This is a genomic window from Massilia sp. CCM 8734 (genome assembly GCF_011682155.1).
GTDB lineage: Bacteria > Pseudomonadota > Gammaproteobacteria > Burkholderiales > Burkholderiaceae_D > Telluria_A > Telluria_A rubra.
In genome coordinates this window covers 55,943-111,640 of sequence record NZ_WHJI01000004.1, presented here as the reverse complement: position 1 = coordinate 111,640, position 55,698 = coordinate 55,943, and the positions used below count along the sequence as shown (strand labels likewise).

The following is a 55,698-nucleotide window of genomic DNA, read 5'->3' as shown; positions in this document are numbered from 1 at the left end:
GAGAATAATTCCTATTGGAAGCTTGCACGCGAGAACAAGCTGGAAGCGTTTCTGCGCGCAAGCGGGCGCAACCTGGCCGTGCAAGGTGAGCTGATCGGGCCTAACGTCCAGGGCAATCCTTACGGGGTCGGCGCGCCGCAACTGCATGTGTTCGACGTCTACGACATCGACCGCGGCCGCTACCTGACGTCGGCCGAGCGCATGGCCCTCCTCGACGGCGCCGGCATCTTGCATTGCCCCGTGCTGGGAACGCAACATCTGGCCGGCGCGAGCGTTGCATCGCTGTTGGCCAGCGCCGAAGGCAAGAGTGCGCTCAAGGCCGGCACCGAGCGTGAAGGGTTCGTATTCAAGTGCCTGAGCGCGGATGTCAGCTTCAAAGCCATCAGCAACAAGTTTTTGCTTGGCGAAAAATAACATTAACCCCGTTTGCACGACACGGCCGTTTCATTCTGTACCGATGTGAAAAACGCCCATCCGGGCTTCCCACGCACTTAACGAAACGGATCCGACCATGAAACCAGCACGCCCCCAGCATCAGCCCATTGCACTGCACCTTGTCGAGATTCCGGAACCGTGCGGCGCCTCATGGGACGACATGACGGGCGATCATCGTGTTCGTCACTGCAAGGAGTGCGACAAGAACGTCTTCAATCTGTCGGCCATGCCTGCCATGGAAGGGGCCGCGCTGATCGCGGAGAACCTCAACGGCGATCTGTGCGTGCGCATGGACAAGCGCCAGGACGGCAGCGTGGTCTCCAGCGATGGCGCCGACAGTGTGCGCGCCGGCGCGCGCCAGCCATGGCGCCGGCTGCCGGGCCTTGCCGGCGCCGCCATGCTGGCCTTGTCGGCCGCCGGCTGTTCCACAGGCGACGTCCAGCCGGTAACGCCGGCGAGCGCCGGCGCGACGGTCACTCCGGAGCTGCCCACGACGGTGCTGATGGGCGCGCCGCCAGCGACGGAACCTCCTGCCGTTGTCGTTGCGCCAGCGACGGAACCTGCTGCCGTTATCGTTGCGCCAGCGAGTTCGCTCGTCACGGGTGCCCGCCAGTGCGAAAGCAACGCCCAATTACAGCGGCTGATGGGGCGGCCGCAAGCCGGGCATTCGATGCCGAATGTCCTGGTCGATAGTAAAGGTATCTGCACGCGCTGATCGGCCGGGCGGCCGCCAGCAGCCTGTCGGACTTGGGATCGTCGGCTGCAAAAATACCTGGGACGGTCCATATTTCGCCGCTTTCTCGGCCAATAGCTCGCTGTTGGCACTGAGAAATCGTCAAAATCTGACCTCGGCCAGCTATTTTTTCGCTTCGACTCCCCAAGTCCGAAAGGCTGCTAGCGCTGTGTTCATGCGTTGGTCGGCAGCGATTGCTGCTGGCGCGCGATCAGCGCATGCAGCAGCGCGAACGATAAAATCGAACTCGGATGAATCTTGTGAAACACCTTGCCATCGACATCGATGATGCTCGATTTCTCGGTCCACAAATTGGTGTTGATATTGCTGATGCGGGCAATCTGGATGCTTTTCTGTCCGATCTGCAAGCTGTCCGCGCTCAGGATCATGTCGAACGTCGGGAAATCCATATTCCGCGTGGCGACCATGCTTTTCGATTGCGCCACGCTATCCTCGAAGTAGCGGAAGATCACCGTTTTTCCGGCGCGCAGCTGCTGGTGCAGGGCCTCGCCCCGATGCTGGATCTGCAGGCTGTTCAAGCGTTCGCTCAATTCGCCAAAGCGGTGAATGCGGCTACCGATAAACGTCCACGGCGCACCCGGCGCGGCGCGATAGCCGATACCGCCGTAAAAGAAGCTGTACAGGTCTTCCAGGTCGCGGTACAGCGTGACATTGTCGCCCCCGGGACCGCTGGCGTGGATGCCGTTCTCGAACAAGCGGAAGGTCGGCTGCGATGCCGCCAGGCGCCAGAACACAAGCGCGGTCACGACGCCCAGCGCCAGCGAGCCGAATCCCACCATGTACAGGAACGAGACATCGCCGTTGAGTTGGAAATCGATCCCGATGCGGGTGGTCATCCACAACACGAACAAGCCGGCCGCGGCGAAAAGCGCCGCCATGAACAAGCCGACGCCAAGAAACGAACGACTTTTGCCATAGGTGGCAATCAATGGACCGAGCGCCCCGGTGGCGCCACTTCCCGCATCTGGCTTCTTTTCAGTGGAAATCATTGCTCGCTTTCGTGATCGACGGTGACTGCGCCTGCATCGCGCAGCATGGCAAGGTTAAGAATCCGACAAGCCGATTCTATCAAACTTCGTTGGCACGGCCCTTGCGCATCTTTTTCAGCCGTCGGGCCTCCTTGCGGCGCCGCGCCTGCATATCGAAGATCATGAAATGCAGTACCTCGCCCGACAGGATCGCCTTCGCATGCATCTTGTGAAACTCCGAGCCATCCTTCCTGCTCCGTATCGTCATACTGTTTGTCCAGCGGTTGAAGCTGATCACGTCGATGTGCTTGATGTCGATGACTTTCTGGCCGATATGCACCCGCCGTTCATCCATGGTCAGCACGAACGTCGGATATTCCTCGAAATACTTTACGCCGTGGCTGACGCTGCGTGCGGCCTTGTCGTCCAGATAGCGGAACGTGAGCGTTTTTCCAGCGCGCAGCCGGTCGACTAGTTTGGCGGCCCGTTGTTCTCTATGCAGATAGCGCAGGCGGTGAGTCAAGCCACTGTATTGCCGGATGCGTTTGCCGATCAGGATCCAGGGCTGCTGCGGCGCGCTCCGAAAGGCGCAGGTGCCGTCATCAAAGTACAGAATATCGTCGATATCGCGATACAGGGCGGCGTGCCGCCCGTCGGGGCCGCTGGTGCGAATGCCGTACTGATACAGCCGGTAGGTCTGCTGCGCCAGCGAAACGCGCCGGATACCCCAGCCGATGGCAAAGCCCAGGACCACAGCGCCGATTCCCGCCGCCCCGAGCATCCATGCATTGCTGGCGAACTCATACCTTGCCACGTCCTGCGTGCTGAACCAAAAGGCGAGCAAGCCGTTTGCTACCAGCAGCGTCGCGATGGTATTGCCGGTCAAACGGAAAAAATGCTCGTTGCGGTGCGTCGCAAGCAAGGCGCCGAATGCAGCGTCGTCCGATGCTCGTTGTAGTGTCATTACTCGCCTAGTGATCGAATCCGTGAAGATTTTACCAAGCGAACCCGTCCCGCGTGCCAGTTGCATGGCATCGACTATTGCAATATGGCGCTGGCGTCCCATCTATGATCGGAAAGGCATGCTTGAGTATATGCCTGGATGCAAACTATTACTTGAATAACGAGGACGCACAGATGAAAACAGAACAAGCAATCCTGGCCGGCGGGTGTTTTTGGGGCATGCAAGACTTGATCCGCAAGATGCCTGGCGTTCAGTCCACGCGGGTCGGTTACTCGGGCGGCGACGTGCCGAACGCCACCTACCGCAACCATGGCACGCATGCCGAGGCGATCGAAATCACCTTCGATCCCGATGTGATGAGCTACCGCAAGTTGCTGGAATTTTTCTTCCAGATCCACGATCCATCCACGCCGAATCGCCAGGGCAACGATACCGGCATGAGTTACCGGTCCGCCATCTACTACGCCAGCGACGCGCAGAAGGCAACCGCGCTCGACACCATCGCCGACGTCGACGCCTCCGGCATGTGGCCCGGCAAAGTGGTCACCGAGCTGGCGCCGGCCGGACCTTTCTGGAACGCCGAGCCGGAACACCAGGATTACCTGGAGCGCAATCCGGGCGGCTACACCTGCCACTTCGTGCGCAAGGACTGGCGCCTGCCGCAGCGCGACCAGAGCGCGGGCTAAGCGCTGCCCGCAGCCGTCGCCCGGCTGCGCCGCGCCCCGGCTGTCTTTACTTCATCAGCACCGCAATATCGAGCACGGCCACGCCGCCCGGGCCGATCACCGAGTTCGCCGGATCGGCCGTGCCGTTGAACGGCGCCGCCGCGCCCGTCGCAACGTCAACCCGGTACAGCGTGGCCGGCCCCATGCCGGCACTGCGCAAGGCCGCCAGCACCAGGCCGTTGGCGCCGCCGGCGATATCCATGCCGCCATCGCCCATCGCATCGACGCCGAGCGCGCCGATATTGGTCAGCGTGCCATCGTTGGGCGGATTTTGCAGCGTCAGGTTGTCGCTGGCGCTGTCGAGCACGAACAGCATGGTCGCCGTGGCGCCGGCAAAGCTGTTGGTGTAAGCGCCGGCCGTGACCACCGGTGCGGCCCCGGCGCGGTTGATGGCGCCGTCGGTCGTGGTCGCGCCCGTGTCGACATTGATGCGCAGGCTCTGGCCGCTGTTAGCGACCACGCGCAGGCGGTCGGCCACCGGGTTGAAGTCGACCGCGAATGCGCTGCCGGACATAGCGCTGAACGGCAGCGTGAGATCGGCCACATCGGCGGCCAACACCGCCTTGGCCGTCGCCACGCCGGTGTTGGGGTCGATGCTGACGATGCGGGCGCTTGAGGTAATCCCGTACAGCAAGCCATCCTTTGGCCGGATATCGAAGCCGAGCAGTTTTTCGCCGCTGTTCATGCCCGTGATGGCGACATCGGTATCGAATTTGGCCGGGGTTTGCGGCTTGAACGATACCAGGTGGGCGCCGTCGGTCAGGCCCAGCACCACTGGCGCCGCTGGCGTGCGCACGGCCAGGCCTTTGACGGTATCGGCCAGGTCGAGCGCGGCCACCAGCGTGGCCGGGTTGGCCGTGGCGGCCAGGTTGATCGCATACAAGCCGGCCTTGCCGCCCACCGTCAGCAGCGCCAGGGCGCGGTTGTTGCGGGCGTCGATGTCGAATCCGCCCACGGCGCTGGCTGTCACCCCCAGCGCGACCGGTACGCTCAGGGCGCCGTTGTTGGGCGGGTTCTGGGTGTACAGCGTGCTGCCGGCGGCGTCGATGACGAACAGGGTGGTGCCGCTGGCGCCGGCAAACGCGTTGGTGTACGCGGCCGCCGTGATTTTCGCCGTTGCCGGGCCGCCGTTGATGTTGCCGTCGGTGGTGCTCGCGCCCGAGTCGACGTTGATGCGCAGGTTCTGGCCGCTGTCGCTGACCACGCGCAGACGGTCGGCGACCGGGTTGAAGTCGACCGCGAAGTCGGCGCCGGCCAGGGCGGTGAAGGGCGTGCTGGTGTCGGCCGCGTCCGCTACCAGGGTCGCGCGCAAGCTGGCCGCGCCCGTGCCCGGGTTGATCGTGTAAATGCGCCCGCTGCTGCCCACGCCGTACAACTGGCCGTCCAGCGGGCGGAAATCGATGCCGAGCAGGGTCTCGGACGCTTGCAGGCCGGACAGCGCCACATTGGTGCGTACGGTAAGGTCGGCGTTGAGCGAGACAATGCGCCCGCTCGCGGTCAGCATGACCGTGTCGCCCGCCTCGAGCACGGGTTGCACCACCACCGGCGGCGGCGCGGCAGGGGAGTCGTTGTCGTCGCTGCCGCAGGCGGCCAGGGTCATGGCAATGGCGGAAGCGAGCAGGAGCTTGCTGAAGGGGACGGTATGCATGGTGGCCTCGTTTCTTATGAAAAAATCACCCGGATCGCGGGAGCGCACCACCAGATACGTGACGACTTGCTAATTGGATTCAAATTTCTTCACTTGTTTAACCCCGTCGTCGCGCGCGTGCCGTTTCATAGGGCAGCCGTACCGCGCATGCTGGTGTGGGACTTAACTTACTGACAAGAGATGGATTTCAATATGCCCAAACTTCACAACGACGCCAATGTCATTGCCTTGCATCGCATCACGGTCGCCTCGCCCTGCACCGCGTCCTGGGACGCCATGCAGGGAGGCGAACGGGTGCGCCACTGCGGCGGCTGCAACAAGCAAGTCTTCAACCTGTCGGCCATGCCCGAAGCCGAAGCGGCGACGCTGGTGGCCGGGCAAGCCGCGGGCGGCTTGTGCGTGCGTTTTTACCGGCGCGCCGATGGCACCGTGATGACAAGCGATTGCGGCGCGCCGTCGGCCCGTCCGGGTCCCGCATGGCGCGCGCTGCCGGGCCTGGCCACGGCCGCCGTGCTGGCCATGTCCCTGGCCGCTTGCGCGCCGCGCGCAGCGGCGCCCGAGGACATGGTCGGTGCTGTTTCGACGCCCGACAATATGGCGAGCGGCCAGGACCAGGCCACGTCCCCGACCTTCCTCATGGGTGAAGTGCCATCGCCGCCGACGCCGCAGGTCGATGTCGCGCCGGAGCCGGATGCGCAGGCTGTGGTGGAATAATCGGGATCGGTTCACCAGGCCGGCGCAAGCGCCGTCCTGCGATGCCCGGCCAAGACCGCCGGGCATCGCATCGCACGAATGAGGGATCAGCCTGGCGTGCCGGCTTTGTTGCGGCTGCGCAGGGCGCGCCAGATCGGCGCGCCGCCCAGGAGGGCGACCAGCAACAGCGGCCACCCGCCGGCCAGCGCCAGTATCAGGTCGAGGATGTTATGCCAACCGCCGCGCAACTGGTCTTGCAGCCGGCTGGCAAAGCCCGGGCGCAACTGGCGGTACATGCTGTCCACGTCCACGCGTTCGCTTTGCAGCACGCGCGACGGCTGGCTCAGCGTCAGCGCGATCGTGCTGAACGCCACCTGGTCCTCGAACACTTTTTTTGCCAGCAGGGCGGCATCGCGCGTGGACCGGGCGTCGCCGCGCATGGCGATCACGTCGGTTTTCTGCATCAACCTGCCGCCTTCCCGGACCGCCTCGCCCAGTTCGGCCTGGGTCTCCTGGCTGCGCATCGCGTCGAACTGCTGGCGCAGCAGGTCGAATTGGGCATCGTGCGCCGCATACTTGCGCTCGTCCAAAAACACCACGTGGCCGGCGATGGCGCGCAGGAATTCCTGGGTCTTGGCGCTGGGCACGCGCACCACCAGTTGTCCCTCCACCGTATATTCGTTCAGCTCGATCAATTTGCCGTCCCCGACAGCCTGGCGCTCGGTGCGCGTGCTGCCGGTGCTGATCTCGTTCTTGACCACGAAACCGCCATGGCTGGCGACGCTGTCCTCGATGCCGAGCGCGGCAAGGTACACATCCTTGACGCGGAAGTTCGCGCTGGCCGTGCGGATGAACTTGCGCTCGCCATCGTTGTAGGCGGTGGTGCCGCCGCCCAGTTGCTGGGCGGCACTCGCCTTGGTGAGGGACGTGGCCGGGGCCGGCTTGTCTTCCATGGCCGCGCCGCCCCTCTCGCTCAGGTTTGGCGCCGATGGCGCTGCCGACGGCACGCGCGCACTCACATTCTCGGCCGGGGGTGGCGCTGCCGGCGCTTGCGCATTTGCAATATCGACCGTCTCGACGGCGGCGGGGCTCGCGTGCTCTGCCGGTTCTTCTTTTTTGCCGCATGCCGTCATCAGCGCGAGCAGGGTTATGCAGCCGGCGACGCGCTTGGCGGGGGTCAGGTCCATCATGGCAATCCTTGGGTTGAACGATTAAAAACGGCGGCAGGGCGACAGGGCGCCCGCTGCCGGGCAGGGACCAGAAACGCATCCGCACTCATTAAACGATTCAGCAAGGAAAAAGGGGTTAAGCGTGGCGCGGCGCCGGCAAAGGCAGCACTCAGGCGACCTTGCGCGCGCCCGGCAGGCGCTGCAGCGCGCGCGTTTGCAGCGGTTTGTCGTGCCGGTCGCAGCGTGCGCGCAGCACGGCCATGTCGACCAGGTGCGGCTGGCTGACGGCGTCATCGAGCGTACTCTTGTACCAGAACACGTCGAGCGGATCGTTGCTGTGCGCACGCACCCGGTCTTCGATCTCGGCCTGCAAACTTGCCTGGCAGTGGTACGGGTCGAGCGCCACCCCGAAATGGCGGTGCATGATCTCGCGCACCTGGGCGCTTTCCTGGCGCACGACCTTTTTGTCGAAAATGAACGAGCCGATCCCGGCCACGGCGGACAGCGCCATGACCAGCCCGCACAGCACCTTGCTGGAGGTGTTATCAAGCACATCGAACGCGATCAGGGCAATCACGAACGCCAGCGGCATCCAGATGCGCAGGTAGCCGCACAGGATCGAGCGGCCATCGAGGTTATTGAGTTGGTAATAACTGCCGGTCTTGAAATCGACGTAATGGCTGCTCATCGGGATGAGTGGCAGGTAGTACAGATGGCCGAACACGGTTTGTACCGATGTCGTGCCGACCTTGTGGACGGCGCCATAGGCGCGTTTGCCCCAGATGATGAACATGTTTTCTCCGATGAATTGCTGCACCTTGCGTGCGGGTAGAGGCAGAGTATGAGGCCCTCGCACTCATTACTCAATCAACAACTAGAGATGTTGATAAGCAATGTCACTCCTGCGCTTTTTCTTAGGCATAAATACAACATCTGCTTTGTTGCGTGAGCTGACGCGACCTTGAAACATACATCTGCGGAGAGTCGATAATGTTTGGAAAACATTAATCTAGGGGTATTGTTAATGTTATAATTGCATCATATTGGCGGATCAACGACATTGCAAAGGAAGTTATGAGCTACGAACAGTGGCAGGACGGCATCGTTAAAGGTGCAGGCACTGCGCCATGGGACTTTTATGACTGCGACATTCAGGCGGCCGTCAACGAATACAACAGTCACTTGAGCGGCACTCCAGGTTATCAACTGCTCGACTGGCAATTGATTAAGGCGATGGTGTGGACTGAAAGTGGGGCTGGAAGCCGCGAGTGGAAGATCAAGCCGATGCGTATCGGTGTCCCGGGGGATGACGGCATGAAGGCGCTGTTGGGAAACGATGAGGGGGGCGACCTGATCATGCCGGCACCATTACGGGCACGCTTGAACAGTGGCAGCATTCGAACTATTCCCGCTCACAATATCCGCGCCGGGATTGGTTATCTGCTGATGCGTACGGCGAAGTATGCTCACAAGCGGCAGGCCGCGCCGGATGCGCGTGTAGAGGAGACCAAGGCAGGTATCGGAGATACTTTTGAAACGATTGCACGCAAGACTCACAGCACGGTCGAGTTACTGCGTGAGCTCAATCCGGGTTTAAGAGTGGTAACCAAGGATACTGTGGTGAAGTATCAGAAAACGAAGGTTCAGAAAATCATCGTCGGCTGGCGGGTAATTAACAGCAGCTTGCTCTACGAACGTTATAACGGCCGAGGCGATCCGCTATATGCCCGCAAAATTGATTTTACGCTGGAACGGGTGCGCGAGGTAAAGGGAGCGTCATGTCCTACGTAAGCGATTTTCTCATCGTGGCGCTGCTCGCAGGGGCAATCGGTACGCTGGAGGCAAAAGCGCAGACGACGGCACCGGTGATCGGCGCGGCGGAAAAATGCGATCAGTTCTCGCAGTCGGACAGGCGCGATTGCGTTGATAAAATGGCTACCGACAGCGCGCTGGTGCTGAAGGAGGCGGAGGCGAAAGCCGTCGCCGCGATCGCTGGATGGGATGAGGATGATAAATATACCAGGTTGGCGAAGTCCAGGCTCGCTGCTTCCGGGATCGCCTTTGCGCGTTTCAGGCAGGCGCAGTGCGCCTTTGCCACCTCGATGAGGGGCGGCGCCGCAGGGGATTCGCACGAGATCAGCCGGCTGGCGTGCGTAGCGAACATGAATGCCGCTCGCGCGATCGATCTTGCGCGCGAGACGGCCGGCTTGCCGCCCAAGTAGCCCGTGTGGTCGTGCTGCGCTGTAACGGCATGGAGATCCACGCTACCAGGAAAATTCGACATTCGCATGACGTAACTGAAAAGTGGAAATGCCCAATGCAGGTCGTAAGGGCGCATTGCGCAACAGCGTTCCACTGCCACATACATGCTGGCCAGCGTATATCCGCCATTTACGGCAAAGCTTTGGCCCGTGACAAAGCGCGCTTCGTCGCCCGACAGCCACATCGCCTGCATCGGCCGGCAGTCCCGCCCGGCGCAGCGGCGCGGACTGGAGAGGTAGTCAAGCAATGTCGATATGACGTTGATATTAGGCGGAAATACAACATGTATGCCGATATGCGGCCTGTATTGTTGCGGTTGCAACTCTCAACCTTGTTGGTTGTTTCTTCAGTATTGACATTATTATCATGGCAAGTGCTATCCTTACTGCGCGTTGGGATGTCAATCCAGCGTGCGCTGCAATGACATCGCCATGCGCATTCCCGGCAGCAGCTGTATATAGGAAGAAAACCTCATGCGCACAGTAGTGAACATTATTCTGGTGGCGCTGTTGGCTTCGTCGCTGAGTGCGGTGCAGGCTCAAGCGTCCGCTGCGGCGCCACAACGCGTCGAAGACAAAAAATGCGGTGAGTTTTCGCAAGCTGGCAGGCACGATTGTTTCAGTAAATTGCATGCGAAGAGCACGGTATCCTTGAAGAAGGCCGAGGCCGCTGCGCTGCAAAAAATTGCCCAGTGGTTCGAAAATGACCGTTACAAAAACATTGCCAGGACCACGATGCGGTCTGCCGGCGTCGCCTTTGTGCGCTACCGCGAGGCCAAGTGCGCGTTTGCCGATTCGCTGCGCGGCGGCGCCATCGGTAACGCGCACGAGATCAGCCGGCTTGCCTGTTTGGGCGCCGCGAATACCGAGCGGGCGCTGGAATTAAAGCGCTATACGGACCATTTTCCGCCGGATTAAGCGCTTCGACGCGGCGAAACTATCGCAAGAAGCGGCGATCCGGCCGTGACCGCGCGCACTGGCGGCGGCACTCATTTGTTGAAAAGGCAGTCGTATGCATGTCCAGAAATCCAAAGTGCAACATCCCGCTACGCTTCGCCATGGCGTGGCCCGGATCGTCCTGGCGCTGCTTGCCGCGCCCCTGTTGTCACTGCCGGCGCTAGCGGCCAGAGCGGCGCCGCCAGTCAACCCGTTCGACGACTGCGAGCAGTATTCGATGGCCGGCAAGCATGAATGCATTGAGAAGTTGGCCATCAAGAGCGCGCTGGCGCTGAAAAAGGCCGAGGCCAAGGCGGACGGCGCCATCGCCAGGTGGGATGAAGACGACAGGTACATCCAGCAGGCAAGGGCCAGGCTGCGGGCATCGAACACGGCGTTCGCATCCTACCGCCTGCATCAGTGCGCGTTCGCCATGGCCAGCATTGGTGGCGGCGCCGGCAACGCGCGCGGTACGACCCAGCTCACTTGCCTGGCCGAAAAGAACCTGCAGCGCGTGCAGGAACTGGCGAGCGAGACGGGCGTATTGGAACGCAGGTGAGCGCCTTTGTTGGTTTTTGTTCAGTGTGACATTCATCTCACATCAAATGGTAAGCTTGCAAACGGTTTGTTGTTCAGACGACATTTCACGAGGAGCGCCATGGGCGGCGACGAAAAGTGGCGGCACAGTCTGATCAACTCGTCGGGCGTCGCGGGCGTTCGCGTGCTGCACAAGGATCAGGTGTTCAAGATTCGGAAAGCCACAGTGCGGAAGGTCATCACCGGTTCCATCGCGCTGTTCTACAAGGGCGGCGACAAGCATTACACGCGCAAACTCAATTTTTCGCTGGGGCTCACGCGCAAGGGCCGCAATAGTGTGTGCACGCCGTAAACGGGCGTGTCCTCGAACAGCCCGTGTGAGCTTGGGCCAGGCGCCTTGCGCCAGCGGCCCGACCCATGGTCCAAATGGAGAGCAGAGAAGATGATTCGTGCCAACGAGCGCCTGCACCGGCGCACAAAAAAGGGACAGCATGTCGCTCAGTTTCAGGAGTTCACGTTCGCCGTCGAGGCCCGCTTCCGGGGCGCGCCGGACAAGGACAAGCTGTTCGCGATGATGGATGATTTCATCGACATCGCGATCGAGGGCAATGGCCTGGTCTTCGGTGGCGGCTTGAGCGACGCGTTCAGTGGCTGGGTGTCGGCGGGCGCGGGGTCGCCGCCCTTGAGCGATGAGCATCGCGCCCTGGTGAGCGCCTGGCTAACTCAGCAAACCTTGCTGGAAGACGTCGTCGTCGGGCCGCTGAAGGACGCCTGGGACGAGCTCGACTGATACGGGGCAGTGCGCAACAGCGTTGCGCAGCGACTTACATGCTGGACAGCGAACATCCCATCCACGGCAAGTTCTGTCCCGTGACAAGCGCGCCTCGTCGCCCGACAGCCTCTCCAGCCACGTAGGACTGCAATCCTGCAGCAATGTGACCAATTCTCTCAAGCCGATATGCGCGACTGTCTAGGCAAGCACGCGTGGAGCACCGCCGTGTTGCTGAAAAATGCGGAAGCCGAGACGGTCGCGGCCATCGGCAAATGGGATGAGGATGAAGCTTATGTCACGGTGGCGAGAGCGAAACTCAAGCAAGCCAACACGGCCTTCGCACGTTACCGTGACGCGCAGTGCGGCTTTGCAACCTCGCTCGCCGGTGGCGCTGCCGGCAACTCGCATGAGATCAGCCGGCTCGCTTGTGTGGCCGACCTGAACACGCAGCGCGCGCAGAGATTGACGAGCGACGCCAAATCGTTGCCGCCGCGCTAATCGGGTTTGCGGTGCCGCCTCAAGTACGAGGTGCGAGCGAGCCAATGCAGGCGCCGTAGTTCCGTGAGCGTGGGCCGGGCAGGTCGCCTTGCGCGCCAGACCGGCCCGCGTTATTCGCGCTGATGGATGATGTCGTCGACAGCCACATCCCTTTCAGGTTGGCGCCCACCACCTGATCGAAGTCGTCTTCTTCCAGCTCGGTGATCGGCGCGAACTTGCCTTGCGTGCTGGCGTTGTTGAAGGCGATGTCGAGCCGGCGCCAGTTGTCGTCGGCCTCGCGCGCGCTGATCGACGTCGCCAGGCTGTGAAGCAGCTCACAGATCGACGATCACCAGGCTGCCGTGGCTGCCCGCCAGCACGGCGTGGGGCGTTCCCGCCTCGACCAGGTACATGCTGCCGGCCTCGACCGTTACAGCCGCCCCCGCCACTTCCAGCAGCATCTGCCCCGTCATCACCAGCAGCGCCTCATTATAGTCGTGCGTTTCCTCGCCATAGGCCAGCGCATCCATCCTGAGCAGCTTGACCCTGGCCGGGCCAACTTGGCCCAGCACATGGGATTGCCACGCTGCCGGCAGCGCGCCGGCAAGGCCGGGCAAGTCGAATAAGGGCATGCACCACTCCTTTTAAAGTTATTCCACGAAGGTTTGTTTGATTCGCTCGGACATGAGCATATAGGGTATCCATACCAGCGGCGGCACCACCGTTTGCAAGAGCGCAACGATAGAGTCCGTGTCGAGCAGGGGGCGGCCGGGCAGCATCAGGTGCAGGGCGATCGTATAGCCGAAATAGAAGAGGATCGACAGGATTTGCATTGCAATGAACAATCTGGGAAAGCCGCGTTGTTTGCCGAAGAACTGGCAAAACAGCACGATCGATCCGATGAAGGCGGCAATGCCGAAGGATACTTCGAGCAACACCAGGGGCTTCCATCCCCAATGCACGACGCTGCCCGGCGCGTTAATGGCGGCCCATGGTTCTCCGTAAAAGAAGTCCTTGAGCATTTTCGGCATCACGGCCAGCATATACAGCGGCCCGATCACCACGATCAATCCCACCACAATCAGCCAGCCTTTCACGCCTTGCAGGTCGGTCTTCGCTTGGTCCACGGCGCACTTCTTTCTTCATTCTGGTAAACCAGTATCTTAGGTGAGGACCGCCGGTAATGCCAAAAAGAAATTTTGAGGGAATGCTCGGATCCGCACGGACTATAATATCGATCCAATAACATTTTTGTGGCCGGGCAATGGCGAAAGACATCTATTTTTTCGGCAAGGACGGTCGTTACGCGGCCTTGTCCAACTTTGCCGGTAGTGCGTTTTCGCTCGACGGGCATGCCTGGCGCACGATGGAGCACTATTTCCAGGCCATGAAATTCGAAGGCAGCGCCCAGTTCGAGCGCATCCTCGGGTGCGGCTCGCCCAAGCAGGCCAAGGACCTCGGCCAGAGCCGCGCCACCCCGATCCGGCGCGACTGGGATGAGGTGAAAGAAAGCATCATGCTGCGCGGCTTGCGCCAGAAATTCCAGGACCCTGAGCTGCGCGCGCTGCTGCTCGGCACCGGCAAGAAACGCCTCATTGAAGACTCGCCCTACGACAGTTACTGGGGCATCGGCCCGAACGGCAAAGGCAAGAACCGCCTGGGCGAACTGCTGATGCAGTTGCGCGAGGAACTGTCCCCCAGCGACTGACTATGCCTCCCGGCATGTGGCGTCGCCTCTGTGCTGGCACAGGCGGCGCGCTGACACTGGCCAAACAAGGGCCGCATCCGCTCCCGTACGCTGGGTTCAGGTCCAGGACGCCACCGCGCATGCCTGCCTGTCCCCTTGAACGTATATGAGGAGAACCAAAATGGCACTGCAAGCAATGTGGGTCCCTGGCTACGTCGCCCAGGTCGAAATTCCCGGCAACACGCGTTTGCGGCTGGTCAATGGCATACCCTGGACCGATGTGACCGGACTGCGCATCGGCTGGGGCACCACCTTCCGCGGCGCGGCCAAGCAGACCAACTGGTTTCACTTCGCCATTCCCACCCCGGTGATCACCGACGGCAAGCGGGTGACGCTGGACCGCGTGTTCGTCCTGTACAACGCCAGCCCCGGCGCGCGGGTGGAAGCGGCCCATATCTGGGACGGTCCTAACCGGATCCGCAATTATGATGGCTTGAACCTGACCGGCAACCATGGCGGCGGCATCGATGCATCGAACACCTGGGCCGGCGGCGGCGGACCGGTATTCTGGGGCATTGGCGTTTCCATCCTGGTGCGCTTCACCAGCGAGGCCAATATCCATTTCAGCACCGCCGGTGGCGACTTTACCTCGTAAGCGCTGTGTCCGGACCAGGGTTCAATAGAAATATTTGGTGGCCTTGGTCCATTTACTCGCCGGATAGTATTTGTGGACCACTTCATACGCCTCGCGCGAGTAGCGTGCGCGCAACTGCTCCGCTTCCGGCACCTCGGTGCCGTACGGGCACTCCATGCGGGTGGACGCGACCAGCAAGTGCAGCGCTTTCGGCGCTTCTTCACCGGCCGGTTTGGTGCGCGCCCATGGCAGCAGGGTGGGCGCGAGGAACTCGGTGCGCAGGGGCAGGCGCAGCAGTGCTGCCTGCTCCTTGGCCGCCTCCAGCGTCTGCTGCGCGCTTAAAAAGCGCGGGGCCGGCGCACCCTGGCGCACCACCACCGGGCCGTCGCCCCACTCCTTCTTGCAACCCCAGTAGCGCTTTTTCTCTTCCTTGTCGAACAAGGCGGGATGCAATTCCGGCGTGTTGACCAGGATCAGCGCGCCAGCCACCTTGCGTTCGGCGCCGCTGGCCGCCTTGCGGTAGCGCTGGTACAAATGCGCGGTGCTCTTGCGCGGCTTGGCGACCGCGTCGAGCAGGCTCAGCGCAGTTTCCTCGTCGCCCGCGCCCAGGGCGCGCGCCAGCATGCCTTCTTCCAGCTTCGCTTTCCAGGCCGGCGGCAGCAGCCGGTGCGCGCGCAGCACCTTCAGTTCGGCCATCGGCAGGTGGCGCCAGACGGCGACGTCGAAATCGTCGTCGGTGGCCTGTTCGTCCGCCTTGGCCGGGGCCGCGTCGATTTCTTCGCCGCGCTCGACCTGATCGATGCGGCGCGGCGCCGCTGTCAGGAACGCATCGAGCGTGCCGGCCGAGAGCATCTTCAGCGCCAGGAAGCGGTTGCTGGTGGCCGCCGACATCTGCTTGCCCTGGGCCGCCAGCAGACGGTCGATATCGTGGTCGGCGCGCTCGCCCTGGCGTTCGGCCAGCGCCAGGCGCGCCAGGTGGTATTGCACGGTCTGGTACAGCGGATGGCTGGCCGGCATGGCCGACGCGGCCTTGCGTTCGGCCGCGCTCAGCTCGTTTGAACGGGCCAGGCTCAGCAATGGCGCCAGCCAGATCGGGTCGGCCTGCTTGATCCAGCTCTTGCGCAGGGTTTCGAGCGCGGCCACGCGTTGCGCCTGCAACAGTTCGCCCCGGTCGGACGACCATTGATCGAGCACCGCGTCGGCCTGCATGCTGGCGATCCACGCCGTCATCGGTTCCCTGGCGGTCATGGTGACACTGCGCGGCAGCTTGTCCATCAGCACCAGGTAGTCGCTCAACATGCGCGCGGTGTCGGGACCGAACGGCTCTTTCTCGAGCGCGCGCGCCAGCGCGGCCAGGCGCGCGGCCGGGTCCAGGCGGGCCTCGACCAGGGTCGCCATCTGCCTGGCCGGGGCCGACGTTTGCGCCAGCGCGTCGAGCTCCTGCTTCGCTTGCGCCAGGGCGTCCAGGCGCTCGCGCGCTGCGGGCTGCTCGCCCAGCGGGAATTGAAGCGTGGCCTTGCGGATCAGGGTGCGCGCCGCAAGGTAGGGCGCCAGGGCTTGCCACGGCGAGGCCGGTTCACGCGCAATCTGCTGGAACTGGCTGCGCGCCTGGTCGAAATTGCGCGCGTAAAAATTGGCGGCGGCGCACTGGTAGGCGTGGTCGTGACGCAGCCAGGCGGGGGCGTCGGCCGGCAGCGGCGGCGGTAGCTTGACTATCCGTTTCGGCACCGGCTTGTCCCAGTCGTGGCGCGGCTCCTCGCAGTTGGCGAACACCGCATCCTGGCCTTGCAGCCACAGCTTGAACCAGGCGTCCGGCTTGCCGCCGGCAGCGAGCCCGGCGCGCGCGGCCATGGTCAGGCCGGCCTGCTTGAAGGCGTCCGGATGGCAATTCAGATACGGATCGCCGCGCGCGGCGACGGCCGTGACGTCGATCTGCATCTCGGCCGGCAGCGCCAGTTGCGCCGCCAGCGGCGCGCGCGCGGCCAGCCAGCTCGACGGGCCGTCACCATCAGGGTCCAGGCCATTCCACGCGCTGGTCGTGCCCACGTGCCAGGAATCGATGTGCAGCGCCGCCACCTGCTGCTTGCTCAGCGGGCGGCCACGCGCGGCCTGGTACGCCAGGTAGTGGTACACGCGCCAGTAACTGCCCGGCAAGACGCCCACATTGCCGGCGGCGAACAGCGCGGCGTTGGCGGGCTGGAATTCGGAGGCGAAGCGGCTGGTCTGGTAAAAATCGCCGCCGCTGGCCGAGGCCGGCGCGGCGGAGATCCACAGCAAGGCGGAGGCGAGCAGGGAACAGGTGCGGGAAAGACGCATAATCAAAGTCTCGATGGAATGGTTGAACGGGGAGTGTCGCGCAGCGCCTGCCAGCGCGCGGCGCTCCAGGCTTGCGGAGAAAAATAGTAGCGGCGGCCTTCGCGCACCGCCATCATCGGTTCGTCGGTGGAAAAGCCGATCGCCGCGCCGCAGCGCGCACGCGTAAAGCCGCGCTGTTGCAGCAGGCGCGCGCGCAGGGCATGCTGCGCCTGGCCCATGCGAAAGGCCATCGGCACCACTTCGTCGGCGGCGATGTCGTGCAGCCAGTAATCGTCCAGGCACCACGACGCCAGCGCCGTGACCGACAGTGCGATGGACGGATCGAGGCGCGCGCGGATGGCGCCGATGGTGCGCGCCAGGAAAGGGCGCTGCGAGCGGCGCACCTCGAAGTCGAGCTGCACCACCTTGCGGTTGGCCTGGGCGGCCAGGCGCAGCAATTCGTCGGCCACGCGCCGGCTCTGGGCCTCGCTGAGCGCGGGCGGGCGGCGCCACGACATATCCACATGCAGCACCGGCACGCGCGCCGCACCGGGTGCGAGCAGCAGGGCGCTGGCGCGCCGGTACACCCGGGTCTCGTCGCCCTGCAGCAGCACGCTCGACGCCACATAGGCCACGCCGATGTCCGGCGCCAGCCAGCGCAAGTCTTCCGGGCGCTCCCACGCCCATACCAGCTCGGCGGGCAGGGCGGCCAGCGCCGGATGGACCGGCCGCGCGCCGCCGGCGCCGCTGTCCATCCGGAGCGCCAGGGCGAAACAGGTGAGCAAAAACACGGTGAGCAAAAGCGCGGGAAGGCGTTGCATGATCGATCGGGGCGGCGTGAGGTGGGCGCTATCTTACTCCCTTACTCCGAGTGTCCGGCCTGCGTGCAAGGCGGCGCGCGACGGCCTGCGTGCGAGGCGGCGCGCGACGGCCTGCGTGCGAGGCGGCGCGCGACGGCCTGCGTGCGAGGCGGCGGGAGACGCCCTGCGTGCGTCATCGAACGGAGTGCGGCGCGGCGCGCTGGCAAGCTGTGGGAACACGTGCGCTACCGCGCCATTCTGGAGAAAAACACCATGTCAGACAATCCGCTCGAACCGAATCCGCAAGACTACGACCGCATCAACGTCAATGTGGAGGCCGAACTCGCCTACTGGACCGAGCAGTTCGGCGTTCCGCGCGCGCGCCTGGCCGACGCCATCGAACAGGTCGGACCGCGCGTGGTCGACCTGCAGAAGTTCCTCGGCATTCCGGTTGTCGGTACCGACTGAGCGTCAGGCGCGGCGCGGCACTGGCGAGCAGCGCCGCGCAACTGCGGCAGGAAGGCGGCGTTCATCGTTTTCTTCTTTTCATTGCGGCTGATTGCCGGGTGCCGTTTCACGTGCTGCGGCGGCTTTTTTCTCGCCGTCGCAATACCAGTTTGGCTTGGTCTGTTGCAGGGTCATGGCAAAAGCGCGCAACTCTTTCGGGAACTCGAGACTGGAAACAACGTCGGTCCCGTTGTCGTACACGCCGCGCGCACCCTCACCCCGAAACGCATTGGAGAGAATGAGTTTCGATATCGCGCCGTTATCCTGGTGAAGATAGACACCGATGCGCGCGTTGAGCATCGTCGGCGGTTTATCCTGCACGAACCTGGCGCGATCGAGAATATCCATCAGCGTCGACAAGGTATCGGGCGTGGTCAGGATGTATTCGCACGAGATGGTAGGCAAGTCCTCTTCCTTTTGTGCGACGTTGAACGACCAGCCGGTCGGACCGATATAGAGCACGGCTTTTGTCAGGTGCGTACGCAGTTCTTGCACTTGCGCGGCCACCGGCTGGCCTGGCAGCTTGCTTGTATGCGCGCATCCGGCGCATAGCGCGATGATCAGGGCCGGCCATGCGCGCATGCCGGAGACGTTCGCTGGAAACAAGCGTTGAAAAGGCAAAATGCGGCGTATCTTCATGCGGTGCAGACTCCTGGTGGTGACATTGAATGGGCTTCACCTTGCATTTTACACAATGCGCATGAGGAAGTCCGGCTCACGGCCATGCCAGCTGTTCGATACCTAAAAGGTATCAGCGAAACGGTATTGGACCATCGCGGCGCGCGGCCCCACAGTGGCTCCATCAACCACAACAAGGAGAGCACGATGGACAACGACCGCTACACGCGCGGCTGGGACAAGCTGCGGGAAATCGATGGTGAACAGGGTGAAAAAGTGATCGCCAGCCTGGCCGGCATCGCGCCCGATTTTGGCCGCCTGCTGATTGAATTCGGTTTCGGCGACATCTACTCGCGTCCGGGCCTGGACCTGCGCTCGCGCGAGATTGCCACCATCGCCGCCCTGTGCGCGCTCGGCACGGCGGCGCCGCAACTGCGGGTGCACATCCACGGCGCACTCAATGTCGGCTGCACGCGCGAAGAGGTGGTCGAGGTGATGATGCAGATGGCCTTGTACGCCGGCTTTCCGGCGGCGCTCAACGGCCTGTTCGCGGCAAAAGAAGTCTTCGCCGAGCGCCATTCCTAGACACCCTCGGCTGGTATCCGGCGGATCCCCCTAGTGTTCCCCGCTGGTGTCAGGTCTGACATTCGGACACGGACTCAGCCACCGCTGGTGTCGCCACCGCTGGTGTCAGGTCTGACATTCGGACACGGACTCAGCCAGAATCGAAACCATCCAGCTGGTGTCAGGTCTGACGGTGACGGGAATGCCAGACCTGACACCGCAGTCCCAGTAGAGGCCGTGTCCGAATGTCAGACCTGACACCGCCGTGGTTTACATCTGCTTGAACTGCTCGGCGTAATTGCGGCTGACGGTGAGCTGCTCGCGCCGTTCCTTGAGCTTGACCACGAGGCGCCCGCGGAAGTCGGTATGCGTGCCGGCCACCGATTTGGCGGCGACGATCACGCTGCGGTGAATCTGCCAGAAGCGCGCTTCGTCGAGCTGCTCGCGCAGTTTGCTCAGTGGCGTGCGGATCAAGCATTCGCCTTCCTGCAAAAACACGCTGGTGTACTTGTCGTTGCTCTGGAAGTAAATCACTTCGTCGATGGCGATCAGGCGCGTCTCGTCGCCATGCGCGGCGCGGATCCATTGCAGGGGAGCGGGCGCCAGTGCGGGGGTGGGGGGCATGGGCGCGGCCAGTTGCTGCAGCAGCGCGCGCAAGGCGTCGGGCGCCACCGCCAGCGCCGGTGCGCGCAGCGCCAGTTTGAGCTTGGCGACGGTCTTGTCCAGGCGCTCGACCGTGGTCGGTTTGAGCAGGTAGTCCAGCGCCGCGTGCTCGAAGGCGTCCACCGCGTACTCGTGATGGGCGGTAACGAACACGATGTGCGGCGCCTTGCCGTCGCTCGCCAGGCGCTGCGCCAGATCGAGGCCGTTCAGGCCGGGCATCTGGATGTCGAGGAAGACCACGTCAGGCGCCAGTTCGTCGATCAGGCGCAGCGCTTCAATGCCGTTGCCGGCCTTGCCGACGATGCGCAGCTGCGGCCAGGCCGTGGCCAACTGCGTTTGCAGGTAGTCGAGCAGGTGCGGTTCGTCGTCCGCTATCAGGGCGCGTGGGTGGTCGATGGCGGCGTCTCTTTGAGTGGCATCAGCAGGCGTACGGTTATCCCGCAGGGTTCATTTTCGAGCAATTGTACCTGAGCCGAAGTGCCATAGAAACTGCGCAGGCGCGCGCGCAGGTTCGATAGTCCGACCCCGCCGCCCGGCTTGGGCGGCGAGTTGCCCAGTCCCGCGCCAGTGTCGCTCACTTCGATGCGCAGCAGGTCATCGCGGCAGGTGGCGCGGATGAGGATGCGCCCGCCCTCGACCTTCGGTTCGAGCCCGTGCGCAACGGCGTTTTCGACCACAGGTTGCAGCAGCATGGGCGGCATGGCGATGTCGCGGCAGCCGTCCGCCTCGATCTGGTACGACAGGCGCGCGCCCATGCGCACCGCCAGTACGTCGAGGTAGGCGGCCACCAGGTCGAGTTCCGCACCCAGGGTGGCCTGGTCGGCGCGGCTGGCCGCCAGGCTGGCGCGCAGGTAGTCGATGAAGCGTTCGAGCATGTGGCGCGCCTGGGCAGGATGGGTCTCGATCATGCCGACCACGTTGGCCAGGGTGTTGTACAAAAAATGCGGCTCGATCTGGGCCTGCAGTGCGCGCAGGCGCGCTTCAGCCAGCAGTTGGGCGGCGCTGGCAATTTGTTCGCGCTGGCGCGCGGCCAGCGTTTCGGTGGCGATGCGGCGCTCGCCGCTGACCAGCACGACGACCATGATCAGCGCCGCGAACAGGGCGAACGGCAGCAGCGGCGCCAGGTCCGCGCCGCCGGTCAGGTAGCGCAGCGGATTGACGCCCTTGAGCAGGCCATTGCCGATCACGATGCCGGCAACCACGCACAGGCCCACCGTGATCACGAAGTACAGCACGCGCGGCAGCCCGGCCAGCCGCGATGGCCAGCCGCGCAGGACATAGTCGCCGCCGCTCAGCACCGCGTGTATCAGGTAGCCGACCATGTTCGAGATCACCAGCGTCGGCCCGAAAAACGCCAGGAAGCCATGGAGCTCTCCCCTGAACAGCATGTTCGACGCAGTCAGGAAGATGGCGATCATGCAGTTCCAGATGCCCGTATAGAGCACATCGCGCCACGGCGAACAAGGCCAGCGCCGGAACAGCGGGATGGCGTCGAGCGGATGCGTGGACGTGTGCGCGGGAAGTTCGATCGTTTTCATCAAGATGCCAGAAAATTGCCATGGAAGCAGTGCGGAGCGCGGTAGGGCAGGCGCGCCAGGGCCAGCGGACCGGCCTTGACGCGCGCGGCGTCGAACACGGTCATCACGGTTTGTCCGCGTTTGGTGTCCTGCGCCACGCCGACCAGGTAGCCGTCGGTTTCGGAACGGGCGTTGGCGCGCGGGACCAGCACGTGTTCTTCCACCTGCCAGCCGGCGTCGAAACGGTAGCTGTCCGCCTTGCCGGTGTCGGTGCCGACCAGGTTGACGGTGTCGAGAACAATGTCCGCGTTGCGCGCCGAACTGCTTAACAAGGCAAGCTGGCGGTGGCGCGCAGATACGACCTGCGGCATCACGCGCGGGAACTCGCTGGCGCCGAACAGGCGCGCCATGGTCGCACGGCCGCTTGCGTAATCGAGCGTGACCTGGGCCGCGAAGCCGCGCGTGGGCGTGTTCTTCTGGCGTTCTCCTTGCATCACGAGGCCGACGTCGTGCAGCGCGTCACCCTCGTGCAGCACCACGTCGAAGCGGGTGGTGGCGCCGTCGTCAAACGCGTTCCCGAAATGGAAAACCATATGCGGCGGCAGTTCGAACACCTGGCGCACTTCCATGCTCGCCTTGGACACCACCACCACGCGCATCGGGCGCGCTGCGGCGCCGCTGCCGGCCCAGTGATGCTGCTCGGCGAAGCTCTTGCCTTCGGCAGGCAGCACGTCGTATGGTGGAACCAGGAAGATCAGGTGCTGGGCGCTGACCACGAAGTCGTGCACCATCGCCAGTTGCGGCACCTTGACCATGGCGGTTTTGAGCACTTGGCCGTCGGCGCCGATGCGGTACAGGGCCAGCCGGTCGCCGCCGGAGAAGGCCCCGAAATTCCACATGCCGCCATCCGGATCGATCTTGGGATGGGCCGAAAACGGCATCGACTTCATGTCCTCGTTCCAGGTCTTGATGCCGACCGTGGCCAGGGTGGCCGGATCGACCTCGGTGGCCGAGCCGCCTTCCCACAGGGCGTACACGCGGCCGTTAAACGGCAGCAGATTGGTGTTGGCGGCGTTCATGGTGTCGTTGGTTTTCACGCCGCGCCGCCCGACCCAGGTGCCGAAGGAGGGGTAGAGAAACTGGCCGGCGGCGTTTTCTTCGCCGAAGCGCTCGGTCTCGACGAATTTGCCGATATGGCTTACCTTGCCGCCGGCGATCTGCCAGCGCTGGGCGAAGCCGTCGCCGTCGAACCAGTGGTGATGGCGCTCGCCGCCCAGCTCGAAACGCCCCGGTCCATTGCGGAAGAACACGCCGTTCAGGTCTTGCGGGATGCTGCCCAAGATCCGCGCCGCGCCGGACTGCCGGCCCACGGTGTCGGCATACACCGCCAGGGTTGGGTCGCGCTTCCACGCCGCGTGGAAGCGCTGGTAGGTGGCGGCATCGGCCAGGGCGCTGCCGGGAACGAGGCCGAGCGCGGCCAGGCTGGCGGCGGAGGTGAGGAAGGTGCGGCGTTGCATGGTGTTCTCCGGCTTAGTTTTTCAGGCTGACGGTGGTATTCAGGCCAGCCGCTGGCAGGGTGAATCGGGCATCGACGAACTTGGGTGGCCCCATTTTGCCGAGGGCGTCGTTACTGAATGCGTAGTCCTCGGTGGGGATGCCCATCAAGTTGGCGTCCATTTTGCCATTGCCGTTGGCATCGTGGAAGATGGCGTAGGCGTAGTCACCCTCTGGCAGGTCCTTGACGATGACGGTGGTGCTGCCCTTGACGGCTTTTTCGCCGGTCGCGCCGACGGATTTTTTGAGGAAGGTGCCGGCCGAGTCGTACAGGGCGACCTGCAGGGTGCCGTCGCCGCTGCGCACGTCGTCGATGCGGATGGTGAGGGTGGCGGCGCCGGCCAGGGAGGCGGTCAGCAGGGCGCAAGCGCAGAAGGTGGTGGTGAGCAGGTGGCGCATGGTGTTCTCCGGTGGGTGTGTGGTTGCGATGAAGTGACTTTATCGACAACCCGCCCGGAGCGGAGAAGCTTGCGACGAAATGCGGGAAAACGGCGCGAAATGCAGTGGGATGGCGCGAAATGCGGCGCGCCGCGTGATCTTCTCAGCGCAGGTTGTCGAGCACGTACTCGGCCGAGCGCAAGGCGTCGCGCGTGCTTTGCATGCCGCGGTCGATATCGCGCAATTCGTTGCGTATATCGCGCCGGCGCTCGTCGAACTCCTTGCGAATGCGCTTGCGCGCATCGTCCTTGTCGCTGGCCGCCAGTTGCTTCGATTCGTCCTTGTCGGCGTCGCGCAGGCGGCGCTGCAAACGCTCGCTGCGGCTGTCCAAGCCGCTGACCTGGCTGCGCAGGGCGTACACGGCGTAGCCGGCTTCATGGCGGCGACGAAATTCGAAGTCGAGCGGCGCCGGGCATACTCCGGCATACGCGCTGCCGTTCAGGCCAAGGGGCGCCGCGTTCTCAAGCCGGCAAAAGGTGTGCAGGCCGCGTTCCCGGCCCGCGATGTAGCTGGCCGAATCGACCGCGGTGCCGGCCTTGGAGCAGGACTTGGCGTGCTCGTTGAGCGTGGACATGGTCTTCCCGGCCAGGCCGTCGCGCATGCCGATGTCGCTCCAGTTGGCCAACTTGCACTCGTCGGGCGTCATCGTGTCGCAGCCGCACATCAGCGTTGCCACCAACAGTGCAGCCACCGGTCCAATCAGCCTGTTTGCCATCGTCGCCTCCGCAATTGTCATCTAAAAAGATGCTACCATGACAACGCGGGTGCGGGTGGCACATAGCGAAAAAATCGGGCCTCTTGTGGCCGGAAACGCACGCGCGAGGCACCGACGGCGCCGCTCCCGCTCAGTGCAGCCTGACCGACGGCGAGAGCTTCTCGCGAATCCAGTCGGCCACCGTCTGCGCCGACATGCGCACCACGCCGTGCAGCGCCACCTGGTGCTTGCGGTACATCAGGCTATACAGTACCCGCGCCAGCGCGCCGCCGACCGCATATTTTCGTCCCGACGAGTGCGTGAGCACGCCCACCGCCGCCAGTGGCCCGAGCGACACCAGCGAGCCGTAGTCGCGGTAGGCAAACGGCGCGCTCACGGGCGACGCCTGGCCCAGCACCTGCGCCAGGTACAAGGCTTGCTGGTGTGCCGCCTGCGCGCGCGGCGGCACCTTGCCGAGGATCGGGCAGCCCACATTGGCGCAGTCGCCGATCGCATACACGTTGGCATCGTCCAGCGCCTGAAGCGACGGCCCCACCGCGATCTGGCGCAGGCCATTGGTGCCCAGGCCGAGCGTGGCGCACAGCGCTGGCGCTTCCACGCCGGCGGCCCACAAGGTGATCGCCGACGGATAGGTGCAGCCTTCCGTGTCGATGACCGCGCCGGCGTCGACCCGCGCCACGGCGGTATCGAGCAGTACCTTGATGCCCAGCGCGCGCAGGTGGCGCGCGGCGCGCTTGGACAGGCGCTGGTGCAGATGCGGCAGCAGCAGCGGGCCGCGTTCCAGGATGCGGATGCGTACATGCCGCACCGGGTCCATCGCATGCACGTTGTACCTGGCCAGCGCGCGTGCGCTGTGGCTCAATTCGGCCGCCAGTTCCACCCCGGTGGCGCCGCCGCCGACGATCACGATGTCGATGCCGGGGTTGGGCGCGCCGGCCGCCTGGCGCGCGCTGGCCTGGATGCAGCCGTCGATGAAGCGCTGGCGGAACGTTTCGGCCTGCGCCACGTCGTCCAGGGTCAGCACGTGCTGTTCGGCGCCGGGCACGCCGAAGAAGTTGGTCACCGATCCCAGTGCCAGCACCAGTTTGTCGTAGCCGATCGAGCGCGCCGGCAGCACTTCGGCGCCGTCGTCGGCGATCCACGGCGCCAGCGCCACCCGGCGCGCCTCGCGGTCCACGCCCAACACTTCGCCGCGCGCAAACTCGAAGCCATGTTCGGCCGCCTGGGCGGCATAGTCGATCGCCATCACTTGCGGATCGTGCTTGCCCGAGGCGACCGTGTGCAGCAGGGGCTTCCAGAAATGGGTCGGCCAGCGGTCGACCAGCACGACGCGCGCGCGCCCGGTTTTCGCCGCGCTGTTGCCGAGCCGGGTCGCCAGCTCCAGTCCTCCGGCGCCGCCGCCGACGATGACGATGGTTTCCATAGTGTCTCCTCCTGTAGGTGTCGCGATGTGAAAGGGCGTTGACCAGCTGTCAATATAGAGTGATGCGACACAAAAGAAAAATCAGAGATCCATCCATATTCATAAGCCTGGGCTAATACATATGTATGGACAGGTGCGCCGCCGGTATCGCCTGCCGTGGCCGAAAGTATCCTTTGACGCTACGTTACAGACCGGTTTCCGGTACGCGGGAGGATTCGATGGTGCTGCGCCGGAATCGTTGCGACACTCCGGCCCGTCGTTTCAACATTCCGAGCAAACGCCACCTAATTTCACTCTCAAGGACCATCACATGTCACGTTTATCCGCCGCCGCCATTTTCCTGCTCAGCGCTCTCGCACCCGCCGTTCACGCCCAAAAACTGGTGGCCGAGACCCCGGCTGGCGAGTCGACCATGACCGTGGGGCTGGGTGTCGCCGTGGTGCCCGAATACCTGGGCGGCGACAAGCGCCGCGCGGTGCCGGTGATCGTGGCCGACTATCAGCACGCCAGCGGATTTTTCGCCAGCACCTCGAGCGGCATTGGTTACAAGACCACGGTCGGCCAGGTTTCCCTGAGCGGCGCCCTGGGCGTTGCGGGCAGCCGCAGCGAACGCGATCACGGGATCTCCAAAGGCTCCGATGCGCTCAAGGGCATGGGCGAAATCAAGGCGTCGGCGATTGGCGCATTCGGGGTCGGCTATGAGTTCGACGGCGGCATTGGCGTCGGTTTGCGCGCCATGATGGCCTTGTCCCACCGCGAACGTGGCAATACGTATGAATTGGGTGCGCAGGCACCGTTGTTCAAGAACGACATTTACCAACTGGGGATGTTCGCGTCGGCTACCTACAGCGACAAAAAGAACATGCAGGCGTTCTATGGCGTAACCGCGGCCCAGAGCCTGACGTCCGGCTACAAGAGCTACACCACCAAGGCCGGTTTCTCGCACGTGAACCTGGGGCTGAACGCGCAGCGCAAGTTCGGCAAGCATTGGTCGGTCAACTCGATGGTCGGCGTGGTCAGCCTGCTGGGAGACGCCGCCGACAGTCCGCTGGCCAAGCGCAAGACGTCGCCGCTGCTGGCGGTAACGGTGAACTACGCGTTCTGAGTCCGGGCCGCGCCAACTGGTTTATCATGGCGTGGCCGCACAGGGTTTGTCGCGCAATTGACCAATCGATAGGGAATAGCTTATGTATCACGCCAGCTTTCGCCAGCTCCAGTCCCTGGTCCTCGTGGCCCGCCACGAGAGCGTGTCAAAGGCGGCGGAGGCCATGCACGTGACGCAGCCGGCGGTATCGCTGCAACTGCGCACGCTGGAAAACATCACTGGCGTCGCGCTCACGCGCAAGGACGGGCGCGGCATTCAACTGACGGCGGCCGGCGAGGTGATGGCGGACTTCGCCGAGCGCATCCTGCGCCTGTGGGAGCATGCCGGCGACGAGCTGGCGGCGCTGCATGGCGTCACCAGCGGCACGCTGCGCATCGGCGCGGTCACTACGGCCGAGCATTTGCTGCCGCCGCTGCTGGTGCCGTTTACGCTCGAGCGGCCCGACGTGCGCCTCAAGCTCCAGGTGGGCAACCGGGTCGAAATCGTCAACATGCTGGCGCGCCAGGAGATCGACGTGGCCATCATGGGCACGCCGCCGCGCGAACTGCGCACCAACGCGGCGCGCTTTGCGCGTCATCCGATGGGTTTCGTGGCCAGCGCCGCGCATCCCTTGATGAAGAAGCGCAAACTGACCCTGGCCGATGTGGTGGGCGCCAACCTGCTGGTGCGCGAACGCGGTTCGGGTACCCGCACCGCCGTCGAGCGCCTGTTCAAGGAGGGCGGGCACGCGCTCAATTTTGGTTCCGAAGTCTCGTCCAACGAGGCGATCAAGCGCATGGTGTCGGCCGGGCTGGGAGTGGGCTTCTTATCGGTGCACGCGTGCGCGCTCGAATTCAAGTCGGGCTTGCTGCGCATGCTGCCGCTCAAGGGCAATCCGGTCGACGCCGACTGGCAGGTGATGCACCTGGCCGGCCAGCCGATCCCGAAGGTGGCGGCGGCCTTCCAGGATTACGTGATCGAGCACGGGCAGGCGCTGGTCAGCAGCGAGCTGGAAGGGTTTTACCAGCGCAGCGCCGGCTAAGTAAGTGCGCATACATTCTTGTAATTTTTAGCTTCCATAGGCGGCGCAGTCCATGCGCGCGTCTTCGCATGAGAAAGCGAACCGATGCGAATGCCGGCGTCGGCGCCAGGTTTGACCGCAACAACCTTGCGGGAGAAAATCCAGAGGCACTATCGAGGGCGGTACGACAACTCCGCTGCGCGCACTACAGCGCCAGGTACGCCGTTGGAGCCCCGATGAAGGCAGGAGCGCGAGGCGTTCTTTGCCCAGGCGCACCCGCCCGGTCGCCTGGGACTGGCGGACTTCACCCATGCCGCCGTCCCGCAAGTGACCGTTCCCCGCACGCCTTTGTCGCACCTGCTGTATCCATTCGCCTTCGGCTTGCTCTGGTTGGCGTTCCATCGAGGTGGTGCCGGGTGCGGCGGGCTTGATGGCGCAGCCGCCGCAGACGCGATCCATGCTTAATGATTGAATTTCGACATATACCTCATTGGGTTCCAAGGCCGCTTCGAAATGATGGGCTGCCAGCGTTGCCAATGGGCGCCGCCACGCGGGCCACAGACAGCATGTGGACCACATGTGCGCATCGGAGGATCTTTGATACCTGACAAGCCTGGCCAATCGGTCAGCACTAGCATGTGTCTATTGGCAGGCATCCTCAACTGCTGCCTTCCATGGATTTTTCTTATTTGGAAATTTGGCCAGGGTTGGCGATATCAGGCGTGGCAGCTTGCCTGCGAGGGCAATCGCATGCTCATCAGCCAACCAACGGCATGCCGGATCGCCCTGTCCAACTACGTCGCAGTGATGTCCATAAAAACGAAGAGGCAACAAAATGGCTGAAATACCTGTTCAAAACGATGTCTTCAAGTTTCTTGCTTTGCGTCCACCGGCAAAGGTGAAGGAGCGAACGTCAGAGAGTGGCAAACCGCGCCGCATCGTCGACCCGCGACCGCTGGCCGACACGCCGGTCGGCAAGATCATCCGCGACAGCGGCGAGCATGCCGACATCGGACAAATCCTGCCCCGGGTGAAGGAGCTTGTCACACAAATGCAGTGGACGCCCGACATCCACCGTGACGACAGGCTGGTCGTCATCGGGGCCGTGCTCCAGCTTCTTGACGAGCAATTGCGCGATTTCTCTCCTCAAGGCTTTCTCGATGCAATGAAAGAGATACTTGATGCTTCTCCGGATAAACTCGTCCAGACCGAGTCGGCGCGCCAGGACTTGTGGGATCGCCTGCACGCGTTCTATCTGCTCAATCGCGAGGCGCCGGTCAACCTCGAAGAAATCATGGATGGACTGCGTGCTCTCCACGTTGTCGACTTGCTGGCAAACTGCGAGAAGTTCGAGACAGTGGACGATCTTCGGGACGCGCTCCACACGATCGTGCTCCTGCCGGACACGCTTGTACGGATCGCACCGGCGAAGCCCGCCGCGCGCGCGCGGGATCAGGAGCAAGCGAGGCGAGACGAGATTGAACGCGGGCGACTGGCCGGGCTGTGGGCTCAATACGTCGAGTTGAACAAAGCTGCCGAGGAGATTGACCGCTTGCAGCCAACGATCGTGGTGGAGCAAAGCGAACCGGAAGCGATCACGCATAGTCCCGTCCAGGAGGACGGTTCGGGTGCGGACCCGGCGCAGCAGCGTGCCGGACAGCTTTTCAATGTCTCGCTGCGCCGCTCCGCCACGTTTGCCCGGGCCGATATCGATGCCCTGGGCGTCGCCGCGCGCGCCGCCATTGATGTGGCCAGCCAGGAACCAGGGCGCTTCGCCAAGCCTGAGGCACTGGATCGAATTCACCGGGACTTGGCATTCGTCACTGATCAGTTGTTTGCCATCAACGATCCGCGACTGGCGGAGCTCATGCCCAGCGAGGCGATGTCTTTGCCAGCCGCCATCACGCTTAAGGAAAGGAACCGGTTTCAGCCAACGCTTGGCCTGGCTGGGATGCCAAGCCCGTTTCCGTTTCCCTGGTTCCTCAAACCACGCATCCGGCCGCTCGGCATCGGCGATCTGAAGGTCGTCAAGCAGACGCTTGAGCGGTACGTCGCGGGCGAGGCGGCGCACATCGAGAACGTGCTGCAAGGCGAATCGAAGGAGCGCAAACATCGTCGTTTCGACCGATCCGAAGAGATCGTCACCATCGCCCGTGAGAGCGCCGAGGAAACCGAGCGGGACACCCAGACCACCGACCGCTTCGAGTTGAAGAAAGAATCGGAAAAAACCATTCAGACAGATATGAGCATCGATGCGGGCATCACTGTCAGCGCCTCCTACGGTCCGGTCGAATTCGGCGCGTATGCCAATTTCGCGTACAGCCAGTCGACCACGGACACCAGCCGGACCGCGTCGAACTTTGCCCGTGATGTCGTCGACCGCTCGGTGACGCGCATCCAGAAGAAGACCCGCGAGGAACGCATTACAAAGACCATTCATGAGATCGAGGAGATCAACACGCACGGCTTGAACAATGTGGCGGGAGCGGGCCACATCAGCGGGGTTTACCGCTGGGTGGACAAGCACTTCAAGGCGCAGATCTTCAATTATGGCAAGCGCATGATGTTCGAGTTCATCGTGCCCGAGCCCGCCGCCTTCTTCATCTATGCGCAGGGCAACAATCCGGCCAAAAAGATCAACCTCGAGGAGCCTAAAGCGCTCGGCAAGCTCACGCACAAGGACATTACCGAGTCGAGCTACCAGAACTACATCCGCGACTACCGCGTTCAGGGCGTGACGCCGCCGCCTCCCGCCTCCCGCATTCTGAGCATGCCTTTCGATCAGTCCGGCATACAGCCAAACCAAACGACGTCGAAGTCGAGTCGCGATCTGGTGGTGCCTGACGGCTATGTCGCACGGAATTGGTGGGGGCTGTGGAGGGGGAGCGTATGGGCCGGCCATAGTTTTAACTTCATTGTCGGCACTGATTCGGATTTCAAAGGCACGCTCAACCGTGAAGACATGGTCGTGCCGGTGGCGATCCAGACCTTTAACGTGGCTGCTTACGTCGCCACCGTGGAGGTCTACTGCCAGCGCACCGACCGCGCATACGAGGAATGGCAGATCAAGACGTTCGAGAAGATCATGGCCGCGTATCAAGCCGCCGTTGCGCAGTACGAGGACAAACTGCGTGCCGCCGAGGCCCGTCGTGGTGTCGTCATCACCGGTCAGAATCCGGGCATCAACCGTGAGATCGAACGTACCGAGATGAAGAAGCACTGCATTACCACGCTGACCGGTGAACGGTTCCAGAACTTCAATTCGATGAGCGGCAGCCCGCCCGAGATCGACCTCCCGGACGCCGCCGAAGAAGGCCGGTTCATTCAATTCTTCGAGCAGGCGTTTGAGTGGGAGCAGATGACCTATCTGTTCTACCCGTACTTCTGGGGCCGCAAGCAAAATTGGGCAACGCTCTCGACCACATTCGACAACGACCCGCTGTTCACGCGATTCCTGCAGGCGGGTTCGGCCCGGGTAGTCATACCGGTGCATCCCGCCTACAACGATGCGATCCTTTACTACTTGCAGACTGGCGAACTGTGGAATGGCGGCGATCCACCGGTCGTTGACGATCCCCTCTACATCGCGCTGTACGAAGAACTGAAGGCGCAGCAGGACGATCTCGGTGGCGCGGTGGCGGAAGGCGATCCGTGGAAGGTGGTCTTGCCGACCACGCTGGTGTGGCTGCAGCCCGGGGCTGAACTGCCTGACTTTACAAAGACCTGAAACCGATATAAGGAGTCGTCATGGGCGAGATCCTGCGACATGCTGAGGTGTACCGAAACACGGTTGACAAGATCGGTTCATTGCGCCCGGACGAAGAATACATTTACGTGGAGCTGGGAAACTTTCTGACCGATGTTTCCCAGTTCCGCGATCCGTTTGCGCATATGTTGGCCAAGCGTACTATCTGGGGGAAGGCGACACGCTCCAACTGGTTTCTCTCCGTTTTGTCATCGATTCCGATCATCAGCATTCTCACCGATGTGATTCTCGACATTGCGGATGTCGACGAGTGGCTCAATCAACTCATGGGGGAACATGAACCGCCAGACAAGCGTTACGGCAAGCTCGCCGCCTATTTTGAAAACGTCATCCTCGGCATCAGCCATGTCATCTTTGCCGACGATATTCCGAAGAGGGAAACGGTGCGTTCGATGCTGCCAGCGCAGTTCCAGGACACGCCGCTGATACCGGCGGCCGAGGTGGATCGGGTCTTTCGCCGCTTTTTCACACAGTACTACCCTCACGAACACTGTGACTACCCGCCTTACGTCATGCATGGCGAACAGCGGGTGTTCAACCGGATGTACCGGAGAGGCCCGCGCGGTGTGATCGGATTTGTCGAGGAGTACCTGCGGTTTTTGTCGGAAGACTTAAGCAAGCTGGAACTGGCCTGGAAAGAGAAACGCAGTGCATCGAAGACCAGTCCTGAGCGCCACGACCTCCTTGTTTCTTTCGGTAAGCTGCTGCACGTCGTCGAGGACTACTTCTTTCATTCCAACTATACCGAACTGCACCTGTGGAATGCGGAACGCCGCAAGTATTCCTCGGCGGAAGCTGAGGATGTCTTTAAAGCCAGGTTCGCCCGCGAGGCGCTGCGCTCCTACCAACACTATCCGGGCTACACCGGGTACGATTCCGCTGCCATCGGCGCCGACCCCGAAGCGGGTGGCCACACGCGTTGGCGTCGCAGGCTCATGCGGCGGCTTCGCTATCCGCTGTACGTGCCCCCGAATCGCCTGAGCGACGCCGGGTCCTTGCCCAGCCTCGATCTCACCTATCCCGGCGGTTTCGAGAACAAAGACATGTTCCATACCATGGCCGGCGCCCTCGAGAACTTGGAAGCGTTACTCGCAGGCTTCGATCGTCTTGCAAAGGAGGTGCCGCCGCCGCTGCGCGCGGCCCTTGGCGTGCCAGGTTCCGGACCGCTCCGCGACAGTGATCTGGTGCTCGTTCGTACGCTCTTGAACAAGGATGAGCGCACCCGGATGGATGACGATAACGATTATCTTCAAGGCCAGCTCGTGCGGCATATTGAACAGATCAACTCGGGGGTTTACGAGAACAACATTGCACTTTTTCAGGCGGCGGGCTTTCTGAATCAGCAGGCGGCCGACGCCTTCCGTCGCGCATTTTCGATCGACAAGGGCGTGGAGGCCATGCATAGTCGAACACCGGGGTGCGGTGGATTTCTTATCCAGTTCCTTGCTGAAGCGCAAGGAGAGTTGAATGACAGCCGCCGCCATTCCGCCCGCCTCGACGCTGAACACATGGGTAAACCAAACGAAGGTAATGTGTTCGATGAACGCACCGACAATGGCGCCTCCAGCGAATCGATCGGAACGCATACGCTGCTCGCCAAAGATACGCCGAAGAGCCAGCCACTGCACGAAGACGCCGAGGTTCTGGGAAAGTATGCCTCGCTCAGCGTCGTTCAGCTGATGCTCAAGGAGATCAACGACAACCCCGACACAGGAACCGGACTCGACTGGGACCGCATATTGCAACATCTGATTCGATTCCCCCACGCGCGGCCAGGTATGTGGGAAACACAAGCACTGGCTTTCTTCAGGCAGAATGCGAACAACCCGGGTTTCAGCGACGTGCAGGACCGCCCGGAGTATCCGCGGATAAGCGTGGCCGACCCGGATGGTCGCTTGCTGGCACGGCGCAACGGTACCCGCCGCACTGAACTGGAACAAATGTACGTCAAGCTCGAAGAAAAAGCAGATCGATTCATGAGGCTCAACATCATTCCGGGATGACATGACGCCGTGCCAGGCGATGAGCTATGATCGCATGCAAAAGGCGGAGCGTGAACGAAAGGAGCAAGTCGACGCGTTGCTGGCCAGGCCGGCGGATGCGGCCGAAAAGAACGCGCCGGAACTCGACATCCAGGCACAGATCGCAAGGCGGGAGGACCGCCTTGCCGTCATCCGCGCAGCCCGTGCGCGCCTTGAAGATCGCCAACGCCAGGCCGATATCGCGCGGGAACTGTCTGCCGCGCAGACTGCCTGGCAGGCGCGTATCGCTTATCTACAGGCCCGCGTCCGTGAGGACCGCCTCGATCCGCCGCAGCGCCTGCATCTGGTACGAGGCCTCGCCCGAGGGATTGGCCTCGTCCAGCTTGTTCATCATGACGGCGTAGCTGACCCCCGACGGCAGTTGGCGCAGCACGGTTGCCACGCCGGGATCGGCGCCGCTGAAGCCGCCATTGTTTTTCGCGCCGGCCAGCGGCACCCCGTCCGGAATGCGGTAGTGGGCCGCGAACAGCGCCATCGCCCTGGCGGTGGTGATGGTCGAACCGGTCGCAAACCAGTTATCGGCGCGGATGGCGCCGTCGAGCGCCAGCACGGTGGTGCCGGGGACGAAGACGCTCGGCGCCGTCACCGTCGTGATGTAATCCGGTTCGCGCGGATGGCGGTCGCGCAGCAAGGAGCGCATGCCCTCGAAGTCGGCCTTCTGCACACCGAGCGGCCCCATGATCTTGTCTTGAACATACGGTATGTAGCCCACCCCGGACGCCTTTTCGATGATACGGCCCAGTAACAGATAGCCAAAATTCGAATACGCGGTGCGTGTGCCGGGGGCGAAATCGAGCTGCCCGCGCAGGACGAAGCGGATGATGTCGTCCTGTTGCGGCGGCGCGCGCAAGCCGAGCGACTGCCCGATGTCGAACTCGGACACCATCGGGTCGCCGCTGATGGCGGCATCCCAGCCGCCTTGATGTTCCAGCAGTTGCGCGACCGTGATCGAGGCCATCCGGCCATCCGGCGCGGCCGCCAGCAGCGCGGGCGCCAGCCAGCATGGTGCGTTGGTCCCGCTGCAAAACACATGGTCGGTGAGCGCCAGTGCGCCCTCGCGCGCCAGGGTCTGGATCGCCGCGGCGGTGACCGGCTTGACGATGCTGGCGGTGATGAACATGGCGTCGGCCGGCAGGGGAAGCTGGCGGGCGCTGTCGCGGTGCCCGTAGCCACGCTCGGCCAGCATGACGCCATCCCTGGCGACGGCCACCGTCGCCGCGCTGATGCCGTTGGCGGCCATGAAGGGCTTCATGGCGGCGTCGATCCTGCCATTCAGGTCGGCGCTGCAGGCCAGCAGTTCGGGCACCGATGCGCCGGGATGCTGCGCGACGCAGACGAGCGACTTGCCGGCGTTCGCGGCCGGATCGTTGGCGCCGCCGCCACATCCGGCCAGCATGGCGAGCATGGCGACGCCCGACACCGACTGCGTTACTGCGGGTAGATACGATAACAAGGTCATGCGATTCCTTCGTCAGATCATCAGAAGGCGCCATTATTGCAAGCGCAGTCTTTTCCAATTCTTAAGATTGGCGCACCTATAATGGGCAATGCACATACTTATCATTGAAGACGATCTCGACCTCGGTCGAGCCCTGCAAAAGGCGCTCAAGCTGGAAGGCTTCAGCAGCGAGTGGCTGCGCCGCGCCGGTGACGCGCCGCGCACCTTCGAGGGCCTCCATTACGCCTGCATCCTGCTCGACCTGTCGCTGCCGGACGGCGACGGGCAAGCGCTGCTGACCCGCTGGCGCGGCGAGGGCGTCGCCATCCCCGTCATCATCATGACCGCGCGCGCCGCATTGGAAGAGCGCTTGGCGGGGCTCGACGGCGGTGCGGACGATTTCATCGTCAAGCCGTTCGCCACGGTGGAACTGGCCTCGCGCATGCGCGCCGTGCTGCGGCGTTATGCGCAGCAGTCCAGGCAAGTGTGGACCATCGGCGAGCTGGAAATCGAGCCGAAGGCACATCTGGCGCGGTTGGCGGGAAGTCCCGTCGACCTGTCGCGCCGCGAATTCCAGCTGCTGCTCGAACTGGCGCGCGAAGCGGGCGTCGTGGTGTCGAAAAGCGCCCTGTCCGAGCGCCTCGAGCCGCTCGGCGAGCCGGTCAACTTCGGCGCGATCGATGTGCATGTCTTTAACCTGCGCGGCAAGATCGGCGGCCACCGGATTCGCACCGTGCGCGGCGTTGGTTACATGCTCGTCCCGTGCTGAATTTTTTGCGCCCCACGCTGGTCAGGCGCGTGGTCCTGTCGTTGTTGATGGCGTTTGCGATCGCCTGGCTATTGTTGTTGGCGGTGATGTACGTCAGCGCCAACGACCAGGCAGCGGAAGACAAGGGCGTCGAGGATGTGGGGCGGGGACTGGTCGCATCGCTGGCGCGGCTCGACAATGCGGGAGAAGCGCGCGCCGTCGCCGCCGCCACGTCGGAACAAATCGACCTGCTTTACCGCGCCAACGACATTCCCGTCGTGATGTTGATCGAACTGGCCGACCAGGATGGAACGCGCCTGTACCTGTCGCCCGCAGCCGGTTCCGCGCGCCTCGCCGGCGACACGCGCGCGCTGACCACGACCCTGGTCAATGGCCGCACGTTCCGGGTGTTCAAGGGCGGGGCAGGGCGCTGGTCGGTGGCGCTTGCCGTGTCGCGGGTGGACGATACCTTTTTGCTGCTGACGCTCGGGCGCGACCTGGTCGCTTACCTGCTCATTGCGTTCCCGTGCTTCCTGCTGCCGGTCTGGATCGCGGTGTCGCGCGGCATGCGCCCGCTGCGGCAACTGAGTGAACTGATTGCCGCGCGCGGCACCGACGACATGTCGCCCACCGGCGTCGATCCGGCGTATGTGGAACTCAAGCCGCTGGCGGGCGCGCTGGACCGTTTCCTTGCGCAGCTGCGCGAAAAGATCGCGCGCGAACATGGCTTTGTGCAGGACGCCGCGCATGAATTGCGCACGCCGATGGCGGTCATTTCCGCCCAGGCCCACGTGCTGGCCTTCGAGCCCGACCCCGAGGGGCGGCGCGAGGCGCAGCGCCATCTCGATCATGCAATCGCGCGCGCATCGCACCTGATTGGGCAGTTGCTGGCGCTGGCGCGGGTGGACGGCGCGCGCCAGGGCGAGACCGCCATCATCGACGTGGCCCATCTGGTGCGGCATCACCTGGCGCGGGCGGCGCAGGCGGCGATGGACAAGGACATCGAACTGGCCCTGGAAGCGCCCGAGCGCTTGCCGTTCACACTGGAAGTGCAGGCGTTTCAATCGATCCTGGACAACCTGCTCGATAACGCGCTGCGCTATGCGGGTGCGGGCGCGAATGTGGTCGTCGGACTGGATCGGGAAGACGGCTGCCTGACGCTCGCCGTGGCCGATGACGGGCCGGGGATTGCACAGGCCGACCTGGCGCATGTGTTCGAGCGCTTTTACCGCGCCAGGTCGCAGGATACGACCGGCTCGGGCCTCGGCCTGGCGATCGTCAGGCAGGCCGCCTTGCGCATGAACGGCACGGTCGCACTCGAGCCGGGACCGGGCGGGCGCGGTTGCCGATTTGTCGTGCGGATCGCGGCGCCGCGCTAAAGGGCTTGCGGCGGCCGGCGGCTGGCGCGCCGGGCCGTCGTTCGCGTCGCTGTGTTTCTTGAACAGTCGATCCGGGCATGGAGTCTCGCGCGCCATCTCAAGAGCGCACTAATGGAACAAAAGCTGCGTCAAGGTGTCCAACATCAGACCAGTACCCGTTTAGCGGCATATCTCCTGGAGCATCCACGACATGAGCAAATCAACCCTGCTTTCCGGCGCAGAACGTGATCTTCCTGAATTGTTATCCGCAATTGGCGAACTGATCCGCCTTTCCCGGCAGCGCACGCTGCGAGCCGTCGACATGATTCAGGTGCAAACCTGTTGGGAGGTGGGCCGGCATATTGTCGAGTTCGAGCAAGGCGGGGTGGCGCGCGCTACTTATGGGAAGCGCCTGGTGCCTGAATTAGCCAAGTCGCTGACGGCGGAGTTTGGCAAAGGATTTGACGTGAGCAATTTGCGTCACATGCGCGGCTTTTACCTGGCATTTCCAATTCACGACGCAGTGCGTCGTGAATTGAGTTGGACCCACTATCGCACACTGTTGCGGGTAGAGAGCGACACGGCGCGCGCGTGGTACATGCATGAGGCGGCGGAGCAGAACTGGAGTTCGCGTGCGCTCGAACGTCAGATCGGCACGCTGTACTACGAACGTTTGCTGGCCAGCCAGGACCGCGCAGCCGTCAAGCAGGAGGCCGACGAAAAAGTGGCCGCCCTCAAGGGCGGACCACGCGAATTCCTGCGCGATCCGGTCTTACTGGAGTTTCTCGGGCTACCCGCAAGCGGAATCGTGTTGGAGAGCGAGCTCGAACATGCGTTGATGGATCAGCTTCAGGGCTTCCTGCTCGAACTGGGCAAGGGTTTCGCTTTTGTCGCACGGCAGCAGCGCATCAGCACCGAGAGCCGTGATTTCTACGTCGACCTGGTGTTTTATAACTATTTGCTCAAGTGCTTTGTCATCTTCGATCTCAAGCGGGGGGAACTGAGTCATCAGGATATCGGCCAAACCGACATGTATGTCCGCATGTACGATGAACTCAAGCGCGGCCCGGACGACAATCCCACTGTGGGCATCATCCTGTGTACGGATAAAGATGCTTCAATCGTTCGCTACTCAGTGTTGAACGGCAATGAGCAGCTGTTCGCCAGCAAATATCGATTCGTTTTGCCCACCGAGGAAGAGTTGCGTGCCGAACTCAACCGAACGTGCACGCAGTTTCATGACACGCGTCCATTGGACAAGTAATTGCCGGGTTTACCGTCCGCACGATTGCACCAGCTGGCAGCGCAGGCCTCCCCGATCATGCATGTTCGGTCGTCACAGGCCGCCCTGACCGTCGCGGGTGGCAAGCACGCGGTCGATCAGGCCATATTGCGCGCCCTGGTCGGCCGACATGTAATTGTCGCGGTCCGAATCCTTCTCGATTTGCGCCAGCGTTTGCCCTGTGCGTTCGGCGTAGATCGTGTTGAGGCGGTGACGCAGGTACAGCACTTCGCGCGCCTGGATCTCGATGTCGGCGGCCACGCCTTGCGATCCGCCATGGGGCTGGTGCATCATCAGGCGCGCATTCGGCAGGGCGTAGCGCTTGCCGATTGCGCCGGCCGCCAGCAGGAACGAGCCCATGCTGGCGGCAAAGCCCGTGCACAGCGTCGACACATCCGGTTTGATGAACTGCATCGTGTCGTAGACCGCCATGCCGGCATACACCGAGCCGCCCGGCGAATTGATGTAGAGCGAAATGTCCTTGTCGGGATTGTCCGATTCGAGGAACAGCAATTGGGCGACGATCAGGTTGGCCGATTGCTCGCTTACTTCGCCCACCAAAAAGATCACGCGTTCTTTCAGCAGGCGCGAGTAAATGTCGAAGGCGCGCTCGCCGCGCCCTGTTTGTTCTATGACGGTGGGCACCAGGCCGAGCGCTTGTGGAAAAGTGGAAGTCATCATGGTCCTTTTGCGGTAGAGTCGAATCACGGAGTCGATTGTGCCCGCTTGACGCCTGCGGACCGGCGCGGTGTGACAGCAAAGATATATATTGTTGGCGTGTCACACCCGGCCTGTGCCGGGCGTCAAGTGGCGCCAACGTCCATAAAGGAGATTCCCGATGACGCACCCGACCGATACCGACGGCGCCCTGTTCGAACAGCTGCGACCGCGCCTGAAAGCGATCAGTTGCCGCATCGTCGGCAGCGAGGCGGAAGCCGAGGACATCGTGCAAGACTGTTTTTTCAAGTGGCACGGCGCCGAACAGGCGGCGCTGGCGACCCCGGCAGCCTGGCTGACCACGGTCGTGCAGCGCCAGTCGATCGACCGCCTGCGCAAGCGCGCCCGCGACGCGGCGGCGGCGCACAGCGCCATGGAACTGGCGCCCGCCGTCGCTTGCGCGCCGCCCGAAGATGGCTTGCTGCGGCGCGCCGAACTGGGCGAGGCGCTCGCTCGCCTGCTGGCCTGCCTGTCGCCATCGGAGCGCCTGGCCCTGGTCCTGCATGAGGTGTTTGAGTGCGGGCATGCCGACATCGCCGCCGCGCTCGGCACAACACCCGTCAATGCGCGCCAGTACCTGACCCGCGCCAGGCGGCGGCTGCGCGAGGATGAGGGGGAAGCGCCGGCCAGCGAAAAACTCTGCCGCGAGCTGATCCGCCGCTTCCAGGCCGCGATCAACGGCATCGACGTGCCGGCGATGGTGTCCTTGCTCGGTGATGAACAGCCCGTGTCGGTGCACGAAGCACCCCGCTTGCGGATACCCGCGGGTGCCTGTGCCAACGATGCCTTGTACTGGTGCGACCTGGCCCTGGCTGCCTAAGGTTCAGGTGTCGCGTGGCGCGGACAATGACTCGATGCCATATGAAAACGAGACAAATTTTCCGTGTCGTACATTCGCAGGTAGTCCAAACGCCTTCCGATGGAGCCTGCAAACGCACCGACGTTGATCCGGACGCTGAACGTGTCGGGGAGGAGAACCGCATGCGCCCCGCGCTTCGGTCGCTTGCCGGTGTACGGGAAAGGTTCGCCGGATTCGAATCCGGTTTCATGCCAGGCGGGCGCGGGGATCACGAGCAGAGCGACAGGGAAGCGTTATAGGGTCGGCGAACGCGACTTTACACTTCACGGGCCGGTACAGTTTGATTCAAACGACCAGCCCGGTCACGAATGCCCGCGTCACCAGCGCATCTCTCCCGCGCCGTTTCAAGGCGGGAAAACCGCACTGGCGACATCAACACTGCATCAAAAACGCACGTTCAGCGACATATTGAACATGCGCCCCAACTGGCTGAAATGCGAGCCATCGTAGGTCACGATCGGATAACGGCCGTTAAACGTGATCAGGTTGACCTGGGTTTCGCGCGGGGTCATGCCGGTCTTCGGATCCCTGGCCGTGCTGGCGAGGATCTCGCTGCCCTTGGCGGTGTTGTTGACGGCCTTTAACTCCCACTTCGGCAGCACGTCGAACAGGTTGTTGACGTTGAACGACAGCGTGGTGTTGTTGCTCAGTTGGTAGTTGAGGGCGAAGTCGGTCACGTTGCGGGTCTTGAACTTGAGCTCCAGGTTCTCGTCCAGGCCGGCATTGCGGAACTGGGTCGGGCCGTACACGGTGTTGTTGAGCGAGAAGTTGAACTTGCTGTAATCGAGATCGAGACCGAGCACCGTCTTGTGCTTCGGGCGCGAGGTGAACATCAGCGCTTCCTGGGTTGCGTCGAGCACCGACTGGCGCGCGGCGGCAATCGCGGCCGGGTTGTTGATCGCGCCGTCACGCTCGTTTTTCAGCGTGTAGTTGCCCGACAAATTCACCGCCAGCTTGCCGTCCAGGGCCGGAATATTCCTGCGGCTGACCACATAGTCGATCCCCGAGGTCTGGCTGTCGAGCGCGTTGGCGAAGAAACTGAGCGACACCACGCCGCCGGCGGCGAGGATCTTGTCCAGTTCCTGCGCCGGGTCGCCGGTCGGCTTGATTTCCTTGCCCAGGATGATGCGGTCTTTCAGCGCGATGTGATAGTAGTCGAGCGTGATGCTGGTGTTGGCGTCGGGCGTGAGGCCCAGTCCCAGCGTGATGTTCTTCGACTTCTCGGCCTTGAGTTGCGGCACGTTGAGCGCGCGCGCTTCGGCCGACTGGTTGTTGGTCAGGCCCGATACCTGGATGCCCGAACCGGCCACGAACGCGTACTGCTTCTTCTGGGTATAAATCTGGTGCAGCGACGGCGCCCGGAAACCGCTCGAGAGCGAAGCGCGCAAGGTGACCATGTCGCTGACCTTGTAGCGGGTGCTGAGCTTGCCGACAGTGGCGTTGCCGAAGTCGCTGTACTTTTCATAGCGCCCGGTCAGGTCGACCAGCCACTGCTTGCTGATGTCGAACATGCTGCCGCCGTACACGCCGTAGTTCTTGCGGTCGGCCGAGAGTGCGTTTTCCGGCATGTTGCCGGCGTACGAATCGGCGCCGCCGGCCGTGTAGGAAGCGAATTCGCCGGCGATGACATCGTACTTTTCCTTGCGCAGTTCGGTACCGGCGTACACGTTGACGGCCTCGGTCAGCTGGCGCGACACGTCGGCGTTGACCACCGTGTGGCGAAAGCGCGTGCCGCCGGCGTCGAAGCTGGTCGGCGAGCGCGGGCCGGGGGTCTTGCCCGCAGCGATGGCGTCGAGGCGCGCGTTTTCGATGCCCCGGTTGACCGAGTTATGCACTTCATAGGCTTGCTTGTTGCCGCCGATGGTCACGCTGACGTCCGCATTCCAGTCGCCCAAGGTGAACTTGGCGCCGAGGGTCGCGTTGTAGTCGTCCAGTTTGCCGATGAACTGCGGTCCGTAGCCGGTATATGGGGTGCCGCTCGCGTGCAGCAGGCCGAAGTCGGTATCGCGCCAGTACGGCGTGCGGTAGTTGGCGAAGCTGTCGACCTGCTTCTTGACGTAGGCCGCGTTGCCGTAAATGTTGAAGTCGTCGGTGATGTCGAGACGGCTGTTGACCAGGAACTTGTTGGCGCGCGTTTTGGGCGAGCCGTTGATGTTGCCGGCGGTAGGAGTTTGGGCCAAGAATGGCAGTACATCCTTTTGCAGGTTGGCGCCGAAGTCGGCGGCGTCGCCGCGTCCGTCGACCAGCCCTGAGCGTTCGGCCAGGCCCACCTTCGACACGTCGATGGTGTAGTTGACGAAACCCTTGTCGGACAGACGGATGCCGTGGTTCAGGCTCAGGGCGCCCATTTTGCCATCGCCTTCGCCGGTCACGCCGGCGCGCGCGGTCAGCGAGCCGCCTTCGGGATTGTCTTTCAGGATGATGTTGACCACGCCCGAAATCGCGTCCGAGCCATATTGGGCCGAGGCGCCGTCGCGCAGCACTTCGATGCGCTTGATCGCGTCTTGCGGAATGGCCGAGATGTCGGAGCCGCTTTCGCCGCGCCCGGGCGAGGTCTGGGTGTAGATCAACGCGCTCGAATTCTTGCGCTTGCCGTTAATCAGGATCAGCGAACGGCTCGGTCCCATGTTGCGGATCTCGTAAGGGTCGAGCAGGGAGGTGGCGTCGTTGACGGGTGTTTGCACGGTGTTAAAGGACGGCACGCGCATGCCGAGGGCCTTGTCGAGCGAAATCTGGCCGGTCTTGTTCAGGTCTTTGGTGTTGATGATGTCGACCGGAACCGGGGCATCGACGACCGTGCGCTGCGAGCCGCGGCTACCGGTGGAAACGATCACGACTCTCTGGATGTCGTCCGGTTTGCTGGCGGCGGGGGCGGAAGTGTCTGGAGCGGCTGCTTGAGGCGCAGGTTCTTGCGCGACAGCAGTGCCGGTGGACAACAGCATGACGGCAATGGGAAAAGTCTTCTTCATTTAAATCTCTCTTTGCGAATGCAGTTCGAACGAGATAAGCCCAGGCTGGCGCCTGACCCCGAGTTGGGAAAGCGGATGAAAAATGGGACCTTTGCAGCCGTCATCGAATATATTGCTGAGCGACGAGTGCCGACCTAATTTATAGGCAGAATATGAAAATGTCTATGAGATTGACAAATAGCACGGGGAGAGTGATCGGAATACAACGAGGTGCATTCAGGAAATTCGGCGTCGCGCAGCTTAAACCATATAAACAGTTTGCCGGAAAAATAATGATGAATCGCCGCCGGATCAGCCGGCAACGACCTTGGCCTTGCGCTTTTTGGGCCTGTGCAGTTTGATCCAGATGACCAGCCCGGTGACGAAGAACATCAGCGGCACGATGCCGAAGATGCTGATAAACGTGCGCCCGGCCAGGCCGAAGGCTTCGCCGGTATGCAGCGGGAACATCCAGCCCAGGAAGCGCTCGCCGGCCGGCGCGCGCAGCGGATCGACCGTGCGCAGCACCGTGCCGTCGCCGGCGTCGACCGACACGCGCGTGGCGCCATCGCCGGCGCGCACCTCATCGGGCTGGCGCAGGCGGATTTCGTAGGGTTGGCCGGGCTTGGCCGGCATGGCCACGCGCGAGACGCGCGCCTGCGGAAACCGGGCCTGCGCCGCCGCCATCGCAGCGTGCGGCGCGATCGGCGCCGTGCCGGGAGCGCTGCGGTTGGCCGCCTTGCCGTTCGGCGCCAGGGGCGCGAGCGCGCCGACGATGGGCAGCACCCACTGCGGCATATTGAAGTACACGCCCGACACGGCCAGCACCAGCAACACCGGCGCGGCGAAAAAGCCGCCGGCGCGGTGCAGCTGGAAGTTAAAGCGCGGCCAGTTGCCGCCATGGCGCACCGTCAGCGCGCCCTTGATGGCGAGCGCCGTCATGCGCGGCCACCACAGCACGATACCGGTCAGCGAGAGCAGCAGCAGCGCCACGCCGGTCACGCCGATCACGGTCTTGCCGGTCTCGCCGGCCACCAGGTAGCGGTGAATGTGAAACAGGGTCGACATCAGCTGCGGGCGCGAGAAACCGAGGCCGCCCCAGGTGCGCTCGCCGGTCACGATCAGGGTGGCCGGGTCGAGCATCACCTGGCGCGAGATCGCCACGTTCCAGGTCGAAGCCTGCTGTGCCGGATCGCGGTACCACGCCACGAACACGTCGCCGGCGCGCTCGGGCAGCATCAACTGGCTGGGGCGCCCGTACAGCGGATCGGCCAGCAAGCGCTCGCTGGCCGCCTGCACGGTGGCGGGGGCCACGCGCATCGGGCTGCCTTGCGCCAGGCCGGGCGGCGGCGCCACCTGCAGCAGGGTGGGATTGAGCAGCACGTCGAGTTCGTGCATCCACGCCAGCGCGCTGCCGGTCAGCCCCAGCACGACCAGGATCGTCCCGAAAACCAGTCCGGCCCACAGATGGATAAAACGGATCAGCGGTTTCATGAAGGGGAGCAAGCGAGGGCGGGGTGGATCATTTTTAATGCTTCTTGAATAATTGAATGGGAATCGTTATCATTCACATTGTACCCTGAACGTCAACATCTCTGTCCCACCATCAAGGATTTCCCCGTATGCTCCTTCTTTCGCCCCTTTCCCGCGCGGTCGCGCTCGCTTGCCTTTTCATGTCCGCGGTGCAGGCCCAGACCCCGGACGACGCGGCGCAGCCGTCCAGCACCGTGGTGGTGACCGCCACCCGCGGGGCCAAGGCGGTGGACAAGATCCCGGGCGCGATTTCCGTGATCAGCCAGCAAGAGCTGGCCTCGCAATACCTGATCGCCGACGACCCGTCGCAGGCGCTGGCGACCTACGTGCCCGGTTACTCGCCGAGCCGCCAGAAAATGACCTCGGCCGGCGAGTCGCTGCGCGGGCGCCAGCCCTTGATCCTGCTCGACGGCATACCGCAATCGAACCCGCTGCGCGCCGGCTCGCGCGAAGGCTACTTTGCCGACAGCGCCATCATCGAGCGCATCGAAGTGATCAACGGGGCGTCCGCCATGCAGGGCATGGGCGCGACCGGCGGCATCATCAACTACATCACCAAGACCGCGCGCGCCGACGGCACCACGCATGGCTTGAACGTGCGCGCGTCCGGCCAGCTGCGCGCCGATAACCTGGACTGGAAAACCGGCTACAACGTCACCCACAAGGACGGCGGGTTCGACCTGCTCGCCTATGTCGGCATGCAGCGGCGCGGCATGGGCTACGACGGCAATGGCCGGCGCCTGGGCATCGACAACGTCCAGGGCGATACGCTCGACAGCCGCGGCGACGACCTGTTCTTCAAGATCGGCCAGCGCTTCGGCGCCCAGCGCATTCAACTGAGCCTGAACCGCTTCAAGCTGCGCGGCGACGGCGACTACAAGAACGAGCCGGGCGTGGTGGCGGCCGGCGTGCCGACCACATCGCTGCCGGGACGGGCGCCGGGCGAGCCGCCCAAGAACAAGGTGCGCAGCGCCAGCCTCGATTACCGCCACGATGAGTTGTTCGGCGGCGCCTTCAGCGCCCAGTTGTTCACGCACGACTTCGAAGCCCTGTACGGCGCCACGGCCGCATCGACCTTCCAGGATGTGCGCCTGGCGCCCGTCGGCACCCTCAACGACCAGTCGCAGATCGTGGCCGACAAGCGCGGCGCGCGCATGACCTGGGTGCGTCCCGACATGCTGGTGCGCGGCCTGGAAATGACGGTTGGCCTCGATCTTTTGCGCGACAACACCCTGCAGCGCCTGGCCACGACCAACCGCACCTGGGTGCCGCAGTTGCAGTTCGCGTCGAACGCGCCGTTTGCGCAGCTCGAATACGAATTCGGCCCGGTCACGCTGCGCGGCGGCGTGCGCCACGAACAAGCCAGGCTGACGATCGACACCTACACCACGCTGGCGGCCTACGGCAACCGGCAGGTACAGGGCGGCGAGACCGAGTTTTCGAAGTCGGTCAAGAACATCGGCGCGGTGTGGCGCTTTGCGCCGCGCTGGTCGGCCTTTGTCGCCAGCTCGGAAGGCTTCGGCCTGCCCGACGTCGGCCTGGTGCTGCGCGGCGTGAACACCGAAGGCAAGTCGGTGGCGACCCTGATCGACCTGAAACCGATCATCACCCGCAACAACGAAGTGGGCGTCAACTGGCGCGGTGCGAACGGGCAGGTGGGCGTGTCGCGTTACGACTCGCGCTCGAAGCTGGGCAGCGTGCTGCGCGTGAGCGCCACCGGCATCGGCTCGGTCGAACGGGTGCCGACGGTGGTCAAGGGCTGGGAAGTGTCGGGTGACTGGCGTCCCGTCAAAGCGCTGTCGGTGTTCGGCAGCTATGCCGTCACCGACGGCAAGACGGCCGCCGCCCAGGGGACGCCGCTCGACCTGTCCCTGAACGCGCGCGCGCAAGGCCCGGACAAGGGCGTCCTCGGCGCCAACTGGCAGTGGGCGCCGAAAGCGCAGCTGCGCGTGCAGGCGGCGCACCTGCGCGACCGCGACATCAATATCGGGCGCAGAATCGGCACCAGCAACCTGGAAGAGCACTTCAAGGGCTATACGCTGGCCGATATGGCGCTCACCTTCGAGAGCGCCTATGGGCGCTTCGGGGTGAGCCTGGAGAATGTCTTGGACAAGCAGTACGTGGGCTACTACTCGCAGTCGAGCGCCGCGCTGGATGCGGCCGGGACCTATGCAGGCCGGGGCCGTACCCTGGCGCTGAGCTGGAACCGCACCTGGTAAATCGCCGCGCCGAGGGCCGCGTCGCCGCCGGCGGCGCGGCCCCCGGTCTTACTTCTTAAACTGCGTCACGGCGGCGCGGCCCACGGCCGGATCGTCGGTGAAGAAGCCATCGATGCCCGCCTTCAGGTAGGCCAGGATCTCGGCTTCGCCATCGCCGCGCTGGGTCGGCGATGCCGGGTCGCCACGGCGCATGCTCGGTGGCAGGAACGGGTTTTCCGGACGCATGGTCCAGGTATGCACTTTCAGGCCGGCGGCATGGGCGTCGGCCACAAAACTGGTCGGCGCGGCCAGTTCGTTAGCTGCCGTGCGCGGCATGATCACGTCCTTGTAGGGCGAAACCACGTCGGCGTAGGTGGCGATTTCTTTCAGGCCGGCCGGGGTAAGCAGGTCCTTGTAGGTGCTCTTGCTGCCGGCGGCGACAAAATCGTACGGCGCATTGCGCGGCGCGCCGTTGGCGGCGGGCGGGTTGGCCGGATTGTCGATCAGCTGCACGATGCGCATGTCGGTCAGCTTGCGCAGTTCCTTCAGGTTCGCCACTTCGAACGATTGCAGATACACCGCCGCTTCCTTGCCGTGATAGCCGTTGGCGACCAGCAGGTCGACCAGGCGCTTTTCGAGCGGCAGGCCGATCTTCTTGAAATAGGTCGGGTGCTTGGTCTCTGGGTAGATGCCGATGGTCTTGTTGCGCGCTGCGCTCTCTTTCTTTACCAGGTCGATCACTTCCTGCAGGGTCGGCACCTCGAACTGGCCGTCGTAGGCGGCGTTGAGCGGACGGTTGGCGGGAATGCGTTCTTTCGCGCGCAGGGTTTTCAGTTCGGCCAGGGTGAAGTCTTCCGTGAACCAGCCGGTGACGGGAATGCCGTCGATGGTCTTGGTGGCTTTGCGGCTGGCGAATTGCGGCATGCCCGACACATTCGTGGTACCCGAGATCTCATTCTCGTGGCGCGCCACCAGCACGCCATCCTTGGTGGCCACCAGGTCCGGCTCGACGATGTCGGCGCCGTCTTCGATCGCCTTCTGGTACGAGGCCAGCGTGTGCTCCGGACGCAGGGCCGAGGCGCCGCGGTGCCCGGTGACGGTCGGCTGCGGCGGCCAGCTGGTGCCCGGATTTTGCAGGTCGGGGGCATCATCGCCGCCGCAAGCGGTCATCAGGACCGCAACGCTGGCGGCGCACATCAGGGACAGGGTGGTACGGGACGCGTGGTACATCGCAACAGACTCCGATTTGGTGGGAACAAGGGTTAGGACTGCCAAAACGCAGAGAGTAACAAGCTTGCATGACCGTACGATGACGGGGCGCGCCGGGAATTTCGCCTTGTCTTTGCGTTTGAGCAAATTCTTCATGCATGTCTGCTGTGAGAATCGATGTTGCCCGCCCCAATCATGGGGTAGGCCCTTGATACCGGAGATGCCCGATGACAATTCGTCCGACCCTGCTGGCTGTCGCCGTCGCCGCCTTGCACCTGAGCGGCGCGGCCGCGCCGCCGCTGATGAACGGCCCCGTGGCGCCCAATGCCGCCGTGCTGGCCGGCCGCCTCGTGCCGCAACTGGCCGCGCAGCGGGCGCGCCTGGGGCTCGACGACGACCACCACTTCCTGATCGCCAGCGAGCATCCGGGCTTACAGGGTAGCACGGTGGTGCGCGCCCACCATACCTATAAAGGCGTACGCGTGTTCGGTTCCGAATCGGTGGTGCTGCTCGACGCGGCCAGCAAGGTCGTGCGCGAATCGGTCTCGGAGCGGCGCCTGCAGCTGGGCCGTGGCAATGCCGACCAGGCTGGCGCGGCCACGGCAGCGGCCAAGGCCGCATTCAGCGTGCTGCCGGCGTTGTCGGCGGCGCACGCCATCACCTTGGCGCTGCGCTCGGTGCGCGCCGGCGCCGTGCCCGAGATCCCGCCCACGGCCGAACTGATCATCTATCCGCTGGTCTGGAGCGAGCGCCTGCCGGCCGCGCTGGGCAAGGCCGACGACGCCCTCAATGCGCTCGACATGACCGATGTGGTGGTCGGTTACGAGCTGGCCTGGCTGGTCGCCACGCGCCTGCGCGCCGGGCCGCAGCCGGTTTACCACGACACCGTGGTCAGCGCCGGCAGCGGACGCATCCTGGCGCAGTGGAGCATGCTGCAAAGCGCCATCGGCAAGGGCAAGAGCCAGTACAACGGCGAGGTGCCGCTGAGCACCAGCGAGGGCGGCGCCGGCTTTCGCATGCTCGACCCGCTGCGCGCCAAGGGCGGCAAGTTCGGCGGGCTGGCGGTCACCAACGCCGATCACGGCACCAAGGCCGGCGAGCTGTTTACCAACAGCAGCAACAACTGGGGCGATGGCAAGCAATACCTGGCCGGCGGCAGCACCACCGACGCCAACGGCCAGACGGCGGCGGTGAACGCCATGTGGGGCCTGGCCAACACCTACGACATGCTGAAAAACACGCTGGGCTGGCATGCGCTGGACGGGCAGGACACGGCCACCTACATCGCCGCGCATGTCAACACCGCCTACGACAACGCCTACTACAGCGACGCCTGCAAATGCATGTTCATCGGCGACGGCTCGACCTTCAACAGCCTGGGCGCGCTCGACGTGGTCGGCCACGAAATGGGCCACGGCGTGACCGACGCCACCTCGCGCCTGGTGTACGCGGGCGAGCCGGGTGGGCTGAATGAATCGTCGTCCGACATCACCGGGGAAGTGGTGGAAGCGTATGCGCGCGCCGGCAAAGGCGGCGCCCTGATTCCGGCCGAGGGCAACGACTGGATGATCGGCAAGGAAATCAGCAAGGTCGGCACGCCCCTGCGCTATATGATTCGTCCGAGCAAGGACGGCACCAGCCCGGATGCCTGGTCGGCCAGGCTGCGGCGGCTCGACGTGCACTATAGCAGCGGCCCGAACAACCGCATGTTTTACTTCCTGGCGCAAGGATCGAACGCGGACCCGGCCAGCGAGGCCCACAGCACTTTTCTCACCGGCACGCCGCAGGCGATGAGCGGCATCGGCCTCGACAAGGCGTACCGGATCTGGTTCAACGCCGCCACCACGCGCTTTACCTCCAGCACCGGCTACAAGGATGCGCGCGCCAAGATGCTGGCCGCAGCCGAGGAACTGTATGGCAAGGACAGCAAGGAAGCGGTGGCCGTGCAGCGCGCCTACGCGGCCGTCAATGTGGGGGAAGATCGCAACGAGTAATGGCAATTTGCCAATGGTTCCAGGCGAAAAATGTGTACCGTTGGAACTATTTTACTGCCAGCATAATGTGCGTTGGGAAATCAGGTTTACAATCGACGGGCGCGCCGGATCAGTCCGGCGTGCCCGTTTTCTTGTTCTGTTTCCTGGAGTTCTCATGCCTGTCACCCCGCGTCTGCTTCAGCTCAGTTTGCTGTCGGCTCTCTTGTCCACCTTGTTGCTTCCCTCCGCCGCCCAGGCCGCGCCTTATTACTCTGTCAAGACGTTGGGCACGCTCGGCGGCGACAGTGGCGATGTGCGCGCCATGAACAACAGCGGCGCGGTGGTGGGCTACTCGCTCAACAGCGACAATGTCAGCAGCGCCTACGTCTCGCGCGGCGGCACGATGCAAAGCCTCAATCCGAACCGCTTGACGCACAGCTTTGCGAGCGGCATCAACGATGCCGGCGTGGCGGCGGGGCAGGTGGTCGATGGCGGCGGCGACTCGCGCGCGGTCACCTTTAACGGCGGCAAGATCGAGACGCTCGGCACCCTCGGCGGGCGCAACAGCTTCGCCAGGGGCATCAACAATGCCGGCCAGGTGGTCGGCAGCGCCGAGCGCGCCGACGGCACCCAGGCCGCTTTCCGCGCGACGGCCGACGGCCGCATGCACGACCTTGGCAGCCTGGGCGGCAGCGGCAGCGTGGGCGCCGACATCAACGCCAGCGGCGTGGTGGTGGGACGGGCCGACCTGGCCAGCGGCTATCACGCCTTCCTGGAGGACGGCAAGGGGATGACCGACCTGGGCACCCTGGGCGGCAATTACAGCGAGGCGAGCCGGATCAACGACGGCGGCGCGGTGGCGGGGTTTTCCTACCTGGCGGGCGACGCCGTGGCACATGCGTTTGTGTTCGAGAACGGGGTGATGACCGACCTGGACACCTTGGGCGGCGCCAACAGCTACAGCTACGGGATCAATAATGCCGGCCACGCGGTGGGAAGTTCCGATATCGCCGGCGGCAAAGCGCTGCACGCGTTTTTGTATGCGGACGGAAAGATGCTCGACCTCAATTCGCTGGTCGGCCCCGGCTTCGGCTGGACGCTCAACTACGCGGCCGACATCAACGACCTGGGCCAGATCACCGCGCACGGCTGCAACAGCCTGGGTGCGTGCAGCGGCTTCCTGCTGACCCTGGACAATGGCACGGTGGGGGTGCCGGAACCGGGCACGCCGGCCCTGTTGCTGCTCGGCGCCGGCCTGCTGCTGCTCGGCGCGCGGCGCGGACAGCGCGGGCGCGCTTTCCGCTAGCGGGTCAAGCGAAGATTATTCGCCGATCAAGGGGAATGGATTGATTGGCGTGCCTTTCCACCATTTCTTTTCGGCAGTCAGTTCAACCACGGCAAAGTGCAGGTGGGGTGCGTTCGGGTCGGAATTGCCGGTCACGCCGACGTAGCCGACCAGGTCGCCGCGCTTGAGGTCCATGCCTTCTTTCACGCCCTCGGCGTAGCGGTCCAGGTGCGCGTAATAATACGCGTACTTTTCGCTCGGATCGAACTGGTACACCGTCAGGCCGCCCGGTTTGCTGTTAAACAGCTTGACCAGCTTGCCATCGGCCACCGCCAGCACCTTGGCGCCCTTGGGCGCCATGATGTCGAGCGCTTCATGGTGACGGTCGGCGCCGCGCGGCTGGTCAAAATTGTCGCGCAGGTCGGCCAGCTTGATGCCTTCCACCGGCAGCATCAGCTTGCCGCCGGCCGGGGTCGGCGCCGCTGCGCTGGCGCCATTCACGACCGGCAGGGCGACGTCGCTCATGCTGGGGCGCAGCGGCAGGTCGAGTTCGGTCAGGTCGGTGCTCACCACCGGAGCGCCCGGCAGATCGGCGCTCGGCAGGGAAACCCCGCTCGCCGCCGGCGCGGCCACGGTGCCGGCGGCCGCCGGCGCGGCAGGCGCCACGACGACCACCTCGGCCGGCTTGGGCACCGCGCGCAGGTAGACGAACAGGGCGCCGGCGCCAAGCACCAGGCCCGCCAGGAAAGTCAGAAGCCATTTCATAAGATTATCCTTTTTCGTTGTGAAGGTGATTCTTCATTATTCCTGCAGCAGCACTTCGGTGCCATAGCCGACCGAGCCGGTCAGGGTGGTCACGTCCCAGTTGGTCAGGCGGATGCAGCCGTGCGACTGGGTCTTGCCGATCGAGGCCGGCACCGGGGTGCCGTGGATGCCGTAATGGTCCTTCGACAGATCGACCCAGGCCACGCCCACCGGGTTGTTGGGGCCGGACGGCAGCTTGGCCTTCTTGTCGCCGGGGTTGGCGTCCCAGAACAGTTTCGGATTGTAGTGATAGACCGGGTTGCGCGCGATGCCGTTGACTTTCCAGGTGCCGATCGGCAGCGGATCGTGCGCGCTGCCGGTGGACGAGGGGAACTGGGCCAGGATGTTGCCGGCCGCGTCGAGCAGGGTCAGCGAGCGGTCGGAGCGGTCCACCACGATCTTGGCGGCCTTGGGCAGCGGCTCGGTATCGAGCACGTTCGGCACCAGGATGACTTCGCCGGCGCGGCTCAGGTCCTTGCCGGGATTGAGGCGTGCCAGCAGGGCCGGGCTGAGGTGGAATTTTTCGCCCAGGGCTTCCGCCACGCTGCCGTAACCGAGCGTGCTCAGCTTGGCTTTTTCGGCCATGCCCTCGGGGATCGGTGCGAATGGACCGGCCACGTCGGCGTCGAGCAGGGTGTACGGGACCAGGGCGTCGGCGCTATCGGCGTTCAGCGCGGCCCAGCTTGCGTCATCGAGGACGCCGGACGGTTCCAGGCCGGCTTTTTTCTGGAAACCGGCCAGCGCCAGGCGCATGTTCGAGCCGGAAGCGGCGTCGATTTCGCCGGTCGAGAAGTGGGCGCGGTCGAGCAGGACCTGGGCGCGCAGCAGGGCGGCGGCCGGCAGCTTGGCCGCTTTGGCGCTCTTGGCCGGTTTGGCCGGCTTGCCAGGTTTTGCGACGGTGTCGACCGGCGCGCTCTCCTTGCCGGCATTATTGACCGCCTCGGCCGTCAGGGCGGACGGCGCGCTGGCGGCCATGGCGGCAGGAACGGTGGCCACGCCGGCGCACAGGGCGGCGATCAGGCAAAGCGAAGTTGATTTCAATTGAAGCCCCTTGGTAATCGGATAGTGAAGAATAGTTCCCGTCGGATATATCGTCTGTGCGGCAGCGTACTCATGGCGAAAAGCTGGCGGCGGGTAAAATGCGCGCATGAACAGTTATCTGATGACCGTGCAGCCGGGCGGCTGGCGCTTCGAGGCCGAGGCGGGAACCTCCTTGCTGGCGGCGGCCGAGGCGGCTGGCGTCATCCTGCCCGGTTCGTGCCGGAACGGCACCTGCCGCAGCTGCCTGTGCCGAATTGTGGAAGGGGAGATCGCCTACCTGATCGACTGGCCGGGCTTGAGCCTGGACGAAAAGCGGGCCGGCGATGTGTTGCCGTGCGTGGCGGTGGCGCGCTCGGACCTGGTGCTGCTGGCGCCGGCCGCGAGGCTGGCGGGCGCGTGAGCATGCCGTTTTTTCGAACCGGCGTCAGCGTTGCCGCTGCGCCGGCATCTGCACGCGCGCTGGCCGATCAATCGCATCGGCCTCGCGCAGGCCTTAAGACTCGGCCCACACCTGCACTTCCGCCAACGACAGGGCGTTGTCGCCATTTAACTGGATACGGACGTAGCGCCCTCTGCTGGCGGCTGCGGTGAAATGCACCACGTTTGGCGCGACGGAACTGGTAATGAATTCCTTGATCACGGCACGGTCGCCGTCGAGAATCTGCACAGTGAAATTACTGAGGCGATCGTTGCAGCAGTCGGTGCGGTTGAACACGCTGATGCGCTGGATTGTCGTTGCCTGCAGTAAATCGACCTCCCACCACGCGCCGATGGCATTGTCGGTATGGGTGACCGAACCATGATCCATGTGGCCGTCTGTGTTGCCATCGACTGCGCGGCTGGCGATGGCCCCATAGCCGGTCGAGATTTGCGACGCCGGCTTGCCGGCGGCGACATTCGTGATGGCCAGCGAGCTGTTCAGATCGGCTTGCGCGAGAGCAAGATGGGACATCGTCAAACTCAGCATGGCGCCAAGCAACATCGTGGGAAGCAGTTTCATTGTTTTCCTTGGTTGGAATGCAATTTCCGGGTGCGCGAGAGAATTCGTGCGCACCGATCATTACATGCCAAAAAATCAAGATCCAGCTTGCTCAACGCTAACTGCGTCGCGTTTGCGAAATGTCAATAAGAGGTGGGGTGCGGCGCTTTTTTCGTCCTTCATCGTGTATGAAAATCACAGCGCCGGCATGTGGCGGCGATTGAGCGTGACTCAGAAGGTTTCCCGCGCCGTGGCGCGCGCCGCATGGTCGTTGCCCAGCTTAAAGACGCTGACCACCTGCGCCAGGGTGGCCGCCTGCTCCTGCATCGCGCCGGCCGCTGCGGCCGCTTCTTCCACCAGCGCCGCGTTTTGCTGGGTCACTTCGTCCATCTGGCTGATCGCCATGTTGACCTGCTCGATGCCGGCGGTCTGTTCCATGCTGGCCGAGGCGATGCCGGACATGATGACGGTCACGCGCGTGATCGATGCCACGATCTCGGCCATGGTCACGCCGGCCTGGTCGACCAGCTTGCCGCCGGCGTCGACCTGGTCCACCGAGTCGTTGATGAGGGTTTTGATTTCCTTGGCGGCGGCGGCTGAACGCTGCGCCAGGTTGCGCACTTCCGAGGCCACCACGGCAAAGCCGCGCCCCTGTTCGCCGGCGCGCGCCGCTTCCACGGCCGCGTTCAACGCCAGGATGTTGGTCTGGAAGGCGATGCCGTCGATGACGCCGATAATGTCGGCGATCTTGCGCGATGAATCGTTGATCGACGCCATCGTATGCACCACCTGGCTTACCACCGCGCCACCGCGTTCGGCCACCTCGGACGCGGACACCGCCAGTTGATTGGCGTCGCGCGCATTGTCGGCGTTCTGCTTGACGGTGCTGGTCAGCTCTTCCATGGACGAGGCCGTCTCCTCCAGCGAGTTGGCCTGCTCTTCGGTGCGCGACGACAGGTCGAGGTTGCCGGCGGCGATCTGCGCCGAGGCGGTGGCGATCGTGTCGGTGCCGCTGCGCACCTCGATCACGATCCCGGCCAGCGCGGCGCGCATGGTTTCCATGGCGTGCAGCAGGCTGCTGGTGTCGCCGGGACGGATGGCGATCGCGCCCGACAGTTCGCCGGCGGCGATCGCGCCGGCCACTTGCACCGCGTAAGCCGGTTCGCCACCGAGTTGGCGCGTCAGGCGGCGCGTGATGCGCCATCCCAGACCCACGCCGACGATCAGGCTGCCGATCGACAAGGCCAGCATCAGCGTGCGGGCTTGCCGGTAGCGTTCGCGCGACGTGGCGGCCGCATCGGAGGAGGTTTTTTCCTTGCGCTTGGCCAGGATTGCCAGGTGGCCGTCGGCGATATCGGCCTGGGCCGCGACCGGGCCGATGGCAAACTGGGCGGCGGCGCTCTTGCCGACCGGCGTGGTGTCTTGCGCCAGTGTTATCAAACGTGCCAACATGAGCTCGTATTGCGCAGTGCTGTTTTCGACATCGCTCAGGGCAAGTTTGCCGCCGGCGGTGACAAAGCGCGGACGCGCCAACGCCAAGTTCTCATGCAACTGACGGCGCGACTGCTCAAACTGGGCGTTGGCGCGGCGCGTTTCGTCCGCAGTGCTGGTCAGCAGCATGCCGCGCGCGGCGCGCCCCAGACTGATCAGGTCAATGTT

The 55,698-nt window shown here is 63.7% G+C and carries 53 protein-coding genes and 1 pseudogene (2 of these 54 only partly in view); 28 read left to right on the top strand and 26 right to left on the bottom strand.

The window, feature by feature from the left end:
• Both F2P46_RS05610 and F2P46_RS05605 read left to right on the top strand, forming a co-directional pair.
• Positions 1-414: the 3' portion of an RNA ligase (ATP) gene (locus tag F2P46_RS05610; RefSeq protein ID WP_166886039.1), read on the top strand. The gene continues 570 nt to the left of window position 1, outside the view; only the last 414 of its 984 coding nucleotides appear in the window; the start codon falls outside the window, past its left edge; it ends in the stop codon at positions 412-414.
• Between the two features lie 97 nt (positions 415-511).
• Positions 512-1,150: a hypothetical protein gene (locus F2P46_RS05605; RefSeq protein WP_166886037.1), complete on the top strand. Its 639-nt coding sequence runs from the start codon at positions 512-514 to the stop codon at positions 1,148-1,150.
• A gap of 191 nt (positions 1,151-1,341) precedes the next feature.
• Here F2P46_RS05605 and F2P46_RS05600 read toward each other — a convergent pair whose 3' ends face one another.
• Positions 1,342-2,178 carry a hypothetical protein gene (locus F2P46_RS05600; RefSeq protein ID WP_166886035.1) on the bottom strand — a complete coding sequence of 279 codons (837 nt, stop codon included), beginning with the start codon at positions 2,176-2,178 and terminating at the stop codon, positions 1,342-1,344.
• A gap of 79 nt (positions 2,179-2,257) precedes the next feature.
• A complete protein-coding gene (locus tag F2P46_RS05595) occupies positions 2,258-3,223 on the bottom strand; it encodes a hypothetical protein (RefSeq protein ID WP_166886033.1) in 966 nt (321 codons plus the stop codon).
• 71 nt (positions 3,224-3,294) lie between these two features.
• Between F2P46_RS05595 and msrA the strand changes: the two genes are divergently transcribed.
• Positions 3,295-3,807, top strand: a complete 513-nt coding sequence (msrA, locus tag F2P46_RS05590; RefSeq protein ID WP_166886031.1) for a peptide-methionine (S)-S-oxide reductase MsrA — start codon at positions 3,295-3,297, stop codon at positions 3,805-3,807.
• Positions 3,808-3,853: 46 nt separating this feature from the next.
• Here the strand turns inward: msrA and F2P46_RS05585 are convergent, their stop codons facing one another.
• Positions 3,854-5,494, bottom strand: coding sequence for a DUF4394 domain-containing protein (locus F2P46_RS05585; RefSeq protein WP_166886029.1), 1,641 nt, complete (start codon positions 5,492-5,494; stop codon positions 3,854-3,856).
• Positions 5,495-5,686: 192 nt separating this feature from the next.
• On the opposite strand from F2P46_RS05585, the gene F2P46_RS05580 reads away from it, so the two are divergent.
• The gene (locus F2P46_RS05580; RefSeq protein ID WP_166886027.1) at positions 5,687-6,208 is read left to right on the top strand and encodes a hypothetical protein; all 522 of its coding nucleotides are present in this window, start codon (positions 5,687-5,689) and stop codon (positions 6,206-6,208) included.
• An 86-nt stretch (positions 6,209-6,294) separates the two neighbouring features.
• Here F2P46_RS05580 and F2P46_RS05575 read toward each other — a convergent pair whose 3' ends face one another.
• Together F2P46_RS05575 and F2P46_RS05570 are read right to left on the bottom strand one after the other, a co-directional pair.
• Positions 6,295-7,377 carry a DUF4349 domain-containing protein gene (locus F2P46_RS05575; RefSeq protein WP_166886025.1) on the bottom strand — a complete coding sequence of 361 codons (1,083 nt, stop codon included), beginning with the start codon at positions 7,375-7,377 and terminating at the stop codon, positions 6,295-6,297.
• Between the two features lie 148 nt (positions 7,378-7,525).
• A complete protein-coding gene (locus F2P46_RS05570) occupies positions 7,526-8,149 on the bottom strand; it encodes a hypothetical protein (protein ID WP_166886023.1) in 624 nt (207 codons plus the stop codon).
• Between the two features lie 281 nt (positions 8,150-8,430).
• On the opposite strand from F2P46_RS05570, the gene F2P46_RS05565 reads away from it, so the two are divergent.
• From F2P46_RS05565 to F2P46_RS05535, 7 genes are all read left to right on the top strand, one after another.
• Positions 8,431-9,147, top strand: a complete 717-nt coding sequence (locus F2P46_RS05565) for a LysM peptidoglycan-binding domain-containing protein (RefSeq protein ID WP_166886021.1) — start codon at positions 8,431-8,433, stop codon at positions 9,145-9,147.
• Positions 9,135-9,578, top strand: a complete 444-nt coding sequence (locus F2P46_RS05560) for a lysozyme inhibitor LprI family protein (RefSeq protein WP_166886018.1) — start codon at positions 9,135-9,137, stop codon at positions 9,576-9,578. Before F2P46_RS05565 ends, F2P46_RS05560 begins: the two co-directional genes overlap by 13 nt.
• A gap of 513 nt (positions 9,579-10,091) precedes the next feature.
• Complete coding sequence (locus F2P46_RS05555; RefSeq protein WP_166886017.1) at positions 10,092-10,535, top strand: lysozyme inhibitor LprI family protein; 444 nt, start codon at positions 10,092-10,094, stop codon at positions 10,533-10,535.
• 115 nt (positions 10,536-10,650) lie between these two features.
• A complete protein-coding gene (locus F2P46_RS05550; RefSeq protein ID WP_166886015.1) occupies positions 10,651-11,112 on the top strand; it encodes a lysozyme inhibitor LprI family protein in 462 nt (153 codons plus the stop codon).
• A gap of 99 nt (positions 11,113-11,211) precedes the next feature.
• A complete protein-coding gene (locus F2P46_RS05545) occupies positions 11,212-11,442 on the top strand; it encodes a hypothetical protein (RefSeq protein WP_166886013.1) in 231 nt (76 codons plus the stop codon).
• 90 nt (positions 11,443-11,532) lie between these two features.
• Positions 11,533-11,880, top strand: a complete 348-nt coding sequence (locus tag F2P46_RS05540; protein ID WP_166886011.1) for a 50S ribosome-binding protein YggL — start codon at positions 11,533-11,535, stop codon at positions 11,878-11,880.
• Positions 11,881-12,012: 132 nt separating this feature from the next.
• Positions 12,013-12,360 carry a lysozyme inhibitor LprI family protein gene (locus F2P46_RS05535; RefSeq protein ID WP_368737883.1) on the top strand — a complete coding sequence of 116 codons (348 nt, stop codon included), beginning with the start codon at positions 12,013-12,015 and terminating at the stop codon, positions 12,358-12,360.
• A gap of 19 nt (positions 12,361-12,379) precedes the next feature.
• Here the strand turns inward: F2P46_RS05535 and F2P46_RS37500 are convergent, their stop codons facing one another.
• The 3 genes from F2P46_RS37500 to F2P46_RS05525 form a co-directional block, all read right to left on the bottom strand.
• Positions 12,380-12,607, bottom strand: coding sequence for a hypothetical protein (locus F2P46_RS37500; RefSeq protein ID WP_368737882.1), 228 nt, complete (start codon positions 12,605-12,607; stop codon positions 12,380-12,382).
• A gap of 67 nt (positions 12,608-12,674) precedes the next feature.
• Positions 12,675-12,971 carry a cupin domain-containing protein gene (locus tag F2P46_RS05530; protein WP_166886009.1) on the bottom strand — a complete coding sequence of 99 codons (297 nt, stop codon included), beginning with the start codon at positions 12,969-12,971 and terminating at the stop codon, positions 12,675-12,677.
• 18 nt (positions 12,972-12,989) lie between these two features.
• Positions 12,990-13,466 (bottom strand): DUF2569 domain-containing protein, encoded by a 477-nt coding sequence (locus F2P46_RS05525; RefSeq protein ID WP_166886007.1) that lies wholly within the window; start codon positions 13,464-13,466, stop codon positions 12,990-12,992.
• Positions 13,467-13,603: 137 nt separating this feature from the next.
• Here F2P46_RS05525 and F2P46_RS05520 point away from each other — a divergent pair, with 137 nt between their 5' ends.
• Both F2P46_RS05520 and F2P46_RS05515 read left to right on the top strand, forming a co-directional pair.
• Positions 13,604-14,047, top strand: coding sequence for an NADAR family protein (locus F2P46_RS05520; protein WP_166886005.1), 444 nt, complete (start codon positions 13,604-13,606; stop codon positions 14,045-14,047).
• 160 nt (positions 14,048-14,207) lie between these two features.
• Positions 14,208-14,681, top strand: a complete 474-nt coding sequence (locus F2P46_RS05515) for a DUF6623 family protein (RefSeq protein ID WP_166886003.1) — start codon at positions 14,208-14,210, stop codon at positions 14,679-14,681.
• A gap of 21 nt (positions 14,682-14,702) precedes the next feature.
• Here the strand turns inward: F2P46_RS05515 and F2P46_RS05510 are convergent, their stop codons facing one another.
• Both F2P46_RS05510 and F2P46_RS05505 read right to left on the bottom strand, forming a co-directional pair.
• A complete protein-coding gene (locus F2P46_RS05510; RefSeq protein ID WP_166886002.1) occupies positions 14,703-16,976 on the bottom strand; it encodes a hypothetical protein in 2,274 nt (757 codons plus the stop codon).
• A 2-nt stretch (positions 16,977-16,978) separates the two neighbouring features.
• Positions 16,979-17,776 carry a hypothetical protein gene (locus F2P46_RS05505; protein ID WP_166886000.1) on the bottom strand — a complete coding sequence of 266 codons (798 nt, stop codon included), beginning with the start codon at positions 17,774-17,776 and terminating at the stop codon, positions 16,979-16,981.
• Positions 17,777-18,028: 252 nt separating this feature from the next.
• Between F2P46_RS05505 and F2P46_RS05500 the strand changes: the two genes are divergently transcribed.
• On the top strand, positions 18,029-18,223 hold the full coding sequence (locus tag F2P46_RS05500) for a DUF3606 domain-containing protein (protein WP_166885998.1): 195 nt from the start codon (positions 18,029-18,031) through the stop codon (positions 18,221-18,223).
• A gap of 78 nt (positions 18,224-18,301) precedes the next feature.
• Here the strand turns inward: F2P46_RS05500 and F2P46_RS05495 are convergent, their stop codons facing one another.
• Complete coding sequence (locus F2P46_RS05495) at positions 18,302-18,769, bottom strand: hypothetical protein (RefSeq protein WP_166885996.1); 468 nt, start codon at positions 18,767-18,769, stop codon at positions 18,302-18,304.
• Between the two features lie 318 nt (positions 18,770-19,087).
• Between F2P46_RS05495 and F2P46_RS05490 the strand changes: the two genes are divergently transcribed.
• Positions 19,088-19,465, top strand: coding sequence for a carboxymuconolactone decarboxylase family protein (locus F2P46_RS05490; protein ID WP_166885994.1), 378 nt, complete (start codon positions 19,088-19,090; stop codon positions 19,463-19,465).
• 249 nt (positions 19,466-19,714) lie between these two features.
• Here F2P46_RS05490 and F2P46_RS05485 read toward each other — a convergent pair whose 3' ends face one another.
• The 6 genes from F2P46_RS05485 to F2P46_RS05460 all read right to left on the bottom strand — a co-directional run bounded on the left by F2P46_RS05485 (position 19,715) and on the right by F2P46_RS05460 (position 25,754).
• Complete coding sequence (locus F2P46_RS05485) at positions 19,715-20,437, bottom strand: LytTR family DNA-binding domain-containing protein (protein ID WP_229509094.1); 723 nt, start codon at positions 20,435-20,437, stop codon at positions 19,715-19,717.
• 44 nt (positions 20,438-20,481) lie between these two features.
• Positions 20,482-21,645 (bottom strand): sensor histidine kinase, encoded by a 1,164-nt coding sequence (locus F2P46_RS05480; protein WP_166885992.1) that lies wholly within the window; start codon positions 21,643-21,645, stop codon positions 20,482-20,484.
• Positions 21,645-23,141 carry a carotenoid oxygenase family protein gene (locus tag F2P46_RS05475; RefSeq protein WP_166885990.1) on the bottom strand — a complete coding sequence of 499 codons (1,497 nt, stop codon included), beginning with the start codon at positions 23,139-23,141 and terminating at the stop codon, positions 21,645-21,647. The genes F2P46_RS05480 and F2P46_RS05475 overlap by 1 nt, the downstream gene beginning before the upstream one ends.
• 13 nt (positions 23,142-23,154) lie before the next feature.
• Positions 23,155-23,577, bottom strand: coding sequence for a DUF2141 domain-containing protein (locus tag F2P46_RS05470; RefSeq protein WP_166885988.1), 423 nt, complete (start codon positions 23,575-23,577; stop codon positions 23,155-23,157).
• Between the two features lie 142 nt (positions 23,578-23,719).
• On the bottom strand, positions 23,720-24,331 hold the full coding sequence (locus F2P46_RS05465; RefSeq protein WP_166885986.1) for a DUF2799 domain-containing protein: 612 nt from the start codon (positions 24,329-24,331) through the stop codon (positions 23,720-23,722).
• 130 nt (positions 24,332-24,461) lie between these two features.
• Complete coding sequence (locus tag F2P46_RS05460) at positions 24,462-25,754, bottom strand: NAD(P)/FAD-dependent oxidoreductase (protein WP_166885983.1); 1,293 nt, start codon at positions 25,752-25,754, stop codon at positions 24,462-24,464.
• Positions 25,755-26,064: 310 nt separating this feature from the next.
• Between F2P46_RS05460 and F2P46_RS05455 the strand changes: the two genes are divergently transcribed.
• From F2P46_RS05455 to F2P46_RS37495, 5 genes and pseudogenes are all read left to right on the top strand, one after another.
• The gene (locus tag F2P46_RS05455; RefSeq protein WP_166885981.1) at positions 26,065-26,859 is read left to right on the top strand and encodes a MipA/OmpV family protein; all 795 of its coding nucleotides are present in this window, start codon (positions 26,065-26,067) and stop codon (positions 26,857-26,859) included.
• A gap of 82 nt (positions 26,860-26,941) precedes the next feature.
• Positions 26,942-27,880 carry a LysR family transcriptional regulator gene (locus F2P46_RS05450; protein ID WP_166885979.1) on the top strand — a complete coding sequence of 313 codons (939 nt, stop codon included), beginning with the start codon at positions 26,942-26,944 and terminating at the stop codon, positions 27,878-27,880.
• 814 nt (positions 27,881-28,694) lie between these two features.
• Entirely contained in the window at positions 28,695-31,586 is a 2,892-nt protein-coding gene (locus tag F2P46_RS05445) for a hypothetical protein (RefSeq protein WP_166885977.1), read from the top strand.
• Positions 31,587-31,606: 20 nt separating this feature from the next.
• The gene (locus F2P46_RS05440; protein WP_166885975.1) at positions 31,607-33,628 is read left to right on the top strand and encodes a hypothetical protein; all 2,022 of its coding nucleotides are present in this window, start codon (positions 31,607-31,609) and stop codon (positions 33,626-33,628) included.
• A 13-nt stretch (positions 33,629-33,641) separates the two neighbouring features.
• Positions 33,642-33,845 (top strand): annotated as a pseudogene (locus tag F2P46_RS37495) (IS5/IS1182 family transposase); the annotation flags it as partial.
• 54 nt (positions 33,846-33,899) lie between these two features.
• Here the strand turns inward: F2P46_RS37495 and F2P46_RS05435 are convergent.
• Positions 33,900-35,126, bottom strand: a complete 1,227-nt coding sequence (locus F2P46_RS05435; protein ID WP_166885974.1) for a serine hydrolase — start codon at positions 35,124-35,126, stop codon at positions 33,900-33,902.
• Between the two features lie 88 nt (positions 35,127-35,214).
• Between F2P46_RS05435 and F2P46_RS05430 the strand changes: the two genes are divergently transcribed.
• The 3 genes from F2P46_RS05430 (at position 35,215) to F2P46_RS05420 (ending at position 38,475) form a co-directional block, all read left to right on the top strand.
• Positions 35,215-35,874, top strand: a complete 660-nt coding sequence (locus tag F2P46_RS05430; protein WP_166885972.1) for a response regulator — start codon at positions 35,215-35,217, stop codon at positions 35,872-35,874.
• Positions 35,868-37,232 (top strand): HAMP domain-containing sensor histidine kinase, encoded by a 1,365-nt coding sequence (locus tag F2P46_RS05425; protein ID WP_166885970.1) that lies wholly within the window; start codon positions 35,868-35,870, stop codon positions 37,230-37,232. The genes F2P46_RS05430 and F2P46_RS05425 overlap by 7 nt, the downstream gene beginning before the upstream one ends.
• A 190-nt stretch (positions 37,233-37,422) precedes the next feature.
• Positions 37,423-38,475 carry a YhcG family protein gene (locus F2P46_RS05420; RefSeq protein WP_166885968.1) on the top strand — a complete coding sequence of 351 codons (1,053 nt, stop codon included), beginning with the start codon at positions 37,423-37,425 and terminating at the stop codon, positions 38,473-38,475.
• Positions 38,476-38,547: 72 nt separating this feature from the next.
• On the opposite strand, the gene clpP is transcribed toward F2P46_RS05420, so the two are convergent.
• Positions 38,548-39,171 carry an ATP-dependent Clp endopeptidase proteolytic subunit ClpP gene (gene clpP / locus F2P46_RS05415; protein WP_166886337.1) on the bottom strand — a complete coding sequence of 208 codons (624 nt, stop codon included), beginning with the start codon at positions 39,169-39,171 and terminating at the stop codon, positions 38,548-38,550.
• Between the two features lie 160 nt (positions 39,172-39,331).
• On the opposite strand from clpP, the gene F2P46_RS05410 reads away from it, so the two are divergent.
• Positions 39,332-40,030: a sigma-70 family RNA polymerase sigma factor gene (locus tag F2P46_RS05410; RefSeq protein ID WP_166885966.1), complete on the top strand. Its 699-nt coding sequence runs from the start codon at positions 39,332-39,334 to the stop codon at positions 40,028-40,030.
• A gap of 422 nt (positions 40,031-40,452) precedes the next feature.
• On the opposite strand, the gene F2P46_RS05405 is transcribed toward F2P46_RS05410, so the two are convergent.
• The gene (locus F2P46_RS05405; RefSeq protein WP_166885965.1) at positions 40,453-43,038 is read right to left on the bottom strand and encodes a TonB-dependent siderophore receptor; all 2,586 of its coding nucleotides are present in this window, start codon (positions 43,036-43,038) and stop codon (positions 40,453-40,455) included.
• Positions 43,039-43,329: 291 nt separating this feature from the next.
• The gene (locus tag F2P46_RS05400) at positions 43,330-44,511 is read right to left on the bottom strand and encodes a PepSY domain-containing protein (protein WP_166885963.1); all 1,182 of its coding nucleotides are present in this window, start codon (positions 44,509-44,511) and stop codon (positions 43,330-43,332) included.
• 128 nt (positions 44,512-44,639) lie between these two features.
• Between F2P46_RS05400 and F2P46_RS05395 the strand changes: the two genes are divergently transcribed.
• Positions 44,640-46,769, top strand: a complete 2,130-nt coding sequence (locus F2P46_RS05395; protein WP_166885961.1) for a TonB-dependent receptor — start codon at positions 44,640-44,642, stop codon at positions 46,767-46,769.
• Positions 46,770-46,817: 48 nt separating this feature from the next.
• On the opposite strand, the gene F2P46_RS05390 is transcribed toward F2P46_RS05395, so the two are convergent.
• Positions 46,818-47,978 (bottom strand): glycerophosphodiester phosphodiesterase, encoded by a 1,161-nt coding sequence (locus F2P46_RS05390; RefSeq protein ID WP_166885959.1) that lies wholly within the window; start codon positions 47,976-47,978, stop codon positions 46,818-46,820.
• Between the two features lie 206 nt (positions 47,979-48,184).
• On the opposite strand from F2P46_RS05390, the gene F2P46_RS05385 reads away from it, so the two are divergent.
• Both F2P46_RS05385 and F2P46_RS05380 read left to right on the top strand, forming a co-directional pair.
• Positions 48,185-49,951: a M4 family metallopeptidase gene (locus F2P46_RS05385; protein ID WP_166885957.1), complete on the top strand. Its 1,767-nt coding sequence runs from the start codon at positions 48,185-48,187 to the stop codon at positions 49,949-49,951.
• A 154-nt stretch (positions 49,952-50,105) separates the two neighbouring features.
• A complete protein-coding gene (locus F2P46_RS05380) occupies positions 50,106-51,236 on the top strand; it encodes an HAF repeat-containing PEP-CTERM protein (protein ID WP_166885955.1) in 1,131 nt (376 codons plus the stop codon).
• A 15-nt stretch (positions 51,237-51,251) separates the two neighbouring features.
• Here the strand turns inward: F2P46_RS05380 and F2P46_RS05375 are convergent, their stop codons facing one another.
• Together F2P46_RS05375 and F2P46_RS05370 are read right to left on the bottom strand one after the other, a co-directional pair.
• On the bottom strand, positions 51,252-51,980 hold the full coding sequence (locus F2P46_RS05375) for a M23 family metallopeptidase (RefSeq protein ID WP_166885953.1): 729 nt from the start codon (positions 51,978-51,980) through the stop codon (positions 51,252-51,254).
• A gap of 36 nt (positions 51,981-52,016) precedes the next feature.
• Positions 52,017-53,060 carry a L,D-transpeptidase gene (locus F2P46_RS05370; protein WP_229509092.1) on the bottom strand — a complete coding sequence of 348 codons (1,044 nt, stop codon included), beginning with the start codon at positions 53,058-53,060 and terminating at the stop codon, positions 52,017-52,019.
• A 106-nt stretch (positions 53,061-53,166) separates the two neighbouring features.
• Here F2P46_RS05370 and F2P46_RS05365 point away from each other — a divergent pair, with 106 nt between their 5' ends.
• Positions 53,167-53,460 carry a 2Fe-2S iron-sulfur cluster-binding protein gene (locus F2P46_RS05365; RefSeq protein WP_166885951.1) on the top strand — a complete coding sequence of 98 codons (294 nt, stop codon included), beginning with the start codon at positions 53,167-53,169 and terminating at the stop codon, positions 53,458-53,460.
• A gap of 93 nt (positions 53,461-53,553) precedes the next feature.
• Here the strand turns inward: F2P46_RS05365 and F2P46_RS05360 are convergent, their stop codons facing one another.
• Both F2P46_RS05360 and F2P46_RS38535 read right to left on the bottom strand, forming a co-directional pair.
• Positions 53,554-54,060 carry a discoidin domain-containing protein gene (locus F2P46_RS05360; protein WP_166885949.1) on the bottom strand — a complete coding sequence of 169 codons (507 nt, stop codon included), beginning with the start codon at positions 54,058-54,060 and terminating at the stop codon, positions 53,554-53,556.
• Between the two features lie 210 nt (positions 54,061-54,270).
• On the bottom strand, positions 54,271-55,698 hold the 3' portion of the coding sequence (locus F2P46_RS38535; RefSeq protein WP_306667672.1) for a methyl-accepting chemotaxis protein. It continues 171 nt past the right edge of the window; the window shows 1,428 of its 1,599 coding nt (coding positions 172-1,599); its start codon lies beyond the right edge, outside the window; the stop codon is at positions 54,271-54,273.

Excerpts from the sequence above, each read along its gene's own strand:
- F2P46_RS05450 (WP_166885979.1), top strand. The coding sequence starts at position 26,942 with ATGTATCACGCCAGCTTTCGCCAGCTCCAGTCCCTGGTCCTCGTGGCC.
- F2P46_RS05470 (WP_166885988.1), bottom strand. The coding sequence starts at position 23,577 with ATGCGCCACCTGCTCACCACCACCTTCTGCGCTTGCGCCCTGCTGACC.
- F2P46_RS05475 (WP_166885990.1), bottom strand. The coding sequence starts at position 23,141 with ATGCAACGCCGCACCTTCCTCACCTCCGCCGCCAGCCTGGCCGCGCTC.
- F2P46_RS05480 (WP_166885992.1), bottom strand. The coding sequence starts at position 21,645 with ATGAAAACGATCGAACTTCCCGCGCACACGTCCACGCATCCGCTCGAC.
- clpP (WP_166886337.1), bottom strand. The coding sequence starts at position 39,171 with ATGACTTCCACTTTTCCACAAGCGCTCGGCCTGGTGCCCACCGTCATA.
- F2P46_RS05445 (WP_166885977.1), top strand. The coding sequence starts at position 28,695 with ATGGCTGAAATACCTGTTCAAAACGATGTCTTCAAGTTTCTTGCTTTG.
- F2P46_RS05510 (WP_166886002.1), bottom strand. The coding sequence starts at position 16,976 with ATGCGTCTTTCCCGCACCTGTTCCCTGCTCGCCTCCGCCTTGCTGTGG.
- F2P46_RS05395 (WP_166885961.1), top strand. The coding sequence starts at position 44,640 with ATGCTCCTTCTTTCGCCCCTTTCCCGCGCGGTCGCGCTCGCTTGCCTT.
- F2P46_RS05490 (WP_166885994.1), top strand. The coding sequence starts at position 19,088 with ATGGACAACGACCGCTACACGCGCGGCTGGGACAAGCTGCGGGAAATC.
- F2P46_RS05410 (WP_166885966.1), top strand. The coding sequence starts at position 39,332 with ATGACGCACCCGACCGATACCGACGGCGCCCTGTTCGAACAGCTGCGA.
- F2P46_RS05430 (WP_166885972.1), top strand. The coding sequence starts at position 35,215 with ATGCACATACTTATCATTGAAGACGATCTCGACCTCGGTCGAGCCCTG.
- F2P46_RS05530 (WP_166886009.1), bottom strand. The coding sequence starts at position 12,971 with ATGCCCTTATTCGACTTGCCCGGCCTTGCCGGCGCGCTGCCGGCAGCG.
- F2P46_RS05440 (WP_166885975.1), top strand. The coding sequence starts at position 31,607 with ATGGGCGAGATCCTGCGACATGCTGAGGTGTACCGAAACACGGTTGAC.
- F2P46_RS05560 (WP_166886018.1), top strand. The coding sequence starts at position 9,135 with ATGTCCTACGTAAGCGATTTTCTCATCGTGGCGCTGCTCGCAGGGGCA.
- F2P46_RS05515 (WP_166886003.1), top strand. The coding sequence starts at position 14,208 with ATGGCACTGCAAGCAATGTGGGTCCCTGGCTACGTCGCCCAGGTCGAA.
- F2P46_RS05405 (WP_166885965.1), bottom strand. The coding sequence starts at position 43,038 with ATGAAGAAGACTTTTCCCATTGCCGTCATGCTGTTGTCCACCGGCACT.
- F2P46_RS05375 (WP_166885953.1), bottom strand. The coding sequence starts at position 51,980 with ATGAAATGGCTTCTGACTTTCCTGGCGGGCCTGGTGCTTGGCGCCGGC.
- F2P46_RS05585 (WP_166886029.1), bottom strand. The coding sequence starts at position 5,494 with ATGCATACCGTCCCCTTCAGCAAGCTCCTGCTCGCTTCCGCCATTGCC.
- F2P46_RS05555 (WP_166886017.1), top strand. The coding sequence starts at position 10,092 with ATGCGCACAGTAGTGAACATTATTCTGGTGGCGCTGTTGGCTTCGTCG.
- F2P46_RS05420 (WP_166885968.1), top strand. The coding sequence starts at position 37,423 with ATGAGCAAATCAACCCTGCTTTCCGGCGCAGAACGTGATCTTCCTGAA.
- F2P46_RS05540 (WP_166886011.1), top strand. The coding sequence starts at position 11,533 with ATGATTCGTGCCAACGAGCGCCTGCACCGGCGCACAAAAAAGGGACAG.
- F2P46_RS05520 (WP_166886005.1), top strand. The coding sequence starts at position 13,604 with ATGGCGAAAGACATCTATTTTTTCGGCAAGGACGGTCGTTACGCGGCC.
- F2P46_RS05435 (WP_166885974.1), bottom strand. The coding sequence starts at position 35,126 with ATGACCTTGTTATCGTATCTACCCGCAGTAACGCAGTCGGTGTCGGGC.
- F2P46_RS05595 (WP_166886033.1), bottom strand. The coding sequence starts at position 3,223 with ATGGGACGCCAGCGCCATATTGCAATAGTCGATGCCATGCAACTGGCA.
- F2P46_RS05545 (WP_166886013.1), top strand. The coding sequence starts at position 11,212 with ATGGGCGGCGACGAAAAGTGGCGGCACAGTCTGATCAACTCGTCGGGC.
- F2P46_RS05570 (WP_166886023.1), bottom strand. The coding sequence starts at position 8,149 with ATGTTCATCATCTGGGGCAAACGCGCCTATGGCGCCGTCCACAAGGTC.
- F2P46_RS05400 (WP_166885963.1), bottom strand. The coding sequence starts at position 44,511 with ATGAAACCGCTGATCCGTTTTATCCATCTGTGGGCCGGACTGGTTTTC.
- F2P46_RS05500 (WP_166885998.1), top strand. The coding sequence starts at position 18,029 with ATGTCAGACAATCCGCTCGAACCGAATCCGCAAGACTACGACCGCATC.
- F2P46_RS05600 (WP_166886035.1), bottom strand. The coding sequence starts at position 2,178 with ATGATTTCCACTGAAAAGAAGCCAGATGCGGGAAGTGGCGCCACCGGG.
- F2P46_RS05360 (WP_166885949.1), bottom strand. The coding sequence starts at position 54,060 with ATGAAACTGCTTCCCACGATGTTGCTTGGCGCCATGCTGAGTTTGACG.
- F2P46_RS05580 (WP_166886027.1), top strand. The coding sequence starts at position 5,687 with ATGCCCAAACTTCACAACGACGCCAATGTCATTGCCTTGCATCGCATC.
- F2P46_RS05465 (WP_166885986.1), bottom strand. The coding sequence starts at position 24,331 with ATGGCAAACAGGCTGATTGGACCGGTGGCTGCACTGTTGGTGGCAACG.
- F2P46_RS05575 (WP_166886025.1), bottom strand. The coding sequence starts at position 7,377 with ATGATGGACCTGACCCCCGCCAAGCGCGTCGCCGGCTGCATAACCCTG.
- F2P46_RS05460 (WP_166885983.1), bottom strand. The coding sequence starts at position 25,754 with ATGGAAACCATCGTCATCGTCGGCGGCGGCGCCGGAGGACTGGAGCTG.
- F2P46_RS05565 (WP_166886021.1), top strand. The coding sequence starts at position 8,431 with ATGAGCTACGAACAGTGGCAGGACGGCATCGTTAAAGGTGCAGGCACT.
- F2P46_RS05365 (WP_166885951.1), top strand. The coding sequence starts at position 53,167 with ATGAACAGTTATCTGATGACCGTGCAGCCGGGCGGCTGGCGCTTCGAG.
- msrA (WP_166886031.1), top strand. The coding sequence starts at position 3,295 with ATGAAAACAGAACAAGCAATCCTGGCCGGCGGGTGTTTTTGGGGCATG.
- F2P46_RS05380 (WP_166885955.1), top strand. The coding sequence starts at position 50,106 with ATGCCTGTCACCCCGCGTCTGCTTCAGCTCAGTTTGCTGTCGGCTCTC.
- F2P46_RS05605 (WP_166886037.1), top strand. The coding sequence starts at position 512 with ATGAAACCAGCACGCCCCCAGCATCAGCCCATTGCACTGCACCTTGTC.
- F2P46_RS05505 (WP_166886000.1), bottom strand. The coding sequence starts at position 17,776 with ATGCAACGCCTTCCCGCGCTTTTGCTCACCGTGTTTTTGCTCACCTGT.
- F2P46_RS05455 (WP_166885981.1), top strand. The coding sequence starts at position 26,065 with ATGTCACGTTTATCCGCCGCCGCCATTTTCCTGCTCAGCGCTCTCGCA.
- F2P46_RS05390 (WP_166885959.1), bottom strand. The coding sequence starts at position 47,978 with ATGTACCACGCGTCCCGTACCACCCTGTCCCTGATGTGCGCCGCCAGC.
- F2P46_RS05385 (WP_166885957.1), top strand. The coding sequence starts at position 48,185 with ATGACAATTCGTCCGACCCTGCTGGCTGTCGCCGTCGCCGCCTTGCAC.